The sequence below is a fragment of the Dermacoccus nishinomiyaensis genome (assembly GCF_900447535.1).
Lineage (GTDB): Bacteria > Actinomycetota > Actinomycetes > Actinomycetales > Dermatophilaceae > Dermacoccus > Dermacoccus nishinomiyaensis.
Map to the genome: position 1 here is coordinate 1,419,276 of NZ_UFXX01000001.1, position 57,671 is coordinate 1,476,946.

Annotated in this window: 47 protein-coding genes, 1 tRNA gene and 1 pseudogene (2 of these 49 cut by a window edge); 19 read left to right on the forward strand and 30 right to left on the reverse strand. The window is 70.0% G+C overall.

All coding sequences use genetic code 11. The features are described 5' to 3' along the window. From DYE07_RS06645 to DYE07_RS06660, 4 genes are all read left to right on the forward strand, one after another. Positions 1–724, forward strand: the end of a protein-coding gene (locus DYE07_RS06645; RefSeq protein WP_074040599.1) for an amino acid permease. The gene continues 752 nt to the left of window position 1, outside the view; the window shows 724 of its 1,476 coding nt (coding positions 753–1,476); its start codon lies off the left edge, out of view; it ends in the stop codon at positions 722–724. Positions 725–864: 140 nt separating this feature from the next. After that, positions 865–1,917 carry an SAM-dependent methyltransferase gene (locus tag DYE07_RS06650; protein WP_235006077.1) on the forward strand — a complete coding sequence of 351 codons (1,053 nt, stop codon included), beginning with the start codon at positions 865–867 and terminating at the stop codon, positions 1,915–1,917. 123 nt (positions 1,918–2,040) lie between these two features. After that, positions 2,041–3,564 (forward strand): aminoglycoside phosphotransferase family protein, encoded by a 1,524-nt coding sequence (locus DYE07_RS15115; protein ID WP_237723877.1) that lies wholly within the window; start codon positions 2,041–2,043, stop codon positions 3,562–3,564. Positions 3,565–4,010: 446 nt separating this feature from the next. Then, positions 4,011–5,849 carry a phosphoenolpyruvate carboxykinase (GTP) gene (locus DYE07_RS06660; protein WP_038566783.1) on the forward strand — a complete coding sequence of 613 codons (1,839 nt, stop codon included), beginning with the start codon at positions 4,011–4,013 and terminating at the stop codon, positions 5,847–5,849. A gap of 271 nt (positions 5,850–6,120) precedes the next feature. Here DYE07_RS06660 and DYE07_RS06665 read toward each other — a convergent pair. Further along, a pseudogene (locus DYE07_RS06665) lies at positions 6,121–7,427 on the reverse strand (ISL3 family transposase). Between the two features lie 358 nt (positions 7,428–7,785). On the opposite strand from DYE07_RS06665, the gene DYE07_RS06670 reads away from it, so the two are divergent. Together DYE07_RS06670 and DYE07_RS06675 are read left to right on the forward strand one after the other, a co-directional pair. Continuing rightward, positions 7,786–8,421 (forward strand): nucleoside/nucleotide kinase family protein, encoded by a 636-nt coding sequence (locus tag DYE07_RS06670; protein WP_115296597.1) that lies wholly within the window; start codon positions 7,786–7,788, stop codon positions 8,419–8,421. A gap of 271 nt (positions 8,422–8,692) precedes the next feature. Then, a complete protein-coding gene (locus DYE07_RS06675) occupies positions 8,693–9,193 on the forward strand; it encodes a hypothetical protein (protein ID WP_115296598.1) in 501 nt (166 codons plus the stop codon). A 486-nt stretch (positions 9,194–9,679) separates the two neighbouring features. On the opposite strand, the gene DYE07_RS06685 is transcribed toward DYE07_RS06675, so the two are convergent. The 5 genes from DYE07_RS06685 to DYE07_RS14695 all read right to left on the reverse strand — a co-directional run bounded on the left by DYE07_RS06685 (position 9,680) and on the right by DYE07_RS14695 (position 14,120). Further along, positions 9,680–10,315 carry an RNA polymerase sigma factor gene (locus tag DYE07_RS06685; protein ID WP_074039770.1) on the reverse strand — a complete coding sequence of 212 codons (636 nt, stop codon included), beginning with the start codon at positions 10,313–10,315 and terminating at the stop codon, positions 9,680–9,682. A 249-nt stretch (positions 10,316–10,564) separates the two neighbouring features. Further along, positions 10,565–11,368: a ParA family protein gene (locus DYE07_RS06690; RefSeq protein ID WP_115296599.1), complete on the reverse strand. Its 804-nt coding sequence runs from the start codon at positions 11,366–11,368 to the stop codon at positions 10,565–10,567. Between the two features lie 118 nt (positions 11,369–11,486). Next, positions 11,487–13,004: a glycerol kinase GlpK gene (gene glpK, locus DYE07_RS06695; RefSeq protein WP_006946725.1), complete on the reverse strand. Its 1,518-nt coding sequence runs from the start codon at positions 13,002–13,004 to the stop codon at positions 11,487–11,489. Positions 13,005–13,062: 58 nt separating this feature from the next. After that, positions 13,063–13,788: an MIP/aquaporin family protein gene (locus DYE07_RS06700; RefSeq protein WP_006946749.1), complete on the reverse strand. Its 726-nt coding sequence runs from the start codon at positions 13,786–13,788 to the stop codon at positions 13,063–13,065. Positions 13,789–13,982: 194 nt separating this feature from the next. Next, entirely contained in the window at positions 13,983–14,120 is a 138-nt protein-coding gene (locus DYE07_RS14695; RefSeq protein WP_006946717.1) for a hypothetical protein, read from the reverse strand. Between the two features lie 336 nt (positions 14,121–14,456). Here DYE07_RS14695 and DYE07_RS06705 point away from each other — a divergent pair, with 336 nt between their 5' ends. The 4 genes from DYE07_RS06705 to DYE07_RS06720 all read left to right on the forward strand — a co-directional run bounded on the left by DYE07_RS06705 (position 14,457) and on the right by DYE07_RS06720 (position 20,088). Then, positions 14,457–16,184, forward strand: coding sequence for a glycerol-3-phosphate dehydrogenase/oxidase (locus DYE07_RS06705; RefSeq protein WP_006946713.1), 1,728 nt, complete (start codon positions 14,457–14,459; stop codon positions 16,182–16,184). Positions 16,185–17,173: 989 nt separating this feature from the next. After that, positions 17,174–17,899 (forward strand): response regulator transcription factor, encoded by a 726-nt coding sequence (locus DYE07_RS06710; RefSeq protein WP_062257047.1) that lies wholly within the window; start codon positions 17,174–17,176, stop codon positions 17,897–17,899. Positions 17,900–18,052: 153 nt separating this feature from the next. After that, positions 18,053–19,561 carry a sensor histidine kinase gene (locus DYE07_RS06715; protein WP_115296600.1) on the forward strand — a complete coding sequence of 503 codons (1,509 nt, stop codon included), beginning with the start codon at positions 18,053–18,055 and terminating at the stop codon, positions 19,559–19,561. Continuing rightward, entirely contained in the window at positions 19,558–20,088 is a 531-nt protein-coding gene (locus DYE07_RS06720; RefSeq protein WP_062257044.1) for a GtrA family protein, read from the forward strand. The genes DYE07_RS06715 and DYE07_RS06720 overlap by 4 nt, the downstream gene beginning before the upstream one ends. Before the next feature lie 210 nt (positions 20,089–20,298). Here the strand turns inward: DYE07_RS06720 and DYE07_RS06725 are convergent, their stop codons facing one another. Continuing rightward, a complete protein-coding gene (locus DYE07_RS06725) occupies positions 20,299–21,789 on the reverse strand; it encodes a flavin-containing monooxygenase (protein WP_237723868.1) in 1,491 nt (496 codons plus the stop codon). A 340-nt stretch (positions 21,790–22,129) separates the two neighbouring features. After that, positions 22,130–22,224, reverse strand: a tRNA-Ser gene (locus DYE07_RS06730). Between the two features lie 322 nt (positions 22,225–22,546). On the opposite strand from DYE07_RS06730, the gene DYE07_RS06735 reads away from it, so the two are divergent. Next, positions 22,547–23,965, forward strand: a complete 1,419-nt coding sequence (locus DYE07_RS06735; RefSeq protein ID WP_160126172.1) for an LCP family protein — start codon at positions 22,547–22,549, stop codon at positions 23,963–23,965. Between the two features lie 170 nt (positions 23,966–24,135). On the opposite strand, the gene DYE07_RS06740 is transcribed toward DYE07_RS06735, so the two are convergent. From DYE07_RS06740 to DYE07_RS06755, 4 genes are all read right to left on the reverse strand, one after another. Further along, positions 24,136–24,339 (reverse strand): cold-shock protein, encoded by a 204-nt coding sequence (locus tag DYE07_RS06740; protein WP_006946709.1) that lies wholly within the window; start codon positions 24,337–24,339, stop codon positions 24,136–24,138. A 298-nt stretch (positions 24,340–24,637) separates the two neighbouring features. Further along, the gene (locus DYE07_RS06745; RefSeq protein ID WP_062257042.1) at positions 24,638–25,603 is read right to left on the reverse strand and encodes a DMT family transporter; all 966 of its coding nucleotides are present in this window, start codon (positions 25,601–25,603) and stop codon (positions 24,638–24,640) included. An 84-nt stretch (positions 25,604–25,687) separates the two neighbouring features. Then, complete coding sequence (locus DYE07_RS06750) at positions 25,688–27,289, reverse strand: glycerol-3-phosphate dehydrogenase/oxidase (protein ID WP_237723863.1); 1,602 nt, start codon at positions 27,287–27,289, stop codon at positions 25,688–25,690. Further along, the gene (locus DYE07_RS06755; protein WP_165583802.1) at positions 27,258–27,935 is read right to left on the reverse strand and encodes a TetR/AcrR family transcriptional regulator; all 678 of its coding nucleotides are present in this window, start codon (positions 27,933–27,935) and stop codon (positions 27,258–27,260) included. The genes DYE07_RS06750 and DYE07_RS06755 overlap by 32 nt, the downstream gene beginning before the upstream one ends. Positions 27,936–28,038: 103 nt before the next feature. On the opposite strand from DYE07_RS06755, the gene DYE07_RS06760 reads away from it, so the two are divergent. Both DYE07_RS06760 and DYE07_RS06765 read left to right on the forward strand, forming a co-directional pair. Next, the gene (locus tag DYE07_RS06760; protein ID WP_074046425.1) at positions 28,039–29,739 is read left to right on the forward strand and encodes an FAD-binding oxidoreductase; all 1,701 of its coding nucleotides are present in this window, start codon (positions 28,039–28,041) and stop codon (positions 29,737–29,739) included. After that, complete coding sequence (locus DYE07_RS06765; RefSeq protein WP_074046426.1) at positions 29,736–30,632, forward strand: diacylglycerol/lipid kinase family protein; 897 nt, start codon at positions 29,736–29,738, stop codon at positions 30,630–30,632. Before DYE07_RS06760 ends, DYE07_RS06765 begins: the two co-directional genes overlap by 4 nt. A 20-nt stretch (positions 30,633–30,652) precedes the next feature. Here DYE07_RS06765 and crtI read toward each other — a convergent pair whose 3' ends face one another. The 8 genes from crtI to DYE07_RS06805 form a co-directional block, all read right to left on the reverse strand. After that, on the reverse strand, positions 30,653–32,134 hold the full coding sequence (gene crtI, locus DYE07_RS06770) for a phytoene desaturase family protein (RefSeq protein WP_062256470.1): 1,482 nt from the start codon (positions 32,132–32,134) through the stop codon (positions 30,653–30,655). Next, positions 32,131–32,850: an isopentenyl-diphosphate Delta-isomerase gene (gene idi, locus DYE07_RS06775; protein WP_074046427.1), complete on the reverse strand. Its 720-nt coding sequence runs from the start codon at positions 32,848–32,850 to the stop codon at positions 32,131–32,133. Before idi ends, crtI begins: the two co-directional genes overlap by 4 nt. Positions 32,851–32,905: 55 nt before the next feature. Further along, a complete protein-coding gene (locus tag DYE07_RS06780; protein ID WP_115296604.1) occupies positions 32,906–34,114 on the reverse strand; it encodes a polyprenyl synthetase family protein in 1,209 nt (402 codons plus the stop codon). Next, on the reverse strand, positions 34,111–35,859 hold the full coding sequence (locus tag DYE07_RS06785) for an FAD-dependent oxidoreductase (RefSeq protein WP_115296605.1): 1,749 nt from the start codon (positions 35,857–35,859) through the stop codon (positions 34,111–34,113). The genes DYE07_RS06780 and DYE07_RS06785 overlap by 4 nt, the downstream gene beginning before the upstream one ends. Continuing rightward, positions 35,856–36,173, reverse strand: a complete 318-nt coding sequence (locus DYE07_RS06790) for a lycopene cyclase domain-containing protein (RefSeq protein WP_038566746.1) — start codon at positions 36,171–36,173, stop codon at positions 35,856–35,858. The genes DYE07_RS06785 and DYE07_RS06790 overlap by 4 nt, the downstream gene beginning before the upstream one ends. Before the next feature lies 1 nt (position 36,174). Further along, positions 36,175–36,645 carry a lycopene cyclase domain-containing protein gene (locus DYE07_RS06795; RefSeq protein WP_074039799.1) on the reverse strand — a complete coding sequence of 157 codons (471 nt, stop codon included), beginning with the start codon at positions 36,643–36,645 and terminating at the stop codon, positions 36,175–36,177. Positions 36,646–36,676: 31 nt separating this feature from the next. Next, a complete protein-coding gene (locus DYE07_RS06800; RefSeq protein ID WP_062256476.1) occupies positions 36,677–37,702 on the reverse strand; it encodes a Rieske (2Fe-2S) protein in 1,026 nt (341 codons plus the stop codon). Between the two features lie 79 nt (positions 37,703–37,781). Continuing rightward, complete coding sequence (locus DYE07_RS06805) at positions 37,782–38,741, reverse strand: phytoene/squalene synthase family protein (RefSeq protein WP_115297103.1); 960 nt, start codon at positions 38,739–38,741, stop codon at positions 37,782–37,784. Positions 38,742–39,068: 327 nt separating this feature from the next. On the opposite strand from DYE07_RS06805, the gene DYE07_RS06810 reads away from it, so the two are divergent. Together DYE07_RS06810 and DYE07_RS06815 are read left to right on the forward strand one after the other, a co-directional pair. Next, positions 39,069–40,283, forward strand: a complete 1,215-nt coding sequence (locus DYE07_RS06810; protein WP_062256479.1) for a glycosyltransferase — start codon at positions 39,069–39,071, stop codon at positions 40,281–40,283. Between the two features lie 37 nt (positions 40,284–40,320). Beyond that, positions 40,321–41,949: a glycosyltransferase family 39 protein gene (locus tag DYE07_RS06815; RefSeq protein ID WP_172462959.1), complete on the forward strand. Its 1,629-nt coding sequence runs from the start codon at positions 40,321–40,323 to the stop codon at positions 41,947–41,949. 115 nt (positions 41,950–42,064) lie between these two features. On the opposite strand, the gene DYE07_RS06820 is transcribed toward DYE07_RS06815, so the two are convergent. Beyond that, complete coding sequence (locus DYE07_RS06820) at positions 42,065–42,787, reverse strand: DUF998 domain-containing protein (RefSeq protein ID WP_040014964.1); 723 nt, start codon at positions 42,785–42,787, stop codon at positions 42,065–42,067. A gap of 236 nt (positions 42,788–43,023) precedes the next feature. Here DYE07_RS06820 and DYE07_RS06825 point away from each other — a divergent pair, with 236 nt between their 5' ends. Together DYE07_RS06825 and DYE07_RS06830 are read left to right on the forward strand one after the other, a co-directional pair. Beyond that, positions 43,024–44,439 carry a tryptophan-rich sensory protein gene (locus DYE07_RS06825; protein WP_040014985.1) on the forward strand — a complete coding sequence of 472 codons (1,416 nt, stop codon included), beginning with the start codon at positions 43,024–43,026 and terminating at the stop codon, positions 44,437–44,439. Next, the gene (locus DYE07_RS06830; RefSeq protein ID WP_062256485.1) at positions 44,439–45,161 is read left to right on the forward strand and encodes a CPBP family intramembrane glutamic endopeptidase; all 723 of its coding nucleotides are present in this window, start codon (positions 44,439–44,441) and stop codon (positions 45,159–45,161) included. The genes DYE07_RS06825 and DYE07_RS06830 overlap by 1 nt, the downstream gene beginning before the upstream one ends. 203 nt (positions 45,162–45,364) lie before the next feature. On the opposite strand, the gene DYE07_RS15120 is transcribed toward DYE07_RS06830, so the two are convergent. After that, a complete protein-coding gene (locus tag DYE07_RS15120) occupies positions 45,365–46,006 on the reverse strand; it encodes a DUF3253 domain-containing protein (protein ID WP_237723861.1) in 642 nt (213 codons plus the stop codon). Between the two features lie 322 nt (positions 46,007–46,328). Between DYE07_RS15120 and DYE07_RS06845 the strand changes: the two genes are divergently transcribed. After that, complete coding sequence (locus DYE07_RS06845) at positions 46,329–47,513, forward strand: glycosyltransferase (protein WP_172462960.1); 1,185 nt, start codon at positions 46,329–46,331, stop codon at positions 47,511–47,513. A 208-nt stretch (positions 47,514–47,721) separates the two neighbouring features. Here DYE07_RS06845 and DYE07_RS06850 read toward each other — a convergent pair whose 3' ends face one another. Further along, entirely contained in the window at positions 47,722–48,783 is a 1,062-nt protein-coding gene (locus DYE07_RS06850; RefSeq protein ID WP_115296608.1) for a lipid II:glycine glycyltransferase FemX, read from the reverse strand. A 169-nt stretch (positions 48,784–48,952) separates the two neighbouring features. Between DYE07_RS06850 and DYE07_RS06855 the strand changes: the two genes are divergently transcribed. Then, positions 48,953–49,765 (forward strand): GNAT family N-acetyltransferase, encoded by an 813-nt coding sequence (locus DYE07_RS06855; RefSeq protein WP_115296609.1) that lies wholly within the window; start codon positions 48,953–48,955, stop codon positions 49,763–49,765. Here the strand turns inward: DYE07_RS06855 and DYE07_RS06860 are convergent. The 7 genes from DYE07_RS06860 to DYE07_RS06890 form a co-directional block, all read right to left on the reverse strand. Further along, positions 49,734–50,606, reverse strand: coding sequence for a glycosyltransferase family 2 protein (locus DYE07_RS06860; RefSeq protein ID WP_115296610.1), 873 nt, complete (start codon positions 50,604–50,606; stop codon positions 49,734–49,736). The two genes, DYE07_RS06855 and DYE07_RS06860, sit on opposite strands and share 32 nt — an antisense overlap. After that, a complete protein-coding gene (locus tag DYE07_RS14965) occupies positions 50,606–52,129 on the reverse strand; it encodes a glycosyltransferase (protein WP_202775043.1) in 1,524 nt (507 codons plus the stop codon). The genes DYE07_RS06860 and DYE07_RS14965 overlap by 1 nt, the downstream gene beginning before the upstream one ends. Continuing rightward, the gene (locus DYE07_RS06870; protein WP_115296611.1) at positions 52,129–53,523 is read right to left on the reverse strand and encodes a glycosyltransferase; all 1,395 of its coding nucleotides are present in this window, start codon (positions 53,521–53,523) and stop codon (positions 52,129–52,131) included. The genes DYE07_RS14965 and DYE07_RS06870 overlap by 1 nt, the downstream gene beginning before the upstream one ends. Beyond that, complete coding sequence (locus tag DYE07_RS06875) at positions 53,520–54,323, reverse strand: glycosyltransferase family 2 protein (protein WP_082740547.1); 804 nt, start codon at positions 54,321–54,323, stop codon at positions 53,520–53,522. The genes DYE07_RS06870 and DYE07_RS06875 overlap by 4 nt, the downstream gene beginning before the upstream one ends. Continuing rightward, positions 54,320–55,639, reverse strand: a complete 1,320-nt coding sequence (locus tag DYE07_RS06880) for a glycosyltransferase family 2 protein (protein ID WP_115296612.1) — start codon at positions 55,637–55,639, stop codon at positions 54,320–54,322. Before DYE07_RS06880 ends, DYE07_RS06875 begins: the two co-directional genes overlap by 4 nt. Next, a complete protein-coding gene (locus DYE07_RS06885) occupies positions 55,636–56,817 on the reverse strand; it encodes a glycosyltransferase family protein (protein ID WP_147286893.1) in 1,182 nt (393 codons plus the stop codon). Before DYE07_RS06885 ends, DYE07_RS06880 begins: the two co-directional genes overlap by 4 nt. Before the next feature lie 83 nt (positions 56,818–56,900). Beyond that, on the reverse strand, positions 56,901–57,671 hold the 3' portion of the coding sequence (locus DYE07_RS06890; RefSeq protein ID WP_147286894.1) for a WcbI family polysaccharide biosynthesis putative acetyltransferase. It continues 201 nt past the right edge of the window; only the last 771 of its 972 coding nucleotides appear in the window; its start codon lies beyond the right edge, outside the window; the stop codon is at positions 56,901–56,903.

A 57,671-nucleotide genomic window follows, 5' to 3' on the forward strand; every position in this document is an offset into this window, starting at 1 on the left:
CGAGGTCATGCCGCGCGCCGTCAACTCGGTGCTGTGGCGCATCATCGTCTTCTACCTCGGTTCTCTCGTGCTGCTGACGCTGCTGCTGCCCACCGATGAGTATTCGTCGACGACGTCGCCGTTCGTCACCGCCCTGGCGCAAGCCGGCGTGCCACACGCGGGGGACGTCATGAACGTCATCGTCATCACGGCCGCGGCATCGTCGATGAACTCGGGCCTGTACTCGACGGGACGTGTCATGCGGTCGATGGCCGTCTCCGGTTCGGCGCCGCGCTTCCTCGGCGTCATGAGCGGACGCGCCGTGCCCGCCGCCGGCATCATCGCGACGGCTGCACTCGGCGCTGTCGGCGTGGTCATCAACTATCTGTGGCCGAGCGAGGCGTTCGAGATCGCGCTCAACTTCGTGTCGGTGTGCATCATCGCGGTGTGGTGCCTCATCATGCTGAGCCACCTCGCGTTCGTCGTGAAGTCGAAGCGTGGCGGCGCCCCGCGGCCCGCGTTCCGCCTGTGGGCCTCCCCCGCGAGCGACATCTTCGCGCTGCTGTTTCTCGTCGCCGTCGTCGTGCTCCTGGCGACCAGTGACAACAAGGGCTTCCTGACGGTCTGCGTCGCCTCCCCCATCGTTGCGATCGTCCTTGTCATCGGGTGGTTCTTCGTGCGGAACAGGATCGACCCCGACGCCTTCGACGCCGAGGAAGCACGCCTCGAGGGCCACGAACACTGACCCTCACCTCGGCACCCTGACGAACCCCCACCTGCCTGATGGGTGGGGGTTCGTGACGTCGCCGGTGCAGGAGGTTCGGTTGTGGCCGACGGCCGCCGACGCGCGATGGGGGTCATGTCGTTCGCCACTAGACTGACCGGGTGATCGAGCTTCCTGTGCTGTTCTCCACCACGCCCGACTACTACCGTTTCGCCGTCGTCGAGCTGCGCCGTGAGCTCGACATCGAGAAGGTGACGCGCGTCGGCGAGGACGCCGGGCTCGTGCAGTTGAAGGACGGCGGCCTCGAACGGATCCACGACCTCGCGACGAGCGGTTACCTCAGGTTCTGTAAGTACCTCGCGAACGTCGAGGCGCACACGCCGACGAAGGCGCATCGGCACGACGACGTCGAGGAGATCGCCGAGTGGGCCCTCGACGCGATGACGACGCGCCTCGAAGCGCTGACCGAGGCGGGCCGATATCGGGCCGGTGACGCCGTGTCGCTGCACACCTGGGATTCGGGGCAGGCGCCCTGGGCGCCGGGCAAGGTGCGTCGCCCCCTGCTCGAGATGCTCATGGACGAAGGTGTCCGCGTCGTCCCCGGCGGCGCCGAGCACACGCTGTCGCTCTGCCTCGGTGAGGATCGTCTGACGACGGGGGTGACGCCGACCCACCTCGGCCTGTCCGACTGGGCCGGCGGGCGCATCCGCCTCGCCGCGCGCAAGGAGCAGGTCAGCCGCGCCGAGTTCAAGCTCGAAGAACTCTTCGGTCTCATCGACGTGCCGCGCGGAGACGTCGCCGTCGACCTCGGCGCGAGCCCCGGGGGCTGGACGCGCATCCTGCGCTCGCACGGTTTCTCGCAGGTGCACGCCGTCGACCCGGCCGACATCGACGAGCGCGTCATGAACCTCGGCGGCGTCGAGCATCACAAGACGACGGCGGGCGAGTTCGTCGCGAAGCACGGCGAGCGCGTCGACCTCATCGTCAACGACATGCGCATGCCGCCGCAGCTTTCGGCGCACACGATGCTCGAGGCGTCCGACATGCTGCGTCCCGGCGGCAGCGCGATCGTGACGTTGAAGCTCGGCACGAACAACCCCGTCAAGCAGGCCGACGAGGCGATGACGATGCTGACGAAGGCGTACGACATCACCTTCGCGCGACAGTTGCAGCACAACCGCCACGAGATCACGCTGGTGCTCTCTCGCGTGTGATGCCGGCGCTCATCTCCCAGCATCGGGAGAAAATGCGTCGCCGCTCACCGAGTTGGCTTTGGAACTCCCAATGTTGGGAGGTAATGAGTCGCCGCTCGCCGAGTCGGCTGCAAAACTCCCGACATGATGAGTTCTGAGCCCGACGCTGCCGACGCTGCCCGACTCTTGCGTGAACAGGCACCTCACCTTTCGACGCTCGAGGTGCGCCCGAGCAAGACGTCCGGCAGCAGCAACTGGGTCTTCCGGATCGGGGAGCACCTCGCGCTTCGGCTGCCACGCTCCGATGCCTACGCCGACGACCTCGCCAAGGAGGTGACGTGGCTGCCGATGCTCGGAGCTGCCGTGAGAACACCGATCCCCCGAATCGAGTTCACCGGGCGCCCAAGTGCGGTGTTTCCGCGCCGATGGGCCGTCGTCACATGGCTCGAAGGCCGCACGCCCAGAGATCTTGAGGCGCCGATGCAGCAAGCGCTTGCCACCACGCTCGGCGAGTTCACCGCAGAGCTCCACGCGCTCGACACCTGCGGCGAAGTGGGCGGCGCCGAGCGCTGGGGCTACCGCTGTGGGGAGCCGGTGAACGACACCACTGACGGCTGGGTCGAGGAAGCAGCCGATGAGCTGAGCGATCTCTTCGACCCGGCTCAGGTGCGCCTGGCGTGGAAGCGGCTGCGCGAGGTCGGCCCCGCGCCGAAGGCCGGGGCCTGGGTGCACACCGACCTGTCGCCCGAGAACGTGCTCGTCGACGCTCGCGGCGCGCTGGCCGGGGTCATCGACTTCGGCGGGCTCGGTGTGGGTGACCCCGCGGTCGACCTGCTCTACGCCTGGGACCTCTTCGACGCACCGGGTCGCGCCGTGTTCGCGCGTGCCGCTGGTGCCGACGAGGCGATGTGGGCCCGTTCTCGCGCATGGGTCTTCGCCGGGCCGGGTCTTCTCACCTTGGCGGACTACCGCCACACCATGCCCGAGCGCACTGCGCGACTTCCCGTGCGACACGACGCGGACGACCTCCCACCCCTCGGCGCGCAACGCCGCTTCTCGCTCGATGTCCGCGTGCTTCTGCGCCTCGGTGGTGTAGTGATGATCGCCGTCGTACTCGATCGCGATCTTCAGCTCGGGGTACGCGAGATCGAGCCGACGACGACGCCCGCCGGCCATCACCTCGACCTGCGCCACCGGTCGCGGCAGCCCCGCAAGGATGAGCAACACGCGCAGCCGCGTCTCCATCGCCGACTCTGCTGCCCCATCGACGAGCCGCACGAGATCCCGCCCGCGCCCGGGCCGCGTCCCGAGCGACTCCGCCCATGCAGCACGAGCTCGCACTGCATCCACCGACCTCAGGCGCAGGACGGCATCGGCGAGAACGACGGCGTCGACGAGGGAGAGCCGCGGAAGAGGCGACGGACGTCATCGGAGGCGAGGTCGCTCCGACTCAAACCCGCCACGAGCGCCTCCCGCGAGGTGAAGGGCGACGGACCCAATCCGTTCAACGCGGCGCGTCGCCGCTCGGCTACCGCTCGGCGGGACGCGCGACGTTCGGACGACGTTTCAGCTGCGGGTCGAGATGTCGTCATGCCTCCAGGCTCGCTGGTTCGGTGCGACCATGCCGAAAGTTATCCACAGGGCCTGGAAGACCTCGGCGGGTTGTGACCGTCGAAACGCCCGAGCTGGGGGGTTTCGCAGCCGCCTCGCCACCCCCCGGGCCTCCGACGCCCAAGCTTGGGAGTTTCGCACTCAGCGTCCGCGCAGCGTTCCGAACGCCTCCGAACGAACCCGCCAACAACCCGTGCCACAGGTCACCGTCGTGGGTGGAAATGTTGAGTTAACGGCGAGTTCGTCGTCACTTTCGACATTCGACACTGAAACCCAACAGGTCACCATGCATTTGTGACTCAGCTCACAAGCTTGGTTCGATCGCCCATTTTATCTTGACGTCGAGATACCCGTACGTTCGAAGAGTCCCCATTCGTGCAGCGGAAAACAATCGTGGCCAGCCACGAAACGTCCGCGGCCGGGGTGACCGACGACAGCGATCAGGACGGCACGCGCGGAGATCCCGCTCGGGCCCGATCGCACACTAAGGATGGCCGATCCACATGACGACGATGGACATGCCGAAGGCCGGCGTTCCCACCGAAGGCGGCACGACGCACGAGGGCCTCGCGGCCTGGGTTGCGGAGGTCGCCGAGATGACCACCCCCGACCGCATCCAGTGGGTGACTGGATCGGATGAGGAGTGGAAGCAGATCACCGACAAGCTCGTCGAGCAGGGCACGTTCACGCGCCTCAACGAGGAGAAGAAGCCGAACTCGTTCTACGCCGCGAGCTCGCCGCAGGACGTCGCGCGCGTCGAGGACCGCACGTACATCTGCTCCGTCGACGAGAAGGACGCCGGGCCCACCAACAACTGGATGGACCCGAACGAGATGAAGGACCTCATGCGTGGCCTGTACAAGGGCTGCATGAAGGGCCGCACGATGTACGTCATCCCCTTCGTCATGGGTCACCTCGAGGCCGAGAACCCGATGTTCGGCGTCGAGATCACCGACTCGGAGTACGTCGTCGCGTCGATGCGCGTCATGGCGCGCTGCGGCACGAAGATCCTGAAGCGCATCGAGGAGCTCGGCGAGAACGCCAAGTACGTCCCCGCGCTGCACTCGCTCGGCGCGCCGCTCGCCGACGGCCAGAAGGACGTCGCGTGGCCGTGCAACGAGGAGAAGTACATCGTGCAGTTCCCCGAGGAGCGCACGATCTGGAGCTTCGGCTCGGGTTACGGCGGCAACGCGCTGCTGGGCAAGAAGTGCTACTCGTTGCGCATCGCGTCCGTCATGGCGCGTGACGAGGGCTGGCTCGCCGAGCACATGCTCATCCTCAAGCTGATCTCCCCGGAGAACAAGGTCTACTACGTCGCGGCGGCCTTCCCGAGCGCCTGCGGCAAGACGAACCTCGCGATGCTGAAGCCGACCATCCCGGGCTGGAAGGTCGAGACGCTCGGCGACGACATCGCCTGGATGCGTTTCGGTGAGGACGGCCGCCTCTACGCCGTCAACCCCGAGTTCGGATTCTTCGGCGTCGCGCCGGGCACGAACGAGCACACGAACCCGAACGCGATGGCCGCGATCAACAAGGGCAACAGCGTCTTCACGAACGTCGCCCTGACCGACGACGGCGACGTGTGGTGGGAGGAGCTGGAGAACACGCCGGCTCACGCGACGGACTGGAAGGGCAACGACTGGACGCCCGAGTCGGGCGAGCTGTCGAGCCACCCGAACAGCCGCTACTGCACGCCGATCGACCAGTGCGACATCCTGGCCGACGAGTACAACGACCCGCAGGGCGTGCCGATCTCGGCGATCCTGTTCGGTGGCCGCCGCAAGACGACGGTTCCGCTCGTCACCGAGGCCCGCGACTGGCTGCACGGCACCTTCATGGGCGCGACGCTGTCGTCCGAGACGACGGCCGCCGCGACCGGCGCGGTGGGCGTCGTGCGCCGCGACCCGATGGCGATGCTGCCGTTCATCGGCTACAACGCCGGCGACTACTTCCAGCACTGGGTCAACGTGGGCAAGGACGCCGACGCATCCAAGCTGCCGGCGATCTTCTACGTCAACTGGTTCCGTCGTGACGAGGACGGCGGCTTCCTGTGGCCGGGCTTCGGCGAGAACAGCCGCGTCCTCAAGTGGGTCATCGAGCGCATCGAGGGCAAGGCCGCCGCGGTCGAGACGCCCATCGGCCACGTCCCGACGCCCGAGTCGCTCGACGTCGACGGCCTCGGCCTGACGGACGCGCAGCTCGAGAAGGCGCTCGCCGTCGACGTCGAGGAGTGGAAGGCCGAGATCCCGCAGATCGAGGAATGGTTCGCGAAGTTCGGCGACCAGCTGCCCGTGCAGCTGCAGGTCGAGCTCGACGGTCTCAAGGAGCGCCTCGGCGCCTGAGCCCATCACGGAGACGCTCGCCGCCTCGGTGCCTGCATGAGTAGGTTCCGCTTCGGCGGGGCGTGCGCCAGCAGGTTCCGCTTGGGCGGGGCAGACTCGATGAAGCCCAGCAGGGTGCGTCTCCCCCACGACGTGGCGATCCCGGCCGATCGTCACTGGCCGTCGTCGGTCACGAAGCCTCCCGCGTGCTCACCCGAGCGCCCGGGAGGCTTCGCCGTCCCCCCGGCGATCCTCGTCCCCGTCGGCGAATCCTGTCCCCTTTCGCGGCTCTTCACGAATGAGGGTGTAGCGCGGGTCTGAACCCTCCGGCTTCGAGCAGCGACCGAGCGATGTAGTGGGTGAGGTTGCGGAAGCCGAGGGCGGAGCCGCGGAGGTGTTCGAGTCGCCCGTTGATGGCCTCGGTCGGGCCGTTGCTGGTGCCGGGGCGGTCGAAGAACGCGAGGATGTCGCCCGCCCGCTGCTTCATGGTCCGGCCGAGCTTGCGGACCTCGACGAGCACCGCGGGAACGCCGCTGCTGATCGCAGCGATCACCTCCTGCATCATCGCCTTCGCTTTCTTCTTGTCGGGCTCCCGGTAGGCCGCGACGATGCGCTGGTAGATGCCCCAGGTCGCCTCGACCTCGACGTGCTCCTCGCTCGCGAACACTGCGTCCAGGCGTGCCCGCTGCCGGTCGGTGAGCAGGCTAGCCCCGGTATGCAGGGTGCGGCGGGCTTTGTAGAGCGGGTCGCCCTTGAGCCCGCGGTGACCGGTGGTGTCTTGCTTGACCCGACGCCGGCAGACATCCAGCGCGTCGCCGGCGAGGCGGACCACGTGGAACGGGTCCATGACGGGGACGGCGTCGGGGAGTTCCTCGGCGGCAGCGGTCTTGAACCCGGCGAAGCCGTCCATCGCGACCACCTCGATCCGCTTCGCCCAGTCCGCAGGGCGGGCGGCGAGCCACTGCTTGAACACCGCCTTGGAGCGGCCCTCGACCATGCCCAGCAGCCTCGCCGGCCCGGTCTTGTTCCTCGCGGGCGTGAGATCGATGATCACGGTGACGTACTTGTCGCCCAGCCTCGTGTGTCGCCAGACGTGCTCGTCGACACCGATCGTGGTGACCCCGTCGAACCGGGCGGGGTCGTCGATCAGGCGCCGCTTGCCTTCCGCGAGGACGGCGGTGTTCGCGGCACTCCAGGACACCCCGAGACCTGCGGCGACGCGGGTGACGGTGAGGTGGTCGATGACGATGCCCGCAGCGCCCACTCCAGGCCGCCGCGGGAGATCTTCGCACGCGGCGCCGCTGCCCGCGTCATGTCCTGCCGCCACGTGCGCCGGCAGTGTCCGCACCGGTACCGGCGCACCCGCACCAGCAGGGTCGTCGGCCGGTGCCCGAACGGCTCGTGCGCCAGTCGACGCGTGACCGTGTCCCGCGGCACGCCCTCGACACCGCACTTCCGACACCACGGGTCGTCCCCGACGACGCGGCATTCGATCGTGGCCCGATCCGGCTCGATCAGCTGGCCGACGGCGACGAGGCCGAGCTCGTCGAGGCGGCAGAACGTGGTCAGGTCAGGGGTCGCGAAAGTAGGGTGGAGCACGTCGAGGTCTTTCGGGATGGCGAGCGTGAAGAACTTCCATCATCCGGGAGACCTCGACCCCTACCCGGCCACCGACGCGCTCAACCGACTACACCCTCGTTCGTGAAGAGCCCCTTTCGCGATTCTTGGTCACATTCGCATCGGCGCCCGGCGGGAGCACCTCGGCGTCCGTGGCGGCGTCGAAGGTGGACGAGAATCGCAGATGGGGACGCCGTTCGCAGAGGTGGACGAGAATCGCGAAGGTGGACGAAATTCGCAGATGGGGACAGGAATCGCCGTTGAGGACGGGCGCAGGCTCGGGCACGGGCTCTTCCTGAGGGCCGGCGGTAGGCTGCGCCGAGACGAGAGGAATGACCGCATGATCCCCTTGGACGAGGCCAGCGCCGCCGTCATGGAACACTGTCGGAGCGGCTCACGCGTCCTGCTCGGTCTTGCCGGCGAGCCGGGCGCAGGGAAGTCGACGGCGGCCGCCCGCTTGCTGCTCGACGCCGACCAGGCCGGCGTCACGGCCGCCGTCGTGCCGATGGACGGCTTTCACCTCGCGCACAGCGTCCTCGAAAGCCGGGCGATGACGGACGTCAAGGGCGCGCCCGAGACGTTCGACGCGCACGGCTTCGTCACGCTCGTCGAACGCATCCACGCCCAGCGACCCGGCGATCCGACGATCTGGGCCCCCGAGTTCCGCCGAGAGATCGAAGACGCGGTGGCCGGCGCGATCGAGGTGCCCGCCGACACACAACTCGTCATCGTCGAAGGCAATTACGTGCTGCTCGACGAGGAGCCGTGGGCCCGCCTGGCGCTGCTGTTCGACGTGGCGTGGATGCTCACTCCCTCAGCCGAGCGACGCCTGGCCCGTCTCATGGCCCGCCACGAGTCGTACGGCAACGACCCGGCCGACGCCCGACGACGCGCCCTCGGACCGGATCAGACCAACGCCGAACGCGTCCGCGCACACTCGCAGCGACCCGGCGTCACCATGGTCGACCCCGGCTGACGACAGCGCGGCCGGTTACCCTCCGCTGCCGAGGGTCATGGGCGCGCACCACGCCGTGGCACCCCACGGGAACTGGGCCCACGGGAAGATGACCTGGATCTCCTGGAGGTCGAGCACCTGCCATCCGGCAGGTGCGTTCGTACCTCCGACGCGGACCGGATCGAAGCACATCCATCGACCGATCTGGAGCCCCCGACCCCACGCCGGATCAAAGCCTGTCCCCGGCGCAGGGGGCGTCGTCGGGCCGGTCGACGTACTGGGCTCAGGCGACGTGGGCTGCGGCGACGTCGGTTCCGGGCTTGTCGGCTGTGGAGTCGTCGTTTCTGGCGAGGTCGGTTCCGTCGTCGTCGGCGGGTTGATGATGCTCGTCGTCGGCGACGTCGGTTCCGGGCTCGTCGGCTGCGGTGATGTCGGTTCCGCTGTCGTCGGCGGAACGACGATGCTCGTCGTCGGTGCCGTGAGACGTGACGAAGTTGGCTGGACCGGTGACGTCGGCGTCACGGGCGGCACGGTGCTCGTCGTCGGGGCAGCCGTCGACGATGCGGTGGGGACGTCACTCGTGGTCGACGACGTGGTCGAATGGCTCGTCGCCGGAGGGTCGGCCACGACGGTGCCCGGCCCGGTGGGCGTCGACGGCGCGCTCGTCGGCTGCACCGTCGGGACGGCGTCAGCGCTCGGCGCGGCCGCCACCGAGCGCGCGGGCACAGGCGGCAGCGACGTCGCGCCGTTAGCTCGTGAACGGCTGGCGCCGGCATCGCTCGCCGCCAGCTGAGCCGTCGACACATCGGACGTACCTGCCGTCGACGACGCCACCGACGCCGAAGACGAATTCGTCGCCTCGGACGACGCCGCGCCCGTCGGCTGCGTCGCGGACGGCGCGCCGGAGGTGGGCGGCGCGCCCTGCGAGCCGGCAGCGCTCGTCTGGGACGCAGCGGTGCGCGTCTCGTACCGCGCCGAATCCTTGCCCATGTAGACGAGGCCGAACGCTGCCGACGCTGCGGCGGTGAGGACGAGTCCACCTGCGGCCCAGGTGCTCACGCTGCCACCCGCGCCGATACCGCCGGACCCACCCGAGCCGCCGGACGAACCAGACGAGCCCGTAGAACCGGAGCCTCCCGCCCCATGCGGCATCGTCAGGGCTTCGCGCAGCGCTTCCATCTTCGCGACGTTGAGCGTCGCGGGGCTGACGGTGTGGGCCCGCGCCGACAGCGCCTCTCGAAGCGTCGCTTCGAAGGCGGTGAAGTCGTCAGGTCGCAACTCACCCATCGTTGCCTCGCATGGATACCGTCAGTTTCTTCATCGCGCGGGAAGCCTGCGATTTCACGGTTCCTGTGCTGATGCCGAGGGTCTTCGCGATCTCTGCCTCGCTGAGCCCCTCCCAGTAACGCAGGACGAGCACCTCTTTCATCCGCGCCGGCAACGCGTCGAGGTGACGCAGCACCTCGGCGTGCTCGTCGGCGAGGAGGACGGGTTCGTCGGAGCCGGGTGCCGTCTCGGGCTCGGCGACGGCCATGTGTTCGCGCGCGGTGCGTCGACGGCGTAGCGCCGAGCGCGCCTGATTCATCACGGCCGTGCGCAGGTAGGCGCGCGCGTTCGCCGGCGATTCGAGGTTGTGACGGTTGCGGTACAGGCCCAGGAACGCGTCGTGGACGACGTCCTGCGCCGACTCGACGTCGTCGACGAACTGCCGCGCCAGCCGAACCATGTCGTGGTAGGTGTTCGTGTAGAGCTCGTCGAGGTCGAGACCCTCGGGTTCGCCGTGGCCGTCATCCGGCATGCCGGCCGCGGAATCGCGGCGGGACGACGCAGCGTCGCGACGCGCGCGACGGGAGGTCGCGTCCCCGGCCGTCATCGCCCACGGGGGGAGGGGGATGGGCACGACGATCAACGTCATGGCGTCTCCTCCCGTCACGTGTTGGGCGCGTGGACTCGCCCTTCGGCGCGGGGCGCGGGCGCAACCCGCCGGGCTCAGCGATGCATAGGTTCCGACTCTACAGGGTGTCATGGCGGTGGATTGTGGCGCAGCTTCGCCGATCCTCTTGTCGTTCGGCACGCACCCCACGCGCCGTCCGTCCACCCCGTTCATGACCGTATAGACGCATGAGACCCATGTGGGTTGCGCGGGTCGGCGATGAGAAACGCGTCATGCTGACGCGGACGCCCGCCGATCACTGCGACGCGTCAGCCGCGACGCTCGCTCGATGCGTCCGAGGAGAAGCTCGAAGCCCTGGAGCGCCGCGGCGCCACCGGACATCGCGTCGAGGGGTGCGCGTGCTCCCTGAGCCTTCGGGACGACCGCGCGATCGGGCAGCGTCGGCGAGAGCACGAGCGGGCCGAACGCGCGCTCGAGCGCGGCCCGCTGCGCGCGCTGCTCCGCCATCGACGGCTTGTACCGATTGAGGACGATGCCGAGCGGTTGCAACCCGCCGGCCTCGGTGCGGCGGATCTCGTCGATCGCCGCGAACAGTCGCGTCACGGCGTTGACGGCGAACGCACCTGCCTCCGTCACGACGACGGCGCGGTCGCTCGCGACGAGCGCACTGCGCGTCAGGCCGCTCAGGGACGGCGGCGCGTCGATGAGAACGAGGTCGTAGTCGAGCTTGCCGAGCGCGGTGCGCAGCGTGTGCAACTGCTCGCCGTCGGCGTCGGGCCTGTCGAGGTTCGCCGTCGCGTCCGAACTCGGCAGCACGTGCAGATCGGCGTTGCCGCGCGGCCAGCCGGCCGGCACGATGGCGCGCCCGAGCACCTTGCGCTTCGGCCGCTCCAGCACGTCAGCACTGACGGCCCCGGGAGCGTCGACGCCCAACGCGTACGTCGCATCCCCCTGCGGATCGAGGTCGACGACGAGCGTCGTCAGCCCCCTCGCCCGCGCTGCGGCGGCGAGGCCGAGCACGACGGACGTCTTGCCCACCCCGCCCTTGAGGCTGCACACGCTGACGACGAACATGTCTCGAACCTTACCGAGCAACGCCGCCCGCCGGGGACGTTTCACCGCGCCGCGACGACCGACGACCGCCCCCCCTGCACCGAGGCAGGGGGTGCGGTCGTCGGTCAGGGGTGGGCGATCACTCAGCCCAGTCGAGCGTGCGCTCGACGGCCTGACCCCAGCGCTTGAGCAGACGCTGACGCTCTGCGTCGTCCATCGACGGCTCCCAACGCTTGCTCTCGGCCCACTGACGGCGCAAGTCGTCGAGGTCCTTCCAGAACCCGACGGCGAGCCCCGCGGCGTACGCGGCGCCGAGCGCGGTTGTCTCGTTGATCTTCGGGCGGATGACGTCGACGTCGAGCAGGTCGCTCTGGAACTGCATGAGTGTCTCGTTGACGACCATGCCGCCGTCGACCTTGAGCTCGGTGAGGTCGACGCCGGAGTCGGCGTTCATTGCCTTGACGACCTCTTGGCTCTGGAACGCGACGGCCTCGAGGGCGGCGCGGCAGATGTGGCCGCGGTTCGCGAAGCGGGTGAGGCCGACGATGGCGCCGCGCGCGTCGCTACGCCAGTGCGGCGCGAACAGGCCGGAGAAGGCGGGGACGACGTAGACGTCGCCGTTGTCGTCGACCTCCTTCGCGTACTTCTCGACTTCCTTGGCGTCCTTGATGAGCTTGAGGTTGTCACGCAGCCACTGCACGAGCGAGCCGGTGACGGCGATCGAACCCTCGAGTGCATAGACGGGCTTCTCGTCGCCGATCTTGTAGCAGACGGTCGTGAGCAGGCCGTTCTTGCTCATCACCTTCTCCTCACCCGTGTTGAGGATGAGGAAGTTGCCCGTGCCGTACGTGTTCTTCGCGGTGCCGGGCTCGAAGCAGACCTGGCCGAACGTCGCGGCCTGCTGGTCGCCGAGCGCGCCGGAGATCGGCACGTCCTTGAGGATGCCGCGGTGACGCACCTTGCCGTAGACCTCGCTGCTGCTGCGGATCTCAGGCAGCATCGACATGGGGATGCCCATGTCCTTCGCGATGTCCTCGTCCCACTCGAGGGTGTCGAGGTTCATCAGCATCGTGCGTGAGGCGTTGGTGACGTCGGTGACGTGGACGCCGCCCTTCGGCCCGCCCGTCATGTTCCAGATGACCCACGTGTCCATCGTTCCGAACAGCAGGTCGCCCTTCTCGGCCTTCTCGCGGGCGCCGTCGACGTTGTCGAGGATCCACTTGGCCTTCGGGCCGGCGAAGTACGTCGCGAGCGGCAGACCGCACACGTCCTTGTACTTCTCGCTGCCTGCGTCACCGGCGAGTTCCTTGCAGATCGCGTCGGTGCGCGTGTCCTGCCAGACGATCGCGTTGTAGACCGGCTTGCCGGTGTTCTTGTCCCACACGAGCGTCGTCTCACGCTGGTTGGTGATGCCGACGGCGGCGATGTCGTCGGAGTCGAGGTCACCCTTTGCGAGGGCCTCGGCACAGACCTTGCGCGTGTTCGTCCAGATCTCGAGGGCGTCGTGCTCGACCCAGCCCGCCTTCGGGAAGACCTGCTGGTGCTCCATCTGCGCGACGGCGACGACCTCGCCGTCATGGTCGAAGATCATGCAGCGCGTGCTCGTCGTGCCCTGGTCGATGGCGGCGACGTACTTCTTCTCTGCCTTGTCAGCCATGTTCACTCCTCGTGCGATCCGTGTTCGATGCTGCTGGTGTCCAGTGTGCGCTTCTGCGTCAGCCGATGTAGGCGTGGGCGGCGAGACCGGCGAGCACACCACCGATGACGGGGCCGACGACCGGCACCCAGGCGTAACCCCAGTTGGAGTCGTCCTTGCGCGGGATCGGCAGGACGAAGTGCGCGAGACGCGGAGCGAGGTCACGGGCGGGGTTGATGGCATAACCCGTCGGGCCACCCAGGCTGACGCCGATCGCGACGACGAGGAACGCGACGTTGAGCGGGCCGGCCTGGCTCGGGGTCTTCGTGAACGCGAGGATCGTGAAGACGAGGATGAACGTGCCGACGACCTCGGTGACGACGTTCCAGAACGGCGCGCGCACGGCGGGAGCCGTCGAGAAGACGTTCGTCGGGGCGTCCTCGTGATCGTCGAACTGCTTCTTGTAGGCGGCCCAGACGACGACGGCACCGATGAAGCCGCCGATGAACTGCGCCGCGAGATACACGAAGGTCGACGCGACGCTGATGTCGACGCCCTTCGCGTACTCATCGGCCCCCGAGGCGAGGATGCCCAGAGTGACGGCCGGGTTGAGGTGCGCGCCCGACTTGTACGAGGCGAAGACACCGGCGAAGACGGCGAAGCCCCACCCGATGTTGATCATCAGAGGCCCTCCCCCGAAGCCTCCGTTGCGGGGCAGCAGCACGTTGGCCACCACTCCGACACCCAGGACGATGAGAATCGCCGTCCCGAGAAGTTCGCTGACGAAGACCTGACCGAGGCTCATGGGTGCCTTTCTCGACGTTCGACGGTGGCATGTGACGACCACCACTCATGCTACCGATGAAGCATACGTCAGGCGCACCCCGGCAGGTCGGACGGGGACATGTTCCGCGTCACACCCGTCATCGTGGCCCTGGCACGCGCAAGGGATCAAGCAGCCGGGGCGGTTCCCACGCCTCGGGACAGCCGGGGACGACGTCAGCGCTCGGGCGAGGTCTCAGCGATCTCAGGCGTGCGACGCACCTCGGCCGGCGGCGACGTGAGGCACCAGGCCAGGCCCAGGAAGGGAACGACGGCGGTGACGGCCCACAGGACCCACGTGATGGCGTGCTCCATGAGACAGCTCCTCGAGATCGTGTCTACTTCTGCGCCCATGCTCGCACGGGGCCAGCGGCACCTCAACCGATCTCGTCGACCACCCACCAGGTCGATCGGACTCGCGCAGTTCGTCGCGGCCCACGCTGCCGGGAGAGGCCCACGCTGCCGGGAGAGGCCCACGTGGCAGGGCGTGGCCCACGCGGCCCGGCGAGCTGCGCCGCCGTCCGGTGAGGAATGACACCCCCGCAGGCGGTATCGGGGACGAACAGGCGGGTCTAAGCTGAAGGAAGACCAGAGAATCGGCGCGGCTCGGCGATCTCCGACGCGCCTTCGACCCGGCAGTGGAGGTTTTCGATGACCATGCACCCGTACAGCGCACAGTTGGGCCCCAGCTCGCGCGCCGAGTCCTGGCGCGAACTCACCGAGCGTGAGCTCGACGTCCTCGTCATCGGTGGTGGCGTCACCGGCGCCGGCACTGCGCTCGACGCCGTCACGCGCGGTCTGCGCACGGGTCTCGTCGAGGCCCGCGACTTCGCGAGCGGCACGTCGTCGCGCAGCTCTAAGCTATTCCACGGTGGCCTGCGCTACCTCGAGCAGCTCAACTTCGCGCTCGTCGCCGAGGCGCTCAAGGAGCGCGAGCTCATGATGACGCGCATCGCGCCGCACCTCGTCCACCCCGTCGCGTTTCTGTACCCGCTGTCGCACCGCGCGTGGGAGCGCCCGTACGTCGCGACCGGTATCGCGATGTACGACCAGATGGGCGGCGCCCGCTCCGTCCCGCGTCAGAAGCACCTGACGAAGAGCGGCACGATGAAGATGTTCCCCGGCCTCAAGAACGACGCGATGGTCGGCTCGATCCGCTACTACGACTGCCAGGCCGACGACGCACGTCACACGATGACGGTCGCCCGCACCGCCGCGCAGTACGGCGCGATCGTGCGCAACTCGACCGAGGTCGTCTCGCTCATCACCGAGGCCGACCGTGTCGTCGGCGCGAAGATCCGCGACGTCGAGACCGGCGAGACGGCTGACGTGCGCGCCAAGGTCGTCATCAACTGCACGGGCGTGTGGACCGACGACATCCAGAAGATGACGGGTGGCAAGGGCCGCTTCCGCGTGCGCGCGTCGAAGGGCGTGCACATCCTCGTCCCGCGCGACCGCATCGCCGGCGAGGTCGGCCTGATCCTGCGCACCGAGAAGTCGGTGCTGTTCGTCATCCCGTGGGGCCAGCAGTGGCTCATCGGCACGACCGACACCGACTGGGCGCTCGACGTCGCGCACCCCGCCGCGACGAGCAAGGACATCGACTACATCCTCGAGCACGTCAACACGGTGCTCGCCTCGCCGCTGACGCGTGACGACATCCTCGGCGTGTTCGCCGGTCTGCGTCCGCTGCTCGCCGGCGAGAGCGAGGACACCTCCGCACTGTCGCGCGAGCACGCCGTCGCGCGTCCGCAGCCGGGCCTCATCTCGATCGCCGGCGGCAAGTACACGACGTACCGCGTCATGGCCGCCGACGCCGTCGACGCCGCGGCCCAGGACCTCGGCCCGATCAAGGAGTCGGTGACGGAGGTGACGCCGCTCGTCGGCGCCGACGGTTACGCCGCGATGCTCAACCTCAAGCACGAGATCGCCGCCGAGTCGGGCCTGCCCGAGTGGCGCATCGAGCACCTGCTCAACCGTTACGGCTCGAAGCTGTACGACGTGCTCGCCCTGTCGAAGGACGACGAGTCGCTGCTCGAGCCCGTCACGAACGCCGACGAGTACCTGCGCTGCGAGATCGCGTACGCCGTCACGGACGAAGGTGCGATGCACCTCGAGGACGTCCTCGCGCGCCGCACGCGCATGTCGATCGAGACGAAGCACCGCGGCGTCGACGCGGCCGCCGAGGTCGCCGACATCATCGCGCCGATCCTGGGCTGGACGCAGGAGCAGCGCGACGCCGAGGTCGAGTCGTACACCGAGCGGGTCGCTGCCGAGGTGAAGTCGCAGGAGCTCGACACCGACGAGGCATCCGACGCGGCCCGCCTGTCCGCTCCGGACCCGCGCCCGCAGCTGCGCAAGGTCGTCGCCACCCGCTGACGGCCCGTCCGCAGGAGCGCCGACCACGCGTCCCACTTGTCGCAGATGCGCAGCAAGTGGGACGTCGCGTGTCGGGGTTCTCCCCACTCGGTGCAGTTCTACGCCGAGTGGGACGACGCGGCGTCACGTCTTCCCCACACGGTGCGCGTGCGAGGTGCCACTGCGGATATGCGAGGTCGAAGCGCCGGTTCACTCCCTCGATGCGTACCGGGTGCTGCAGCACCGGCGTCGGCAAGCCCGCCAGCACGAACAACGGACGCAGGCGCGCCTCCATCGGCGATTGGGCGCGCCCGTCGGCGAGACGGGCAACCTGGCGCAGGCGTGGGTTCGTCGACCACTCGCTCAGCATGTCCTTCGCCATCAGCTCACGATGCGCGGGCACCGCGTCGGCGAGGACCACGGCGTCGACGAGCGGCACCCGATCGACAACCTCGCCGAGGAGATCGGCCGGCGGAGTCATCGCGATCGGCCCGGCGGCCGTCTCGGCGACGAACAAGCGCGCAGCGCCGCGAGCAACACCACCGCATCCGAATGTCGCCACCGTGCACCGTGCGGAAGGAGATGTGCACCCGGTCGGTCGACGGCACCGGCAGGCCCTGCAGCGCTGCAGCCGGGACGGAGGCCGCGTGAGCCCGTCGAAGGTGTGGGTCCGCCGCAGGAGGTGTCGATGCTCATGTGCGCAGCTCGTTCCGGAGGAACCCCCGCGTGCTGCGCGTCATCCACACCCGTCGCTGTCCACAGGAGAGCGTCACGTTCTGAGCTCATCGTTTGCTGCTCCCACCTGATGCGGAACCGAAACACGTGGGAGGTCTCGGTGCCGGAATCGCCGCACTCGTTACCTCACAGCAACGAATGTGACGTCGACCTCCCGTCCCGCTCCCATTCGGTGCGCATCGGCGCCATGCGGGACGACACCGCTCGCCGTTCACACAGAAACGTCACAGAAACGGCATTGAAAGGACACAGTCAGGTGGCGCAGACTCGGAGTCATGAGCACCGCTGCCCCTGCCCTGAAGCGTCCTGACGGCTCGAACGTCCGCGTCCTCGTCGTCGACGACGAGTCGAACCTCACCGAACTGCTTTCGATGGCCCTGCGCTACGAGGGGTGGGACATCAAGACGGCGGCGACGGGCAACTCGGCCGTCAAGACGGCGAAGGAGTTCAAGCCGGACGCCGTCGTGCTCGACATGATGCTGCCCGACTTCGACGGCCTCGAGGTGCTACGGCGCATGCGCGACGAGGACCCGGCGCTGCCGGTCTTGTTCCTGACGGCACGCGACGCCGTCGAGGATCGTGTCGCCGGTCTGACGGCGGGCGGCGACGACTACGTCACGAAGCCCTTCAGCCTCGAAGAGGTGGTCGCGCGCGTGCGGGCGCTGCTGCGTCGCTCGGTGCAGCTCGCCGAGGAGGAGACGTCGCTGCTCACCGTCGGCGACCTGACGCTCGACGAGGACAGCCACGAGGTGATGCGCGCCGGCACCGAGATCAACCTGACGGCAACGGAGTTCGAGCTCCTGCGCTTCCTCATGCGCAACCCGAAGCGCGTGCTGAGCAAGGCGCAGATCCTCGATCGCGTGTGGCACTACGACTTCGGTGGGCAGGCGAACGTCGTCGAGTTGTACATCAGCTACCTGCGCAAGAAGATCGACGCGGGCCGCGAACCGATGATCCACACGATGCGCGGCGCCGGTTACGTGCTCAAGCCGGCCGGCTGATCGCGGCGGCGGGCATCCGTCGTCAGCGATCGTTGCCCGAGAACGCGTCGAGCACGACGCGATCACGGGCGAAGATGAAGGCCTGGAGCCCGTCCCCGTCCCCACGCGGAGACGACCACCCGCCCTCGAGCAGCTGGGAGACAGCGACCCGTCATGATCCTCAACCCGGCCCGGTGGACGCTGCGTTCGAAGCTGCTCGCGTCCATCGTCACCCTGTTCATCGTCGTGCTGACGCTCATCGGCGCCGCGACGGTGCTGTCGATGCGCACTTCGCTGATGAAGCAGGTCGATCAGCAACTCATCGACGTCGAGCGCGCCGTCGGCGGCGGGCCGGCGGGAACCACGGAGCTGGGCGGGCCGGCGGACCAGGACTCGCACCCTCGCGCACCAGGCCTCGGGGGCAGTGTGCTGCGGCTGACGCTCGACGCGTCGTCGACGCCTGATTCGCTCGTGGTCGACCAGAACTACGTCTCGTCCGCGACGGGCACACAGTTGACGTTGTCGCAAGCGCAGATTCGCAGTCTCGCGACGGCAGACCTGGGCACGACGCCGAAGACGATGGATTTCGACGGCTCCCTCGGCCGCTACCGCGTCGTGCGTGTCCCGAAGCCCGACGGGGACATCGCGTTCATCGGGCTACCGCTCGCGCCGATCGACGACAACATCCGCGCGCTCGCCGGCAACATCGCACTCATGGGGCTGCTCGGTCTCGTCACGATCGGGGGCGCCTCGTTCCTGCTCGTGCGTCGTAACCTGCGGCCGCTGCAGCAGGTGGCAGCGACGGCGGAACGTGTCTCTGAACTGCCGCTCGGGCGTGGTGACGTGCGCACCGACGAGCGCGTGCCGGTGGCGCTGACCGACGATCACACCGAGGTCGGCACCGTCGGGTTGGCGCTCAACAACCTGCTCGACCATGTCGACTCGGCGCTCGACGCGCGTCACGAGAGCGAGATGCAGGTGCGCCAGTTCGTCGCCGATGCCAGCCATGAGCTACGCACGCCACTCGCATCGATCCGCGGCTACGCGGAGTTGTCGCGGCGCGAGAAGGAGCCGGTTCCCGTCGGTGTCACGCATGCGCTGGGCCGCATCGAGTCGGAAGCGGGACGCATGACGACACTCGTCGAAGACCTGCTGTTGCTCGCCCGACTCGACGCAGGGCGCGAGCTCGAACGCGAACCGGTCGACCTGACGCGCGTCGTCGTCGAGACCGTCAGCGATCTGCACGCGGCTGGGCCCGAGCACGTGTGGCATCTCGACCTGCCGGAGGATCTGGAGGACTTCCCGGAGGTCATCGGCGATGAGGCGCGCCTGCGTCAGGTCGTCATCAACCTCTTGGCCAACGCGCGGCGTCACACCCCGGCGGGCACGACGGTGACGGCCGGCCTCGCGCGGCGCGATGACGACGTGCTGCTCACCGTCACCGATGACGGCCCCGGCATCCCGCCCGAGTTCATGCCGCACCTGTTCGAGCGGTTCACGCGCGGGGACGCAGCGCGAACGCGTACGGAGGGCTCGACGGGGTTGGGGTTGTCGATCGTCGATGCGGTCGTCGCGGCGCATCACGGTACCGTGCGGGTGGAGAGCCGGCCGGGACGCACGTGCTTCACGGTGTCCCTGCCCCTCGAAGATCCGCGGCCATCGTCTCAGGAGGACCGATCGTGAACCCGACGCCCGGCGCGGACACCGCGCACCGCTCGACGACCGCGCCCGTCTCTACTGCTTCGACCTCATCGGGTTCGAGCGACGAGTCGATGACGGCGAACGCTCCAGGCAGCAGCCGCCTCGACGCGCTGCGCTCCCCCGGAGCGGCGCAGGCGATGCGCTTCGCGATGGTCGGCATCGCCTCGACGGTGCTCTACACGGTGTTGTTCGCCGTTCTCGACACGCGAATGAACCACCAGATCGCGAACATCTTGGCGCTGCTCATCTGCACGGTGCTCAACACGTGGGTCAATCAGCGGTTCACGTTCGACGCGGCCGGCCACGAACGCGGCCGTGACGCTCACCTGCAGAGCCTCGCCATCCTCGTCGTCACGCTCGCCGTGACGAGCGGAGCCCTCGCCCTCGAACATCACCAGTGGCCGCACGCCTCGACGCTGTGGGATACCGTGACGGTGACCGTCGGCAACGCCATCGCAACCGTCATCCGCTTCGTGGTGTTCCGCCGTATCTTCGCCGCCCGGGACTGAACGGGCGCGGCGCACGGTGCGCCCGAGCCATCGAGGCCCGTCTAGTCCGCCCCCCCGATCTACAGGTCCTCGCTTCACCGGGTGCTACCGGTCATTGCGTCGATGCTCCAACTTCGTGATGCATTCAGCACCGCACTCGGCCGTCCGGCCAACCTCTGCGTCCAACAACAGGTTCCACCGCCCGTGGGGATCCGTCTTCGCAGTTCCGCTTCAGGCGAAGACGACGTCCGTCGTCACGTCCGGGCGGCGCATCTCGCGCGCCTCGGCGAGATAGTTCTGCCGCATCGTCCACGGCGCGGCGTCGCTGCGACGCGGCATGATGTCGGCCGCGCGGCGCAGATAGCCCGAATCCATCTCGAGCAGCGGGCGCCGGCCGAGCTCTGACGGCGGGACGGGCGTCGCGCTGCGGTAGCGGCCGTCACGCAGATGCTTGATCATCCGCGCGACGAACCGGTGCGACAGGTCACCGCGCAAGCTCCACGACGCGTTGATGTAGCCGACGCAGAGCGCCGCGTTCGGCACGCCCTCGAGCATGCAGCCGCGGTAGACGAGACGCTGCGAGACGTCGACCGGCTCGCCGTCGATGCGCAGGCTCGCGCCGCCGAGCAACTCGACGGCCAGACCCGTCGCCGTCACGATGACGTCGGTCTCGAGCAGCTCACCCGAACTCGTACGCACCCCGCCCGGCTCGACGCTCGCGATCGTGTCGGTGACGACCCTGGCACGCCCGTGCTTGACCGCCTTGAACAGGTCGCCGTCAGGCACGATGCACAACCGCTGATCCCACGGCGCATACGGCGCGGTGAAGCTGTCGACGTGCTCCTCACCCGCGCCCTGACGAACGTTCGCACGCAGCACCGCACGCGCCGCCCGCGGCAGGCGCCGCGCCGTCTGGTACGAAGCCCACTGCGCCGCAACGTTCTTCGCCCGCATGACGGCGTGCTTGCGCTGCGGGCTGAGCCGCTCGTCCGGGATCTTCGCCAACGCCGCCGCTAGCGGATCACGCGACGGCTGCGCGAGCACATACGTCGGCGTTCGCTGCAGCATCGTCACCTCCGCGCCGAGATCGGCGAGCGCCGGCACGAGCGTCATCGCCGTCGCACCCGAGCCGATGACGACGACGCGCCGGCCCGCCACGTCGAGATCCTGCGGCCAGAACTGCGGATGCACGACCTGGCCCGCGAACTCCGCGAGAGCGGGGATGTCCGCCGCATACGGCTCGGCGTAGCTGTAGTAACCGCTGCACGCGTAGATGAAGCCGGCCGTCATCTCGACCTCGCCGTCAGGTGTGTCGACGCGCAGCCGCCACACCGCGTCAGCACTGCTCCAATCCGCGCTGACGACCTTGTGCCGCAGACGAATCCGCTCACTCACACCGAACGCGTCGGCCGTCGAACGGATGTAGTCGAGGATGTCCTCACCCGCCGCGATCGCCTTCTCCTGACGCCACGGCGCGAACGGATACGACAACGTGTACATGTCCGAATCCGAACGCACCCCCGGATACCGGAACTGATCCCACGTGCCACCGAGCGCATCCCGCGCCTCGCGAACGACGTAATCGACGCCCGGATTCGCCTCCTGGATGCGACACGCCGCCCCGACGCCCGACAACCCAGCACCGACCATGACGACATCGACGTGCTCCACCTGCTGCTGCACACCCACCGACACGACGAACTCCTCACTCCACGAACACACCACCTGCGAGGCTAACGACCCCGACGTGGGCGCGTGGCCCGTCGAGACAGGTGCGATACCGAGGGGTGGGGTGCCGTGGCGCCCGGGCGGGCGGCCGAGCTGCCAGAGCTGGCGGAGGGCCTCCGTCGGCGCGACGTGCGCTCGCTTCGCTCTTGTGGCGGCCCGGGCGAGTTGTTGAGCTGTCGGAACGGGCGGAGGGACTCCGTCGGCGCGACGCGCGCTCGCTTCGCTCGCGGGCGTCGTGCCTCCTCCTCAAATCCCCCGTACCCATTCAGCGAGAGTGACGAGGGCCCCGCCGGGGCGACTTCGTCGCGCCCGGCGGGGCCCTCGTCACTCTCGCTGGCGGAGGCGGAGGGATTTGAACCCTCGATGGGGCTATAAACCCCAAACCCGCTTAGCAGGCGGGCGCCATAGACCGGACTAGGCGACGCCTCCTCCGCGCAGCTTTCGCTGCAGCCCTGAAAGGTTATCCGACCCGCCCCGCCACACCAAACCGCCTCCCCCCGACACGTCAACACAGGAGACTCACACCTGGGCTTCGGCCGGCGTCGAGCTTCGTCACCAGATTGAGACATTTCCTCCTTCATCCCTCATGATGGAGTGTCAGGGGCAGCTTTCGGTGCCCTCACACGCAACAGAGAGGGCCACGATGGCGAGGCAGGCGGAGCACGAACCATCCGGTGCGCACGCACCGTCCGACGTGACCCGCTCGAGCGAGCGTCAACGCCGCCGTGCGACGCTACGCCGCTCTCTGTCGTTGACATTTCTGAGCACCCTCGTCCCCGGCCTCGGGTTGATGTGGACGAAACGTCGCACCGTCGGCGTCATCCTCCTGCTCATCGCCGTCATCGCCGGCATCGCTCTCAGCATCTTCCTCCTGAGCGGTAACGTCCTCACCGGCGCCGCCAACGTCCTCACCTCGACCGGCCTCAAGCTCGCCCTCGTCGCGCTGGCCGCTGCCCTCGTGCTGTGGTTGACGTCGATCGTTCTCACCGCGCGCACGACGCACACCGACGGCTGGTCGCACCGCGGCGACATCCTGTTCAAGGCCTTCACCGCCCTCATGTGCCTCGCCGTGACGATGCCGCTCGCGCGCGCCGTCAGCACCGTCACCGTCACGCAGGACGCGTTCGGCACCATGTTCATCAAGAACGGCAAGGGCGCCGCCTCCACCAAGGAGAACGCGTTCAAGAAGAAGGCCCGCGTCAACCTCATGCTCGTCGGTTCCGACGCGGGTAGCGACCGCACGGGCATCCGCACGGACTCGCTCATGGTCGCCTCGATCGACACCCACACGGGTGACACGACCCTCATCAGCATCCCGCGCAACTGGAACTACGTCCCGTTCCCCGAGTCGAACCCGCTGCACAAGCTCTACCCGAACGGCTTCCACTGCCCCGAACGTGGTGCGGGCGACCCCTGTTGGATGGATGCGGTGTGGAGCGAAGCCGACACGCAGCACCCGGAGTTGTTCCCCGGTGAGCAGTACGCCGGCCTCAACGCGACGCGCGACGTCGTGCAGGAGATCATCGGCATGCCGATCGACTACTCCACCGTCATCAACCTCAAGGGCTTCCAGGACCTCGTCGACGCCATGGGCGGCGTCGACATGACGATCCCTCCCGGGGGCATCGCCATCGGTGGCAAGATCGAGGGCGGCGCGATCGTGCCCGGCTCGATCACCGGCCGCATCCCCGAAGGACGCCAACACCTGAACGGTCAGCAAGCCCTATGGTACTCACGCAGCCGCGTCGAGACCGGCGACGGCGACCGCATGCGCCGTCAGCGCTGCATGGTCAACGCACTCATCGACCAGACCAACCCCATCTCACTGGTCAACCAGTTCCCCTCGATCATGAAGGTCGCCAAGGAGAACATCCTGCTCGACCTGCCGCAGAGCGAACTGCCCGACCTCGCCGACCTCGCGAACACGATGAAGAAGGGCCAGACGAAGAGCGTCAACCTCGCCTACCCCGTCATCAGCGACAGCCACCCCGACTACGACAAGGTGCGCGCCCTCATCAAGAAGGGCATGGATCGCTCGACGCCGGCCCCGAAGCCGAAGTCCAGCTCGAGCGCTTCGTCGTCGACCGCCCCGAACTCGTCGTCGAGCAGCGCGAGCACCAGCTCGTCGAGCAGCGACCAGGCCATCGACGACACCACGGCCACCTGTTGATCGTGCGCACGACTGAACGCAGACTCGGCTGCGCCGCCCACCCCACGAGGGACGGGCGGCGCACTCGTCTGCGTGACGGGCCCCGCCCGAGCATGACGGAGTCGGCGCACGACGAAGCCCCCAGCCGAACGGCTGGGGGCTTCGTACGAAAACGCTACGAGATCAGATGATCAGGCAGCCGTGACGTTCGAGGCCTGCGGGCCCTTGTCGCCCTGCGTGATCTCGAACTCGACGCGCTGACCCTCGTCGAGCGAGCGGTAGCCGTTGGTCTGGATGGCGGAGAAGTGAACGAAGACGTCGGCGCCGCCGCCGTCCTGCTCGATGAAGCCGAAGCCCTTCTCAGCGTTGAACCACTTCACAGTGCCCTGTGCCATGGGAAATCCCTCAATCTGTTTCTCTGCGTTGAGCCTGCACTTTTTGCAGGCTCAGGCTGATGTGCATGCCGTGAACGCCTGAGGTGATGTACAACAGGGGTAAAACCGGGTTCTGCAAAGCAACCACCCTCACGCTAACACGAGCGGCCCCGCGGGCTTCATTCCACGCGTCCCGCGAAGGTGAACAGTTGGTGACCCGCAGCAGCTGGAGCAGTGGGCGGAGAGCGTCACTTCCAGCCCGAGCAGGACCTCGAGCGCGCATCGGAGCATCGAGCCGGGTAGGTGTGCGCCGCCGGTGTCACTCGTTGCGCATCGACAGCGGTGTGGCGCCGCCGTCCATCGCTGCCGCGAGTTCGGCCTCGGCGGCCGCGCCCTGGGCGGCACGCACCGAGCTCAGCTTGACGACCGAGTACAGCAGCAGCGCGAGCCCGGCCACCTCACCGGCGACGGCGAGGGGCGTGTCGCGCAGTTGGTCGCCGTAGACGCTGACACCGATGAGGACGCTGAACAGCGGATCGAGCGAGGCGACGACGGGCAGCACGACGTTGAGAGGCGCCGCCGCGAACGCCACCTGGTTGAGCGCCAGACCACAGGCAGCGAGCGCGATGAGCACCCACAGCTGCCACGACGTCAGCACCGCGTCGAGACCGAAGAGGTGTGAGATCTGCGTCGTCGACTTCATCAACCCGGCCGTCGTCGCGTAGACGATGGCGACGGACGCTGCGAGCGCCCGGGCACGCATCCGCGGGCGCATCGAGCGCGTGCCGAACACCGCGCCGAGGACGAACAGGCCGCCCACGACGGCGAGGATGATGGCGGGCACGCGACGACCGATGGCCGTCTCTCCGTGTGCGGAGATCGCGTCGGAGACGAGCAGGAACATCACGAGGCCGGCGACGAGCGTCAGCGAATGGAGGATCTCCGAACGTGTCGGGCGTGTGCGCAGCATGACGTGGTTGAGCCCGAGGCTGATGACGAGCGACATGCACAGCACCGGCTGCACGACCGAGAGGCTGCCGTACTTGAGGGCGAGGATCTGGAAGACGACGCACAGCCCGTCGAACACCATGGCGATGGCGAACGTCGGGTTCGCGACCCAGGCCACTGCCGCGGCGCGCAACCCGCGCCGGGGGTGCTTCTCACCGTCTGCTCGCTCGTCGGCCGCCGGCTGCTCCACGGCATGCTGTGCGGCGCGGTGCTTGAACACCGTCGACAGCGCCGCACACGCACTGGAGGCGACAGCCAGCAGCAGGACGAGCAGCATGCGACCTCCGAGCGACGACGTTGTCGGACGCCACGGCATCGGCCTCCCGGCCTCAGGGTACTGGCCGAGGGCGGTCAGGGACGTTCAGGCACGGCGGTGCACGACTGGGAGTTCTGCGAAGGTGTCCAGACCCATCTCGCGCCGCAGAACCTCCGCCGCAACGGCCCGAGCCGGCTCGAGGTCTGCGTCGACGAAGGCCAGGCGCGTGCGGCGCTCGACGAGATCGTCGAGCGTCATGGCACCCTCGTGCCGCACCGCGTGGACGAACTCGGCGACCAGCGTCGACGATCCGGGCACGACGCGCTCGGCGTAGAACGACGATTCGTCGGCGATCGCGGCCACCGACGGGGCCAACGTGCCGTAGCGGCGCACGAGCCGCTCGGGCGCCGCGACGCGAGCGAGGACGTCAGTCGGGGCTGCGCCGAGAAGCGGAAGCTCACGCGTTCGGCACGATGCGATCACGCCTCCGACGCGCCGGGCGACGGCGTCGACGGCGTCCTGCGCCATGCGACGATACGTCGTGAACTTTCCTCCCGTGATGGTGATCGGGGCGCCCGGCTCGTCGAGGAGCAGGTGCTTGCGCGAGGCGTCGGCGGTCGCGCCTTGCCCGCTCGAGGCGTCGGCGCGCGTCACGAGCGGTCGCAGACCAGCGAAGCGCCCGACGACGTCGTCGCGCGTCAGCGGACGGGCCAGGACGGCGTTCATCGTGGCGAGCAGGAACTGCTCGTCTTCGTCCGGGACGGAAGGCGCGAGCGGGTCGGCGTCCGGGTCGGCCTCGTCCGTCAGCCCGATGAGGACGAGCCCGTCGGCGATCGGAATCGCGAACACGTAGCGGCCAAAGTGCCCGGGCACCGGTGCGACGAGCTGCGCCGAAGGGTCACCCACCGCGCTCGCCCGGACGACCAGGTGCGAGCCACGCGAGGGCGTGACGGTGAGACGCTCGTCGTGCTCGCCGCTCCACACCCCCGTCGCGAGCACGATGTGGCCGTGGGCGACGAACGACTCCCCCGTCAGCTCGTCGGTGAGCTCGACGGACTCAGAGTCGAGCGGACGCGCCGCACACCGCGTCACGACGTCGGCGCCGTGCGCCGCGGCGGTGCGCGCGAGGGTCGTCACGAAGCGCGCGTCGTCCTCGAGCTGGCCGTCGGTGTAGCGCAGCGCCGCGCGGCCGCGCACTGCGCCAGGGACGAGCGACTCGACGTCACGCACCCGAATGCGGCGCGGCGCGGCGAGGACATTCGACGGCGTGCGGCTGACGCGGCGCAGCCCGTCCGAGAGGGTGATGCCGAGGTTCGAGACGGCCGCCTCACCGATGCCGGTGTCGAGCACCACCGTGTGCAGCGGCCGCACGAGATGCGGCGCGATGCTCGTCATCAGATGATGACGCTCGCGCGCCGACTCGTAGGCGACGGCGAGGTCACCCTTTGCGAGATAGCGCAGGCCGCCATGGATGAGCTTGCTGCTCCACCGACTCGTCCCTGCCGCCAGATCGACGCGCTCGACGAGTGCCGTGCGCAGCCCGCGCGACGCCGCGTCGAGCGCCACGCCGACACCCGTCACCCCGGCGCCGACGACGATGACGTCGTAGCGCTCGTGGGCGAGGCGGTGCAGTGCCGCAGCGCGTTGGGTGGGGTTGAGGCTGCCCACGCTGGGGTCACTGGCGGGGTGGCCGGGGGTGGTCGACATCAGGAGCGGCCTTCCGTGGGGTGGTCCGGTGGTCAGAGGCTGCCGGGCTGGGCGCGAGGTACCCGTCGAGCAGATGGGCCGCCTCGGCGAGCCACACCTGACGAGGGGCGATCTGCTCGAGCGGTCGACGGCTGACGAGGTAGGGCATGAGCGCCTGCATCGCGCCCATCGCGAGGACGTCGGCCGGCGCGTCGCGCACCGAGCCATCGAGCTGCGCGAGGGCGATCGCGGCGCTCAACGCGTCGAGAATGCTGCGCTGGCTGCGCCCGACACGTTCGACGAGATAGGGCAGGAGCAGTTCGGGGTCGTGCTCGATCAGCGCCTGCGTGAACTCCGTCGAGAGCGCCTCGAGCGTGGTGATCGCGGCGCGGACGATGACGTCGCGGGTGACGGCGCCCGCCTCGCCGTCGGCTGGTTCGCTTGCGGTTTCGTTCGAGGGAACCTGGGGCAGCGCGTCGCTTGCGGCGGCGGCGAAGTCGGCGACGAGGGCCTCGCGCACGAGGTCGTCGAGCGTCGCGCCACGTCGGTAGAGGGTGGCCCGACTCATGCCTGCGCGGCGGGCCACCGACGTCATCGTCGCGCGGCGAAAACCGTAGGCGATGACCTCCGCCCGCACTGCGGCCAGCATTGCATCGTCTTGCGTCATGCGTCCTCCTCGCTGTGTGGTCGCCGCCACGACGGGCCCGTCGGAGCAATGAAACATTGAGACAAATCGTGACTCAGTGTCTCACGCACGGCATGATGGGGTCATGAAGGATGACGCGAACCTCGTCGAGACCGCCCCGCGCTCGGTGTGGCACGGCTGGGGAGACCCGCAGCTCAAGAAAGAACTCTCCCCGCTCGTCTGGCGCGGGTTGAAGCTCGCCAAGGGCATCGAACCGGCTGAGCAGGACACTCCGCCCGTCGCGCTCGACGACGTCGAGCTGCCCGCCTCCACCCTCGACGACGACGGCCTCGCCGCCCTGCGCACACTCGTCGGCGACGCGCACGTCAGCGTCGAACGACGCGAGCGCATCGAGCACGCCGGGGGCAAGAGCTACCCCGACCTGTATCGGCTGCGCACCGGCGACGGCAGTCACGCGCCGGACGCCGTCGCGTTTCCCGCCGACGGCAGCGAGGTCGTCGAGGTGCTGCGCCTCGCCGCGCAGCGTGAGATCGCCGTCGTCCCGTTCGGCGGTGGCACGAGCGTCGTCGGCGGTGTCGACCCCGTGCGCGGTCGGTTCGCGAGCGTCATCAGTCTCGACCTACGGCGCCTCGACGCCGTCGTCAGCATCGACGAGACGTCGCGCACCGCAACGCTCCAGCCCGGGCTGCGCGGCGCCCAGCTCGAAGCCGTGCTGCGTCCGCGCGGACTCACGCTCGGACACTTCCCGCAGAGCTACGAACAGGCAACGCTCGGCGGATATCTCGTGACGCGCAGCTCCGGGCAGGCGTCCTCCGGGTACGGACGGTTCGAGCAGAACGTCGTCGCCGTCACCCTCGCCACGCCCGAGGGCGAGCTGACGCTCGGCGGGCGGACTCCCAGCTCGGCGACGGCCGCCGGGCCGAAGCTCATCGACGTGCTCATCGGCAGCGAGGGCACGCTCGGCGTCATCACCGAGATGACGCTGCAGCTGCACGAGGGACCGACCGAGTTCGCTTACGAGACCTGGGCGTTCGACTCGTTCACCGACGGGTTCGACGCGTTCCGGGCGCTCGCGCAGGATCTCGGCCACGGCGTCATGCCGGACGTCAGCCGCCTCTCCGACGGTGAGGAATCACGCACGATCCTGGCCCAGTCGGCGCGAGGGCTCGCGGCGATGGCGACCTTCGCCGCGCGCGGCGCCCGCGAGCCGTCGCTCGGGGTGCTGCGTTGGGAGGACACCGACCGCACCACCCTGCGTCGGCGCCGGCGACAGGCGCACCGCGTGCTGCGCGCGGCGGGTGCGCGACGTGCGCCCGCGTCGATCGCCGAGCACTGGATCAGCCACCGCTTCCGCGGGCCCTACCAGCGCGACCACCTCATGGATCGCGGCATCTTCGTCGAGACGCTCGAGACGGCGACGACGTGGGCGAACCTGCCGACGCTCTACAGCGCGGTGCGCGATGCGATCAGCGCCGAGGTCGGCCCGCACGCCGTCGTCCAGTGCCACGTCTCGCACCTCTACGACGGCGGCGCCTCGCTCTACTACACGTTCTTCTGCCGCGAGGAGAGCGACCCGCTCGCCCAGTGGCGCCGCGTCAAGACGGCCGCGAGCGACGTCATCGCGGCACACGGTGGCACGATCACGCACCACCACGCCGTCGGCACCGACCACCGCGCCTGGGCCGCTGACGAGATGGGCGGGCTCGGCGCGCGCATCCTGCGCGCGGTGAAGAACGAGCTCGACCCGGCCGGAATCCTCAACCCCGGCAAGCTCGTTCCGCCGGTCGACGACGCCCCCGACGCGTGCGAGGCCGGGGCGTCATGACGCGGCCCGTCACCCTGGTCGTCAACCCGGCTGCGCGCAAGGGTGCGACGCTGCGCATGATCGATCCGGTGACGGACATCCTGCGCGCGCACGGTTGGCGCGTCGACGTCGTGGTCACGCGGTCGGCGGACCACGCGTCGCAGGTCGCCGCCGACGCGAACGTCGACGACCTGCTCGTCACGCTCGGCGGCGACGGGCTCTACGGGCGGGTGGCCGCGGGCGCCGTCGTCAGCGGCTGCCTCATGGCGCCGTTGCCCGCGGGGCGTGGGCACGACCTCGTCCGCGCACTCGGGGGCCCGGGCGACATGCGACGCGCCGCGCAGCTGCTCGCCGTCGCGCGCGAACGCCGCCTCGACGTCGGACTGGCCGGCGACGGCGACCCGTCGACCGCCACGGTCTTCCTCGGTGTGGCGACGCTCGGCTACGACTCGATGGCGAACACGTACGCCAACGACGCTCCGCGCGCGGTGCCGAGTTCGCTCGTCTACGCCTACGGCGGCGCTCGAACGCTCGTGCCCGCGCGGCCGCGACCGTTGACGCTCGTCGTCGACGGGGTGACGCACGAGTTCACCGGGTGGAACGTCGCGATCGGCAACTCGGGGCGATTCGGCGCCGGGATGCGCGTCAACCCCGACGCGTCGATGAGCGACGGGTTGCTCGACGTCACCGTCGTCACCGACATCCCACGCTGGCACTACCCGGCGATGCTGCCGCGCCTGTTTCGCGGCACCCATGTCGACGGGGTACGTGTTCGAGCGCTGCGCGGACGCGAGATCCGCGTCATCACGCCCCACGTCGGGGATGTCTATGCCGACGGCGACCTGCTCGAGGCGTCGCCGACGACGTTCCGTGCGCTGCCCGACGCCCTGCGCGTCCTCGTGCCGGCGCCCTGAGACGCCTGAGCGTCGAGCCGTCAGCGCCCGACGTAGGCCTCGACGCGCGCCGCGGCGAGCTTGCCGCTGACGAGCACCATCGGCACGCCGACACCCGGCACGGTGCCGGAACCGGCGAAGAATACGCCGGGGCGGCGGCGTTCGACGTTCGGCGGGCGGAACGGGCCGGTCTGCAGGAACGTGTGGCTGAGCGCGAACGGCGTTCCCGCGGCCATACCCTGCGCCTGCCAGTCGGTGGGATCGACGAACTCGTCGGTGACGATCGTCGTCGGGTAGCCGGCGTCATCGAGGAAAGCGAGCAGTTCCTCCTTCATGCGCGGCCGCTCGGCCGCCCAGTCGACACGCCCGACGTCGAGGTTGGGTGCGGGCTCGAGGACGTACAACGTCGAACAACCCTCCGGCGCGGCGGTGGCGTCGTCACGAGACGGAATGGTGACGAGCCGCGACGGGTCCTGCATCCGCGTGCCGCGCACGAGCAGATCGTCGAACGACTCCTCCCACGCCGTGCCGAAGTGGATGTTGTGGTGCGCGGCGTCGCTCGGCACACCCTCGACCCCGAGGTGCCAGACGACCGCGGACGGCGAGTACGTCGCACGCTTCAGGACGGCCGGCGGTTCGAGGTCGTCGAGCAGCGTGCGGTAGGCGATGGGCAGGTCGGTCGTGCAGACGATCGCGTCACACGGCAGCCGCTCGTCACCACTCGGGCCGGACATCTCGACCCCGGCGACGGCGCCGTCAGCGCGGGTGAGGATGCGCGTCACCGTCGTGTCGTAGCGCTGTTCGACGCCTGCGCGCCCGAGCGCACGCGCCATCGCCTCGGGCACCTCGCGCATGCCGCCGGCCGGGAACCAGACACCCTCGATCGAGTCCATGTACGTGATGACGGCGTACAGCGCGAGCGCCTTCTCCGGCGCGAGACCTGCATACATCGCCTGGAACGAGAAGATGCGGTGCAGGCGTTCGTCGTCGAAGCGCTCGCGGATGACGGGCCCGAGGTGACGGAACCCGCCGAGCCTCACGAGCCGCGCGGCTGCAGCCGGGTTGCGTAGCAGGTCGAGGGGTGAGTCGAAGTTCGCGTCGATGAAGTGCGGCATCTCGACCTCGTAGAGCCGCCGCAGCCACGCGACGAAGTCGTCGAACGCCGCTGCGTCCTTCGCGCCGCACTCGCGCGCGATCTCCTCGCGCATCGCCTCGTGGCCGTGGCGGACGAAGATCGTCGAACCGTCCGCGTAGCAGGCGCGGTAGGCGGGGTCGAGCAGCGTCAGGTCGAGCACATCGTGTACGCCCACGCCGATCTGCGCGAGGGCTTCGTCGACGAGGTCGATCATCGTCAGGACGGTCGGGCCGGTGTCGAACGTGAACCCGTCCCGCTCGAGGCGGATGCCACGCCCACCCGCCTGCGCCTGCTTCTCGACGATGACGACGTCGTGCCCGGCGCCGCGCAGATGACAGGCTGCGGCCAGGCCGGCGAGGCCGGCTCCGATGACGACGACGCGACTCATGCGAGATCCTTCTCATCGAGGGGTTCGTGTTCTTCGTGCTGCGTGTGCTCGTGCGCGGTCTCATCGTGCGGGAGCGCGAGCGGCGAGAGGCCGTTCTCCCCCAGCTGCTCGGCGAGCAGCACGATCTGCTCGGCTGCCCACGGGCTGAGCAGCGCCGGAGTGCGACGCGCGAGGTGGACCGCGTCGGGCCAGGCGACCCAGGCCCACTCGCATACCTCGTCGGGGTGCGGTTCGAGCTGCGCCGGGTCGATGCGCCCCACCAGCACCGGGCAGATCTCGTGCTCGACGATGCCGGACGCGTCGACCGCACGGTAACGGTAGCTCGGCAGGACGACGCGCAACTGCGTCACATCCAGCCCGAGCTCTTCACGCACGCGCCGGCTCACCGCGTCCTGCGTGGGTTCGTCGGGGCGCGGATGCCCGCAACAGGTGTTCGTCCACACACCCGGCCACGCGACCTTCGTCAGCGCGCGACGGGTGAGCAGCAGGCGACCCGCGTCGTCGAGCAGGTAGCTCGAGAAGGCGCGATGCAGCGGCGTGTCACGGGTGTGCACCTCGGCGCGCGGGCACGTGCCGATCGCGGCGCCGTCATCGTCGAGCAGGACGACGACGTCGTCGGTCGCGGCCGGCACACCCCTAGTAGGAGCGGCGGGCGCGGCACCGAACGTCGCTTCCGCTGGCTTGCCGGGCGCGTCGATCATCGGCGTCTCGCGCATCGGGGGTGCTTCTTTCGAGTCGTCGGCGTGAGGTGCTGGATGATCCTGACGACGTTCACGCATCGCGCACCGCCAGTTCGTCGGCGAAACGCGTGAGTTCGTCACGCACCGCGCCCTGCGGCAGCGCCGCGAGAGCATCGAGGGCATCAGCGTGGCGATCGGCGATGCGGGCGACGGCCTGCGCGCGCACGCCCGCCGCGTCGAGGCGCTGCAACCAGGCGTGTGTCTCGGCCTCGTCGAGTGGTTCGCGACCCGGCGCCAGGCGTCGCGTCAGCTCGCCGTCGAGGGCCGAGTCGGCGAGGCCGAGGACGGTCGTCGGCTTGCGTTCGCGCAGATCCTCGCCCGCCGGTTTGCCCGTGACGGCGGGTTCGCCCCACAGGCCGATGATGTCGTCGGCGAGCGCGAACGCCTCACCGAGCGCGGCGCCGAATTGGCTCAGCCACGCCGGTGGCGCGCTCTCGCCGGCGAGCAACGCGCCGATCTCGAGGGGGCGCTGCACCGTGTACGCGCCCGACTTTGCGTGCGCGACGCGGCGTGTGCTCACCTCGTCGAGGCGTGCCTCGGCGGCGAAGACGAGGTCGAGCCGCTGGCCGGTGACGAGCTCGACGACCGCTGCGTCCCACGCGTCGGCCACGTGCTCCGGCAGAGCGCGGACGAGGCGGTTCGCGAGCGCGAACGCGAGATCACCGGCGAGAACGGCGACGCTGTCGCCGAGGCGCGCAGCGTCGGGGCCGTCGGGCTGAGCTGCGGCGGCTCTCACCTGGTGGTGCGCGGTCGGAGTGCCGCGTCGCGTGTCAGAGGCATCCATGACGTCGTCCTGCAGCAACCCGAACAGGTGCAACAACTCGAACGCCGCAGCGACACGAACGACAGCGTCGGTGGTCGCGGGGTCGTCGTCGGGGTTGGTGCACTCGCGCGCCGCCAGGTACCCGAGGCGGACGAGCCGGGGCCGCACGAGTTTGCCGCCGGCTGCGAGAAGATCACGCACGAGCGTCTCGAGCGACGATGCCTCGACCAGCGCTGACGAGGGCAGTCCGGCCGTCACCACACCGCCGGCGTCGGCCGCGAAGGCAAGGCTCTCGGCCAAGCGCGCCTGCACGGCGTCGAGAAAGCTGGCGGCATCGGTGAGACGGCACGCGTCGCTGCGGCGTCCTCCATCTCGACTCTCGGTGTCGCAGCGTCCCGCGGCGCGCCGCTCGAGCCCGAGTCCTTCGCGCCCGAAACGTCCGGCGTCGAGGGCGATGTCGTCCTGCCGTCCGCTCATCGGCCACGCCCTGACGAATCGCGACCTACCGTCGCGAGGCCACGCTCGCGCAGGCGCAGCGCCGCACGGGCGGCGCGCAGCGACCGCGGGAACCGCGCCCGCGTCGGCACGCTCCACAGCTCGTGCCCGGGCAACCCCCAGTGGCGCAGCAACGCGTTCGCGGCCTGGAAACCGGTCGTCGCCGCCCGCTCCATGAGCGCGACGGGCAGCTCGCAGCGCACGCCGTCACCGGCGAGGACGAGCTTCGGCTGCGGCGTGACGACGCCCGGGCGCGCGGCCCACTCGTCCGTACCGGCGAGGGGGCAGTCGGCCTCGACGAGCACCTCCTCGTGCACCGGCTCGCACCCGGTGAGCTCAGGGTGCAGGCGCTCGAGCTGATGTCGTAGGTCGGCGAGCACTTCGTCATCGGTGACGTCGTCGGGCACCGCGTAAGCATGCAGTTCGACGACGCTGCCGCCGCACCGCTCGGCCCACTGCGCGGCGCCGTCCTCGAGGTCGTGGACGAGCGAGACGTTGTCGAGATGGCCGTACGCGGCCGTGCCGACGAACGGCGCGCTGCCCGCCGCGACGGGGCGGTCGAACCACAGTCGCTGCACGATGAAACGAGGCGCCATCTCCCCGGTCAGCACGGACGCACGCCAGGCCTCGTCGCCGAGGTCGGTGCCGTCGACGAGACGCTGCAGCACGTCACGGCTCGTGGCGATGACGACGGCGTCGGCGCGGAGCGAGCCATGGGCATCGTCACGGTCGATGGCGAAGTCAAGGCGGCCGCGACTCGCCTCGTCGATACCCGCCGCACCCGCAGCAGCCGCGCCGGCGCTGACACGGAAACCCTCGCCGTCGCGCTCGATCGACTCGACGCGACAACCCGTCACGACGTGCGCGCCGAGGTCTTCGAGGTAGGAGCGCAGCGGTCGCCACATCGTCGTGTCGAAGTCGTCGCGGCTGACGTCGAACAGCAGCCCCTCGCCGGAACCGAGGAAGTACATGTGAAACATGGCGACGAGTTCGCCGGAGGAGAAGTCGCGCGGGTCGGCGAAGAAGCTGCGTGCGAACACCTCGAGCGCGAGCGAGCGCATGCGCTCGGGGAATCGCAGCGCGTCGAGGGCGTCGGCGGCGCTCACCCCGTCGTAGCGCGAATACGTGGCGGGGAAGTCGACGTCGAGCAGGTCGAGGGCGCGGTCGGCGTCGACGCGCGACAGGTCGCGCAGACCGAACGAGGGGCTGCGGGCGACGAACGACAGGAAGTTGAGCGGCGGCCTCGTCGCGATCTGCGTGAACGAATCCTGCGTACCGTCCGCGTGACGCAGCGGGTAGTCCGCGACGGGCCGCAGACATTCGAGGCCCGGGTCGACGCGGCGCAGCAGCGCGCGCAGGTTGTAGTACTGGCGGAAGAACGCGTGAAACCCGCGGCTCATCGTCGCTCGATCGTCCGGGGCGCCCGACGCGTCAGCGCCCGGGGTCGGCACGTCGACGGGCCAGCTGCGCACTCGGCCACCGAGGCTGCTTTCTGCCTCGATGAGCGTGACGCGCACGCCGCGCTCGGCCAGCCCGACGGCGGCGCTGATGCCGGCAATCCCACCACCCACGACGACGACGTGGGGGGCCGCGGCGTCCGCCACCCTCGACGCAGCAGGGCCACCCCGACCGTCAGGCTCATGCCGTTCGGCCGCCGCATCACGTCCGGGGCGCCACGGCGGCACCCGTCGCAGCCCCGCCGTGAAGGCCTCGATCGTCGCGCTCATCGTGCGTTCTCCTTTCGGCGGCGGCCGTGGTGTTCCCACAGCAGGATCGTCAGCGTCACCATCGAGAAGCCGAACCCGAAGTCCTCGATCGGGATGTCCCACGGAAAGCGGATGCCGAGGAACTGATCGCGCCCGTAGAGGACGATCGGGTCGCTCAGCTTCGTCAGCCAGCCGTCGACGAGGATCTGGAACGCGAACACGATGACCATCGAGCACCAGTAGCGCGCCGAGGTGAAGATGCCGGTGCGCCAACGCCCTTCGAGAGCGACGACGCCGATCATCGACGCGACGGTCAGCACGGTGTACTCGGGCACGTCACACCTCCCTCGACGGGCGATGATCGCCTCGCGCGGACGAGCCATCAGCCGCCACATGGCGTCCCTCGCCCGCCCGACCGTGCGGATCGACCCGGGCGAGAGCACTTCTCGCGCTCCCGCTCGAGCGCCACGCGGCGAGCAGGCGCAGGCAGAACCCGACGGCTCCGTACGTCAGCAGCCCGCAGATCGGGATGACGACGAAGAACACGAGCTCCTCGATCGGCATCGGGGTGAGCGGCACATCCCAACCCGACGTGAAGCGCGGCGAGTACGACCAGTGATCGCGCACGATCCCGACGATGTCCCACACACTGAACAGCACGACGACGGGCAGCAGCGCCGCGAGCAACCGTCGCGGGCGTGAGTACACGCGGGCGCGCAGGACGAGTTCGAGCGGCAGCGTGATGAGCAGGCATCCACCCATGAGCAGCAGGTACTGATAGGGATCCCAGGACGCGGGCAGGCTCATGTCGCCCACCCCACCACGACGTCGGCCGCCGTCACGACTGCCCGTCCCTCGCGAAACCCGAACGCAGTTCGTAGCGACGCTCCGCGTACTCGAGGTCGTCGACCCACAACTGGCCCTGCGTGCGCAGCACGAGCGGGCGGATGAGCGGCGCGAATGCCCGCGCCGCACGGAAACCGGGGCGCTCGGAGTGCGCGATCGTCGCCTCGTGAATGACGCTGCGAGCCGGCTGCTCGGCGCTCGCCGGCTGCACGCACGTCGCGTGGGTCTCGACGGTGCTGCCGACGCCCTCGCCGTCGATGATCGTCATCGTGATCGTGCGGCTGTCGGCGCACGTGAACGCCGCGCGCACCGGAACGCCGTAGGTGTGGTTGAGGCGGAACGTCACGTCGGTGACGAGGCAGTCGTCATCGCTCGCGTCCTCGTCGACGACGAGGTGGCTGAACGCGTATGGGTGGAACCAGGCCCCGTGCCACGGGTCGAGGCGATTCGCGATGACGTCGGACGTCTCGCAGCGCGCTTCACGCGTGTAGACCGCGACGAGCGCCTCGTCGAGTGGAGCGCGCGGGGGCAGCACCGGCGCATCGCTCGGCGTCTCGCCGTCGCTGGGCAACCGCACCCAGAACAGGACGCCGTCGTCGTGCGCGGGGTAGGTGAGCCATTCGCCCGGCCACTCGCTCGGCAGCCGCAGCCCGTGCCAGCGGCACAGCACGTCGCCGTCATCGGTGTGGCAGTTCTCCAGCAGCGCACCCATGTGCGGGCACGCGCCCGGCCCCGCGAGCGCCGAGCCGTCGGTGCCGCGCCACAACGCGATCTCGCGTCCGAGGATCGTGCGCACCGTCGAACGCCCCGCGACGACGTCCGTGCTCGCCGCCGCGACGTGCCAGCCACCCGCGTCCTGGGCGAGGGCGCGCGCCAGCATCCGCTCGATGCGGGGCACCGCGGCCTGACGCCACGTCGAGCGAATCTGCTCCTCCGGCGGCTGCGGGACGCGTCGGATCGGGTTGCGCCGCGCGATCTCGGCACGCAGTTCGGCGCGGTTGCGGGGCGGGCGTCTCATCTGCGGCTCCTTCGGCGAGTTTCGGTGGGCGAGGGGGTGCGGTGGGTCGAGCCGGTCTCCATCGTCGGGTGCACCTCGCTCATGACGCGGATGACGTCACGGCCGGCTCGTTCGCCACGGCCGATGACGAGGGCGCGACCGGCGCCGCAGTTCGGGCGCGTCCGGTGACGACGACGGCTCCCGCGATGGCGCTCTTGCGTGCTGCGGAGACGCGGTGGCGCGTGCTGAACACGTCGTAGTCGGCCGCCTCGATGAGGCACAGGATGCGTGAGTACATCGCGAGCGCCGCGCCGACGCACCGTCGCGACGAGGCAGGCAGGTGCGGCAGACCGGCTTCGGCGTCGTGGAACAGCGCGCGGTTTCGGGCGATCTGCTCGGCCATGAACGCGCGCCACTGCGGGGTGACGCGGCGCAGCCACGGGTCGGCGCCGTGCGCGGCGAGTTCGTCGGCGGGCAGGTAGACGCGACCGCGTTCGAGGTCTTCGCCGACATCGCGCAGGAAGTTCGTCAGCTGGAACGCGAGCCCCAGCGCGCGGGCCGGAGCGAACGCGGCCTCCCGCGAGCGCGGGCGCAGCACAGGCAGCATCATCTCGCCGATGACGGCAGCCGAGCCCTCCATGTACTCGTCGCGCAGCTGAGGCCACGACGCCCACGACGTGCGGACGAGATCGAGCTGCATGGCGCCGAAGAAGCGCTCGTAGCAACCGGAATCGAGGTCGAGACGCCGGGCGGTGTCGACGATGGCGGCGAACAACGGGTCGTCGCTGCGCCCCGCGGCGAGGTCGGCCTGGAAGCGCTGTTCGAACTGCGCGAGACGCTCCCCCGGCGGCAACGATGCGTCGAGGCCGTGCCCGGTGGCCTCCTCGGGCTCGTCGACGATGTCGTCGGCCAGGCGGCACAGGGCGTACAGGCCGTAGACGTCGCGGCGCTGCTGCGGCGGCAGGAACAGCGTCCCCCAGTAGTACGTCGTGCCGTGCATGCGGGTGATGTCGCGCGCCTGGCGGTAGCCATGCGTGAGGAGGGCCTCGGGGTCTGTCACGAGTGCCTCCACGGGTGGCGGGGTGTGAACGTCCATCGGCCGGTCGCAGGTGAGGGGGACCTGCTCGCGGGTCCGAACCATGAGCATAGCCGCCGACGCGCCGATGCGAGCGCCCCGGAGGCGTTGGAAAATCACGGAATTCGACCATGGGGGTTGGCGTTCGCGACCGTGCCGCGGCGACTCTGCGGGCCCGTTCGTGCCGTCGTGGCGGCACTACGATGAGGGCACCCGTCCGGCTATTCGAAGGTGTGCCATGCGATTCCGACGCCCGCGCGAACGCGACGCGAGCACCGAAACCCCGTGCGTTCACCCGTCGGAGCAAGCTGCATGAGGGTCGTCATCGCCGCCGCCGGCAGCCGCGGCGACGCCGTCCCGTTCGGGGTGCTCGCCGCGCGTCTCGTCGCCCGTGGGCACGACGTCACCGTCGTCACCCACGCGTCACTCGCGCACGTCATGCCTGACGGCCCGCGCGTCGTGACGGTGGCGAGCGATCCGGGCGCCCTCCTCGCCGGCCCGGCGGGCACCGCACTGCGGCGTGGTGATCTGCGCGCGCTCAACCGCACGCGCAACGTGTTCGCCGAGTTCCTGCAGTCGTTCGGGCCGACCACGCGTGAGGCGCTCGCGGGCGCCGACGTCCTCGTCGCCTCCAGCTTCGCCATCGCCGCCGTCGACGAGGCGATGCGCGCCGACGTCCCCGTCGTCCGCGCGCACCTGTGGCCCGAGTTCGACACGCTCGACGGGCCGATGCCGCTGCTGCCGTACGCGTGGACGCTGCCCACCGGTGTGCGGCGTCGCGCGCGTGGAGCGCTGCGGCGCGTCGAACCGTACTTCGCGGGCGTCGACGGCGGATGGGCCGACGGCCGACTCGACCTGCGCGCCGCCCACCCCACGGGCCTGACGACGGCGACTCTTGGCTCGCTGCACGCGTACAGCCCGCTGCTCGCCGAGCCGGTGGACGACTCCCGCACTGTCGTCACGGGGTGGTGGCGCGAGGCGCCGCACGAGGGCTTGTCGGAGCGCACCCGGGCGCTGCTCGCTTCCGGCGACGAGTGGATCGCCGTCGGGTTCGGCTCGATGCACCAGAACTCACCGGGCCGCGTCGTCGACGTCGTCACCGAGGCGTGCCGGAGACTCGGCGTGCGCGCGCTCGTCCAGCTCGACGGTGCGCCGCGCGAGGCGGATGGCGTCGTCGTCGGCATCGATGACGAGCCGCACCACGCGCTGTTCGCGCAGGTGCGCGCCGTCGTCCACCACGGCGGGTCGGGGACGACGGGTACCGCGCTCGCCGCGGGCGCGCCCAGCGTCGTCGTCCCGCACTTCGCCGACCAGTACCACTGGGCGCACCGCCTCCACACGCTCGACCTCGCACCCGCGCCGCTGCCGCGTCGATTGCTCACCGCGGGGTTGCTGACGCGTCGGCTGCGCGCGGCGATGAGTGCTGGAATGCGCGAGCGTGCAGTGGATCTCGGACGTCAGGTGGCGACCGAGGACGGCGCGGGCGTGGCCGTCGCCGCCATCGAACAGTTCGTCGGCGGGGCATGACATGACGCCGTCCGCGTCGAGTTCATCGAGGTGGCGTGTGTCGGCGCGGTTCGTCGAGGCGCAGCCGTGGTGGCGCCCCGGTGCTCCGGCAGCGCTGGCCGTCATGATCGTGCTGCTCGCGACGTCGTCGCGCCACGGTTTTCACGGCGACGAGCTGTACTTTCGCATGTTGCCGCCCGCGTGGTGGTACGACGATCAGCCGCCGCTCACCGTCTGGCTCGCGCACGCAGCGGCGTCGGTGAGTGACGCGGTGTGGGTGCAACGGCTGCCGGCCGCGCTCGCGGCGGGGGCGGGCGCGCTCGTCGCGGGGCTGTTTCCGCGGCTTCTCGGCGCTGATGTGAGGGTGCAGCGCATCGCCGCGTGGGCGCATGCGTTCACCGTCTATCCGCTGCTCATGGGGCACGTCATGCTGACGGCGAGCCTCGATCTGCTCGCGTGGCAGCTCGTCGTGCTCGGTGTCGTCGCTGCGCTGACGGGGCGTCGCCATGCGCTGACGTGGGCCGGCGCGGCGGCTGGGGTGGCGTGCTGGAACAAGCTGCTCGTCCTCGTGCTCGTCGCGGCGGCCTTCGTCGCGCTCGCCGCGTGCGCCCGGTGGGTGCTGCGCACCCGTGACGCCTGGTGCGGCGCCGCGTTGCTCGTCGCGGTCGGCGGGTTCCAAGTGGGGGCGCAGATCGTTCACGGCGTGCCGATGCTCGACGTCTCGGCCGACGTCGTCTCCCGCGATGGCGCGCTCAACCGATGGCTCGTCGTGCCGCTGCTCGTCGTGTTCGTCGGACCGCCGTTCGTGCAGGTCGCGTGGCGGGGGTTGTGGTGGCACCCGGGAAGTCGTCGTGCCGCCCACCCCGGAGCTGACGGCGGCGACGACGGCGGTGGGCACGCCGAGGCGAACGGCTGGCGCAGCGGTCCCGCTGACGACGCCCGCGTCAAGGCGTTCGGCGGCGTCACGAACGATCCTTTCTCCACCGACGACGGTCACGCCGGCCGCATCGCCCCGGACCCACCACAACAGCGCACCGGGCCCGTGCTCGCCGTCATGGCCGCGATCGTCCTCGTGTTCGCGCTCGTCTCCCCTGCGCAGCCCTACTACGCGGTCGCGGTGTTCTTGCCGCTTGTCGCGGTCGGCTGGGCGCGGGCGGCTGCGGACGAGGAGCACGTGTGGCGGCGCGCGCCCATCGTCGTGACGGCGAACGCCGTCGTCGCAGCCCTCATCTGCCTACCGATCGTGCCCGCTTCGTCACCGGCGTTCTCCATCGTCTCCGCCCTCGACCCCATGCAGCGCGACCAGACCGACTGGCCGTCACTCGCCGCCCAGATGGCGACAGCCCGTCCGACGGGTGCGGCCATCGTCACCGATTCGTATGCCCTCGCCGGAGCTGCACATCAGTACGGCCCTGCGCTCGGGGTGCCGCGTGCCGACGTCGCCTCGTGGCACAACGCGCTCTGGAGCCTCGGGCCGCCACGCAGCGACGGGGACACGCACGACGTCCTCGCCGTCGGTGGGGACGAGCACCGCATCCGTGCGGCGTTCACACGCTGCGACCCCGCTGGACGGCTCATCGCGCCGCACGACCCGTTCGGCCTCGACGGCACGACGATGCTGCGATGTTCCGACCCGCGAGGAGGATGGGGCGCCGTCTGGCCGACGTTGCGCCGCCTCGGCGGTTGAGGCGCACTCCCCCACTCCTCGTGTGGCGCGGCGCGCGTCCAAGGCCGCGATGTTGCCCACTTCTTGGGGCGCGGGCGCCGTGACACCCGGGCAACATCGAGGGAGGCGGGGTGTGTCAGGGTGCGGTGATGTCGCGCGGGCGTCGCAGCAGGTCGAACGCCACGACGACGAGAGCAACTGCGAGCGCCAGCAGCGAGACGCCCTCCGCCACCCCGCGCGGGATGGGCGCCGGCGCCGGCATGACGTGGTCGAGACTCATGAGCGACGACACGGCACCCAGCGCCCCGAGCGCGCGCGTCAGCGTGTGACGGGGCTCGCGCTCGCTCGCGAACCGATCGTGATCCCCTCGTGAGTCGGCCGACCGCACCCCCACCAGCCCATGTGCGAGCAACAGGACGGACGGCGCCGGCAGCGCGAGCACGCCGCCCACCATGTGCACCCCGATGGCTCCGTCAGCGGGAAAGACCGCGACCCACACGAGTCCGACGCCGAGGCAGACGAGCGCCGCCGTCAGCAATCGTCCGAGTCGATCGTGCGTCAGAACCCCCGCCGTCAGGATGCAGGCTCCTGCGACGCCCACGGCGACGTTGAAGAGGTCGGCGCGCGGCGAGCAGACCCAGAATCCGTGCCAGTCGCGGCAGATCGTGCGTCCGAGGTCGCTGATCATCGCGCGCCGCCAGGAGAACGACGCACCCCGAGCATGCACCGCCGCGACGTACGCGCCCACGCACAGCACGAGCCCGAGGACGAGCAATGCCGCCGCCGAACGCTCGCGCCGAGCCGAGCGGCGCTCGGCTCGGAGCGGCGGGTGCGAGGGCTCGCCCTGAGGTTCGGACACGTCGAGGAGTGTAGGCCGCAGCCGCCCAGCCCCCTCGTGGGCGCCGGCAGGCTGGAATGACGGCGAACCGTTCCCCACGCACCGCGGCGCTCAGGTGCGCCCGCATGAGCGGCGCAGCTGACGCCCGCGCTGAGCAACCCCGCTGTGACCGGCGCCGCTGACGCCGACGTCAGGTAGGACTATCCTGAAATTCCAACGTGATCCACGCGCACTCCTCGATGAAACGGATGGACTTCATGACCTCTCGCCTCGCCCTCGTCACCGGGGCCACCGGATACGTCGGCGGCCAGGTGGCCGCTGAACTCGTCGAGCGGGGATGGCGCGTGCGCGTGCTCAGCCGCAGCGAGAAGAAGGTGCGTGCGCTGCCGTGGGGCGAGCACGTCGAGGTCGTCGAGGGTGACGCGTCCGAGGCCTCCGACGTCGCGCGCGCCATGGAGGACGTCGACGTCGCCTGGTACCTGCTGCACTCGATGAGCACGTCCGACGACTTCGTCTCCGAGGAGAAGGAGATGGCCTCGACGTTCGCCGACGCCGCCCGCGACGCCGGCGTCTCGCGCATCGTCTACCTCGGTGGCCTGCACCCGGACGACGAGGACGTCGAGCAGTTGTCCGACCACCTGCGCTCGCGCGTCGAGGTGGGCCACGTGCTCATCGACTCCGGCGTTCCGACGGCGGCGCTGCAGGCGGGCGTCGTCATCGGTGACGAGTCGTCGTCATTCATCATGCTGCGCAACCTCAGCGAGCGCCTGCCCGGCGCGATCGCGCCGAAGTGGATCAAGAACCGCATCCAGCCGATCGCCGTCGCCGACGCCGTGCACTATCTCGTCGGTGCCGCCGACCTGCCCGCCGACGTCAGCCGCACCTTCGACATCGGCGGCCCCGAACCGATGCCGTACGGCGACATGATGAAGCGCTACGCGAAGGCGACGAAGCGCTGGCTGCCGCGCATCGTGGGCACCGCGCCGGTGACGACGGCCGGACTCGCCGGGCACTGGATCGGCCTCGTGACGCCCGTCTCCAGCAGCCTGGCGGCGCCGCTCATCGGCAGCCTGCAGCACGACACCGTCGTCCACGAACGCGACCTCGACGACCTCGTCGGCGCACCTCCGGGCGGTCACACGACGTTCGAGGATGCCGTGCGCGCGGCCGTGAAGGACCTCGACACCTCGCGCTGGGTACGCACGCTCGGGCTGACGTCCGCCGCCGTCGCCGCGACCGCCGTCGCCGGCTCGCTGCTGACCGACCCGAAGTCGGCGTGGTACCGCACGCTGCGCAAGCCGGCGATCCAGCCGCCGCCCGCCGCGTTCCCGATCGTGTGGAGCGCGCTCTACACCGACCTCGCGCTCATCTCGAGCCTGACGATCGCCGACCTCGCCGAGACGGGCCGCACCAAGGAACAGCGGGCGTACATCGCGGCGCTCGCCGCGAACCTGGCCCTCAACGTCGGCTGGAACGGCACGTTCTTCGCCGCGAAGAAGCTGCGTCCGGCGGTGCTGGAGGCTGCGGTGCTCGCCGCCAGCTCGGCCGACCTCGTGCGCCGCGCGCACAAGGCCTCGCCGGAGAAGGGCGTCGTGCTCGCGCCGTACGCGGCGTGGACGGGGTTCGCCACCGTCCTCAGCGCCGTCATCGCCCGTCGCAACCCGGGACGCTGATGGCGACATCGCACCGCTCACCTCGCCACGTCTTCGGCGCCGCGCTCGCAGGGGCACGCGACGTCGAACTACGTGACGCCGCAACCGATCCCGTGCCCGAGCATCGTCTCGGGGCGACGCGGGTGATCATCGGCGCGACGGGCGTCGCGGCCGCCGTCGCACTGTCGTGGTCGCTCAATCTCGAGCCGGGGCAGGCCCTGTTCTACCCGGCGACGTTCCTCGTCGCCGTCATCTACGGAGCGGGGATCTTCGCGGCCGGCCGGGTCGGGGCGACCAGGCTGCGCTGGCGCGCTGACGGACGCGAACTGCTCGAGGCGTTCGGCATCGGCATCGCGTTGGCGCTGTTGTTCGTCGTCGGCGCGTTTCTCGTGCGCTTCATCCCGGCGCTGCGCGACCCCGTCTCGCACCTGCTCGACCATGCCCGCAAGGGCAGCCTGCCGATCGTCGCACTGACGACGGCCGTCAACGGCATCGCCGAGGAGGTGTTCTACCGAGGCGGGCTCTGGCGCGTGCTGTCGCCGAGGAAGCGCGTGCTGTGGACGACGGTCGCCTACACCGCCGTCACGGCCCTGACCGGCATTCCGCTGCTCGCACTCGCCGCGGCGATGCTCGGCTTCGTCGTCGCCGTCCTGCGTCAGCAGTCGGGCTCGCTCGCGGGGCCGATCGTCACGCACCTGACGTGGTCGATGCTCATGCTGTTCGTCCTGCCGCACGTCGTGTAGTGAGATCGGCCGCCCGACGCCCTTGACGTGGGTGTCCCCCCTCTGCGGTCTACGGTGGATGTCAACCTGTGGTGCCAGGCTGACACTCAGGGCGGCGTCGGGGGACGGTCGCGGCGGATCTCGAGTGATACGCCCGTCGTCAGACTGAGCGTCAGCGATTTTCGCCCGACATCGCGTCGGCAGCGACGCGATGTCGGGGAACATCACGACGTGGGGCGCTCCCCAGCGTCACCACGAATGTCATCGTCAGCGCCACCGTCGGCAAAGATGATCCTGACGGGCCCGCGAGCTGTCTCGTCGACGGCCTTGCCCTTCTGGGTGACGAGCACCTCGCCGGCCGCTCGCATTCGATGCGCCACGGCGCGGACGGCGGGCATGAGGTCGCGCCACCCGTCATCGCCGTTCGTCGCATCGCTGCCCCCGGTAGTGGTCGACTCGCCTCCGACTTGGGTCGCCGTCTCGTGGCCACTCGCCTGCGAAATACAGCCGCCATGGATGTCAGTGTGCGCGCCGCTGCCGACCACGCGCGCGACGTCGCTGGGGCAGATGCTCTTGCCGGCGCGATGACGCAGCAGCGCGCGGATCGTCGCTTCGATGCGGACGTCGCGTTCGTCGTCGGACGGAGTAGTCCACCATTCGTAGCCCCGTTCGCCGAGAGCGATCTTGGCCGCCTGCACGCGCGGTCGGGCGTGCTCGGCGTCCGTGCGCACGAGGCGACGGGCGGCCATCAGTTCGTCGACGAGTTCTTGCCGCAGCTTCGGCGGGATGCCGGGGTCGGACGCGCGCCAGCGTCGACCGTTCACGACGATGTAGCGACCGTCCGGGGTGCGCTCGGGTTCACTCACCCGCCCACTGTGACGGCCCACGCCGCCGCGTGTCCACCGGAGCACGTCTGACATGCCCGCGCCGATGAAGACGGGGCTGCCTCGCGCCGCCTCCCCGGGGCCTGGCTCATGTCGGCGGCACCGTCTGACTGCAGATGCGCGATGCACTTGTCAGGCCGAGGGACGATCGTTGCCCGGATTGGCGTCGAACATGACGCGAATCCGGGCAACGATGATCCGTCAACGGGCGAGCCTGCGGGTAGGGTGACGGCGCCCGCCCTCGGTCGCGTTCACTGTGTCGTGCTCAGTGTCGTAGCCGATGAGATCGCGTCCAGGAGAAGCCATGATTCGTGTCGCGTCGGTTCCGGCCGATCACCCCTACGTCGCGCACCTCTCCCCGACCGGCGAGACACCAGGCGACGGGTGCGACGAGGTGATCCGCCTGCCCGACCCGCCCGTCATCGCGGACGACGGCTCGACGCGCTGGTGGCCGCCGCGCATCCTCGATCCGGCCTGGCTACGCGAGCATGCCGGCGAGTTCGACGTGCTGCACGTCCACTTCGGGTTCGAGTCGTTCAGCCCTGAGCACCTGCGCGAGGTCGTCGACGTGGCGCACGAGCTGGGCAAGGGCGTCGTCGTCACGGTGCACGACCTGCGCAACCCGCACATCAAGGACCCGGCGGCGCAGCTCAGCCGACTCGACGCGCTCGTGCCGGCGGCTGACGCCGTCATCACGCTGACGCAGGGCGCGGCTGATGCGATCCAGGCTCGCTGGGGTCGCGACGCCGTCGTCGTGCGCCACCCGCACATCGTGCCGCTGGACGTCATGGCCGCGCTCCTGCTCGATGACACTTCCTCTCGGACGAACCGCGCCGACGCGCGGTCGAGCGACGACAGCACAGCGGCGCCCGCGCGAAATGATCGTCGGCGAATCGGCTTGCACCTCAAGAGTCTTCGCACGAACGTAGACGCAGCGGGAGCGCTCGACGCGCTCGCCCTCGTCGCCGATGAGCGGCCTGACGTCGAGATCGTCGTGACGATGCACCGCGCCGTGGCGGACCCAACCGATCGCGGTCACGACGCCTGCGTCGTCGAGCGCGCCGAGGCGCTGGCGGCGCGCGGCGCCATCACGCTCGTCCTGCACGAGCCGATGGATGACGCGACGCTGTTCGCGTTCGTCGGCGGCCTCGACGTCAGCGTCATGGCGAACGTCTGGGGCACCCACTCGGGGTGGATCGAGATGTGTCACGACCTCGGCGTGCGCGTCGTGGCACCGAACGTCGGGTTCTACGGCGAACAGCACGCGCTCGTCCTCTACGATCTCGCGGGCCGGGGCGATGAGGCCGAGGACGGTGCGGCCGCGAGTGAGGACGCCACCGTCGACGCTCGCAGGCTTGCCGACACGATCCTGGTCGCCGTCGACCAAGGGCGGGCTGCCCCGGCCGACGTCGCCGCACGCCGCGACGAACGCGATGCCGGAGCACGCGTTCACTCCGAGATCTACCGCGCCAGCATTCCCACTCGTTGAAGCGACGTCGCCCCTGGCGCGTCTGTGAGCGACATACGTCGTGTGCCTGAATGTGCACGAAATTCGCGATCTTCGTCCACCTCTGCGAGCCGCGTCCCGGTCTGCGAATCCTCGTCACATCGGCGATGTCGTGGTCACCACCGCTGCCCCGTCGCCCCCCGCGGACCCTACGACGCCCCAGTCGCGCCGTTGACCCGTCGGCCAATCGTCAGTGCGGCACCGAGCTGTTCTCCGCTGACGCCGTCGTCGCCACGGTGCTCGCCACGGGCGCCGACGAGTCCGCGGTGGCCTCCGGGCCTCGAGCCCGCTGCGTCTGACGACGTTCCGCGAGATGCTCGCGGGCTTCGAGGGCACGTCGCGCTCCGGGCACGATGTCGCGTTCCCAGGTGCCGAGGTGGGTGACGTCCTCGCCACCGAAGGAACGCTTGAAGGCGCTGAATCCCGCCCAGGCATGGTTCGGCTCGTCCGGTGGTGCGAGGCCGAACAGGTCAGCGGTCCGAATGCCTGCGTCGTGGGCGTCGAGCAGCGCGCGCGTGATGAGGGGCTGGTTCGGACGCAGTTTTCGATGCTCCACGGGCATCGCGGCGTGGGCGAAGAGCCGCTGGGTGGGGCTGTCGTAGACGAGGGTGGCGCACAGCGGGGCGCCGTCCTTCCACGTCGAGTAGAGGGTCGCCGCGTCCACCGGCATCATCGCGGAAGCCACCGCATGCAGGTAGCTGGCCGAGCGGGCGACGATGTGCTTGTGCCCCGCAGCCTGCGACAGGAACGCGGCGAGGATGGTGACGTCGTCCGGGTTGCGGCTCGTCCGCACCTCCAGGCCCTTCTTCGCGTGGTTGCGGTGAATCGTGCGGATGCTGCCCGTCGCCGCAGCGAGGATGGCGTCCGGGCCCGCAGTCAGGTCGATGAGGCGAGTGTGCTTCGGTTGGTGATCGTGCAGCGCCGGGTGGAATCTGTCGGCCTCGAGCACGTCCCGCCACAGCGGCAGGTCCGACCAGAGGGCCTCGCGTTCGCTGCTGCGCGGCTCGACGCGAACCCACCAGGCTCGCCGTCGACGAGCATGGGCGTGGATGGCGCGCAAGGCGTCGTCGAGTGCGCCCGCGTCACGGCAGATCGGCCCGTACGGCACGTACAGGTAGGAGCCGACCGCGCGCTTCTCCTCGACGCACAGTGCCGACCACCCGTCACCCTGCAGTGTCGACGTCGGCTTGCCGAGCTTACGTTGGACCTTGGCCCACGCGTCGGTCTGCAGTGGCGATTCGAGCGAGAACATTCGAGGTTCCGATCATCGGGGCGATAACGCTCAGGCGAGGTGCAGCACGGACGAAGACCGCGAGGCAACTTCTCGACCGTATCGCGAGACTCACCCCCTGACCGCGCATCCTGAGCCTTCGGCATGTCACCCGGTTGCCGCTGATCGCCGATGGAGGGAGAGTGAGACCATGCTCCCCGCCGAACTGCCGAACCTGGGGGACGGACGTGTCACGCTTCGCGCTTTCGTGAACGATGACGAGGATCTGGTTCGCAGCGTTGCCCGCGACCCGCTGATTCCCCTCCTCACGACCGTCCCCGCGAGCGGTTCCCATGACGACGCGCTGAGTTACATAGCGCGTCAGCACGAGCGACTACGGACCGGCGCCGGGTACTCCTTCGCCATCACCGACCAGCACGATCAGTGCATCGGCAACATCGGCCTGTGGCTCAGCTCCATCCACCAGGGGCGTGCCTCGACGGGGTACTGGCTGGCGCCGGCGTTCCGGGGACGCGGCTATGCGAAGCGCGCACTCAGCATCCTGAGCGGTTGGGCCGAGACGCTCGAAGATGTGGCCCGCCTCGAGCTCTACGTCGAGCCGTGGAATGAGGCGTCATGGCGTTGCGCCGAGGCCTGTGGTTTCGAACGCGAAGGACTGCTGCGTTCCTGGCAGCAGGTGGGCGATTCGCGCAAGGACATGTTCATGTACAGCCGCATCCGCGTCGATGAAAGCGCCCAGGCTGAGGCCTCCCGCGGAGCGGCGGCGGCGACGTCGCGTAGTCGGCCCGTCCGCGCTCTTCGTCTCGGTGGCGATGCGTCACCCCGCGGTACGAATGTGGACGGGATTCGCAGATGGGGACGTAGATCGCAGGATGGCCCCGGCGCGCCGTGTACAACTGCGATTTTCGTCCACATTCGCGATTCTCGGACAGGCCTGCGAATCCTGTCCACATTCGGGCACACCGCAAGGCTCAATGCGGCGACGCCAGGGACAACGACGTAGGGGTCCACTCGACGAGGCCTTCGTCGGCGAACGCCTGCAACCAGCCCTCCATCGGCCAGGTGCCCCACCGCTCGCGGTAGAGGTTCGCGTTGCGCACGATGTCGACGACGTGATGGCGCGGCGGGTTCGCGCTCGGATGCCACTGATGCAACGCGTGCGCGCCGCCGACCCACGCCATCCGCAGGCCCGCGTCACGGGCCCGCATGCCGAAGTCGGTGTCCTCCGCGCCGTACCCGACGTACCGCTCGTCGAAACCGCCGCACGCGCGCCAGGCGTCGGCATCGAGAGCAAACGCGAGCGACCACAGGAGACGATGGTCGTCGTCGACCTCGACCGCACCCGACGACGGCGCGGGGCGCGCAGCATGCGGAGCGACGAAACGTCTTGCAGCCGCCGGGAATTCACCGTCGAGACGATCGTCCTCCCCCAGATACGTGACGATGCCGTTGAGCACCGCACGCTCGCCGCGAGCATCGAGCTGACGCTGCGCGTCACGCGACGCATCGACGAAACCGGGCAGGGGGACGCAGTCGACATCGAGGAAGACGATGAGTTCCGCGCCATCACCGAGTGCCGCCGTCGCGCCGACGTTGCGGGCCCGCGCGGTCGGCATGCCCAGCGGGTGATCGTCGAGGGGCACGATGCTGACGCTCTCACCCATGACGCCCGCCGCGCGCAGGTCGTCACCCAGATCAGGCATGTCGACGGCGACGATGACGTGTCGCACGTCGGGCGCCACCTCGTCGAGGAACCGTCGCTGATTGACGAGGTGCTCCAGACGCCCCCGCACCGGAGTGACGGCGGCGACGGGCAGCGTCCGGCCCGACCCCATGTCGGTCATCACGGCAGCGTCCCATCTCCGAGTGCGAGCGCCTCGGCGCCGGTAGCGGCTGGCCAGCCGGAGCCGCCCTCGACGACTCCACGCGCCGCGCCGCCGGCTTCGCGGACGCCTCGCTCTGCGACACCTGCGCGCGCAACATCGTCGATGCCGTGCCTGCTCCCACGCACAGCACCTTCCAGATCGTCGGGGTCAGTTCCAGCAGCTAGGTCAGCGACGCCCCCGCGCGCAGTGGCCTCGATGACGCCAGCCGCGCGGTCAACAGCGCCGTGGACGCACCAGCGCGCCCACGCACGTCCTGTCGATCGCTCGTCGTCCCCGGCGAGGAGTTCACGGATGCCGGCAGCGACCTCGTCAGCGGTCGCACCCAGAGTCAGCCTGCGCGCGATGCCGGCGTCGTCAAGAGCACGAGCCATGTCGGCCTGCTCGTCGAACGGACGCTCCTGCGGCACGACGACGGCAGGAACACCGAAGGCAGCGACGTCCGCAAGAGCATTCTGCCCCGCGTGGGTGACGACGACGTCAGCCGTCGCGAGCAGAACCTCGACGGGGTGGTCGGCGTCGGGCGTCCGCCAATGGACCTGCGGCACAGCGCGTTCGACGGCGCCCGGAAGCTCAGCGTCGTCCCAGCCCTCGCCGCCGACGAGGAGCACACCACGCAACCTTGGTATCTCTTGGGCGCCCCGCGATGTCGCGTCCGAGAAGGCCCCTCTCGGCGTGCCCACCGAAAGGCCCTCCGGAACGTTCACCGCGGCACCGTCAGAATCGCTGCCCGCCAAGGCATCTGACGAGGCCCCTCGCCGTGCGCCCAGCGAAGGGCCTCCCACAGCGTCTATTGCTGCACCGCCGGATCCGGCGCCCGGTGCAGTGCTCTGCGAGACGTCCGCCGCGACGCCGCAGCCGCCGGCATCGCGGGAACCGGCCGCCCGCGGGCCTGACGCAACACTTTCCGAGGAGTTCGGGGAGGGACATGCCGACGAACCACCGCCCGCAGTGTTCGGCCCCGCAGCATGACCCGCGAAGCGCGACAGGCCACCGACTTCGACCGTCTTGTCGCGATGGCGTTCGAGGTGCGGCGCGACGTCGAGCCGCGCCGGCCAGGGCGCCAGCACAGCCGCCGCCAGGTCGAACGCCAGCGCATGCGGTGCGTCGTCGCGTCGCCCGGGCTGAGCCACGACGACGACGGGGACGCCGAGCAGCCGCACGAGAGCGGTCACCTCGACGGAGACGTCGACGACGACGACGTCCGGGCGCGCCTGCGTCACCCACGCCGCGATCTGCGCCGAACGCTCGGCGTAGCCACCGCCGAGCGGAGCCCAGTGCAGACGCCCACCCGCATCGGGGTCGACGAACGGTGCATCCGCTTCATCGGCATCCGACGCGAGCGCGACCTGATCCCCGTCGGGCAGTGCGCCGCTGCCGAGATAGGTGATGACGTGCCCGCGCCGCGTCAGTTCGGCACCGATGACGCCCGCCCGCGTCGCGTGCCCCCGCCCGTGATGGTGCACGTAATAACCGATGCGCATCACGACATCGCCCCTGTCGCGTCCGGTTGGGCGCCGCCTGAGACGCTGTCGCCCGAAAGGCTCCCCGGGAGCAACGGACGGTCCGCAACGTCACTGCCCATGCCGTTCTGCGCGCTCACGCCCGGACGAACCCCGGCTGGAGGCTTCATGTCCTCACGGATGACGAGCCGACGCGCGTCGGCGTCGCTCGGGAGCGGGTCCAGCGGTGTGTGACCTTCGACGGATCGCGCGCCCGACGCAGGCTGCGAACGGCGCGCCGCGTCAGCCGCCTCCGTCAGCACCGCGAGATGCCCGTCGATGCAGGCATCGAGAGAGAAATGGCGGACGGCGCACTCGCGCACCGCCGCGCGCTCGAGAGCGTCGACTTCGGTGACGGCAGAGGCCAGTCGGGCGACCAGCACGTCGTCGGGCGCCGCCATCACGGCTCCTGCCGGGAGCTCAGACGAATCCACGACCGGATTCGTCGACACGTCGACGAGGACACCCATGTCCGGTCGCACCACCTCGACGAGACCACCTCGTGCGAGGGCGATGACAGGCGTCCCGCACATCGCGCCCTCGACGGCGACGAGGCCGAACGGCTCATCCCATGCCGGTGTGACGAACAACGCGTCGCTCCGCCCGACGACCTTCGCCACCTCCTGCGGCCGCAATGCGCCGAGATGCTCGACGTCACCCCCGAGCCGCGGCGCGATCTCCGCCTCGAAGTACGCGGCATCGCTGACCGGCCCGACAAGAGCCAGCCGTCGCCCGGCCATCCGCGCCGCATCGATCGCGAGATGCGGCGCCTTCTCCGGCGTGATCCGACCGACCCAGGCGAGACGGCCGTCGGCAGCACCCGGCCCGAGGACGAAACGCGACTCGTCGACACCGTTCGCCACGACCTGCCGCGTCACCGTCGACCACTGCGCCGCGAGGGCTTTCGACACCGCGACGAACCGCGACGCCGGCGAGGCGAGGGCAGCGCCGAGCTCCATCCACGGAAACGGCGGCGTGTGCAACGTCGTGACGACCGGCGCGTCGTAGGCGCGCGACAGCGACATCGGCAGGTGGTGCAGGCTGTGGTTGGCGACGACGTCGAGCTCACCGGCACGATCCCGGCGCGCCAGTTCGGCGGCCGCGAACGTGAACGCGTGATGGTCGTCGAGAAACGGCTTCTCCGGCAGCTGCGGGTCGAGCGCGGCAACCGCCGAGAACCGCGGCAGCGCCGGGTACGTCACGACCTCGTCGGCCACGTCGGCCGGCGTCCCCTCGGCCGCGAACAGCACGACGTGGTGGCCGCGCCGACGGAACCCGGCGACGAGCGCCGCCGTCAGCGATTCCTGGCCGCCGGCGAACGGCTCGCTCAACGGGTTGCGGTTCGTGGCGAGCACGGCGATGCGCAGCGACGTCATGCGACTCCTCCTCGCAGGTTGGCCAGATACGTCGCGAACCCGCCGACAGCTCGCCCGTCGAGACGGCTCGACGTGACGACGCGCGCGTCATCGGCCGCCCGCACGAGGCGCTCGTCCTCGGCGCGCAGCCGCTCGACGAGGTCTACGTCCTCGTGCAGCGACAGCGGCGCGAACCCGCCGACCCGCAGGTACGCAGAGGCGCGCACACCGAGATTCGCGCCGTGCACGTGAGGATGCCCCTCCCGCAGATGGTGTCGTTCCATCCACTCTGCGCGCCGCGCGCCGGTGAGAGCCGCGTCCGGTTCGACGGTGCCGACGTACGCGTCGGCGCCGGCGTTGGCCGTCGCGATGTGGGCGCTCAGCCAGTGCGGCGGGACGTGCGTGTCGGCGTCGGTCGACGCGAGCCACAGCGCGTCGGCATCAATGCCGTCACGTTCCGCCCATTCGAGCGCGCAGCGCACTCCCGCGGCACGCGCTCGCCCGACGCTCCCCGCCGTGACGACGAGCGGCTCCACGCTGAACTGCCCGCGGTGCGCCGCGGCGCCCGCGAAGGCACGCACGATGGCCTCGCTGTCGTCGGTGCACGTGTCGAGGACGATGCACGCACGTAACGTCATCGCCGGCGCGAGATGAGCAACCTCGACGAGCGCTCGTTCGAGCGCCGTGAGGCAGTGCGCAAGCGCCTGCTCTTCGTCACGCGCAGGCACGATGACGGTGGCGCCGGCGAGAGCAGGGCGAGGCGAACCGTCACGGCTGCGAGTGAGCGCACGTGTCACGCACGGATAGGTGCGCTCGCTCATGACCACCTCCGTCGGCCCCAGGCCTCGAGGTCGAGGGGCCCGTCTGCGGGCACGGTGTCGACGATCGGTGACGCATCCGCGGACGATTCGACCGGCCCAGCGACCCTGTCATTTCTGCGATTTTCGTCCACATTCGTCCGATGACGGGTGCGCGCCGCCGTCACGACGCCGCCCACCCATGGCGCGCCGTCGCACGCTGCGAGCAGACCCTCGGCATCGCGCAGAACGCACGGCTGCATGACGTCGACGATGAACTCAGCGCGCTGCAGAACGTCGTCGGACGGTTCGCCGGCGCACACGCGAGAGTCATCGGCGAGCACGTCGGGACGGTGTTCACCGCACCAGATCCCGACGTCCGCGAGCGCGAGCCACGACTCGAGGGCGGCGTACTCGCCGCTCGGTGCCACCGTTCGCGCCGGCCGCCAGAACACGACGACGCGCGGGGCGCGCCAGATACCGTGGCGCCCCCGCACGTCTGGCTGTGGAATGCGGGCAGCGAGCGCGAGCTGCTCGCCCTCCTTGAGCTGCGCGAGATCGGCTCGCTCCCCCGCGTCGGGGCCGTCGTGCCAGGCCACCGCGGCCGGCGCATGACGCAGGGCGACGCCGGTGTTCCAGGCGCGATAGGCGAGATCCCAGTCTTCGCCGCCGTACCCGACGAGGCTCTCGTCGAACCCGTCGAGTCGTTCGAACGCGTCGCGCGTCATGCCCATGACGGCGCTGATGACGAGTCGCCAGTCGCCGTCGCCGGCGTCACGCAGGTCGTTCGTGCGCGCGTAGCCGTCGCGCAGCCACTGGGGTGCGGCGAGGACGTCACCGTCGGCCGGCGCCTCGGGATCGGTTGCCGCACACCAGGACACGACGTCGTCACCCCGCGCGGCGACGGCACTGAGATCGGCATGCCGACGGGCTCCGACGACGAGGGCGCCGGCGCCCGGCGCCTCGCGCGACGCCTCTCGCAAGGCGTCGACCATCGCGGCACAGTAGCCGGGCGTCGGCACGGTGTCGCCGTCGAGGAAGAGGACGACCGGTGACGACCCGGCGCGCGCGCCGAGATTGCGCACCGCCGCGGCGCGGAAGCCCTCGTTCGCCTGTCGCAGGAGCGTGACGCCGTCGGGGACGCTCGGCGGGGTGGCCGAACCGTCATCCGCGACGACGACGTGGAGGCGCAGCGACGAATCATCCTGCGCCGCAAGGGAATCCAGCACCCATCGCAAACGCTGCGGGTCTTCGAAATGCGTGACGACGACGTCGACGTCGCGTCCGTCACCCACGCTCAGGTCAGCCCCTTGCTCGCCCGCGCGAGCGTTCGCGCTCACCCGACACCACCCAGGGGCGTCAGGTGCGCGGCGAGCAGTTCGCTTTGGCGACGCGCGGCGTCCGGCGTCGTGAGCAAGCCGGGATGCGACGGGTTCGTCACGGTCACCATCGGGTCGCTCAGCGCCGCCCGGGCGGCATCGACGAAAGCGTCGACCACCCCATCCCGATCACCCGACTCGCTTGCATCTGTACGAGGTTCGACGACCGTCACCGACCCGGGTGCCGTCGTCGACAGTTCGGTGACCCACGGCGTGGCCAGCGTGATCGGCCGGCGACCGGCGGCGATCCATCGGCCGATCGAACCCGACGCGGAGATGTGACGGTAGGCCGCGAGCGGCACGGCGATCGTCGCGATCGCGGCGTCCATCTCGTCCTCGCTCAGGTGCCCGAGAACGCGCAGTTCGATTCCGCGCGCGTTCGCGGCGCGGCGCAAGTCATCGACGAAGTCCTCGTGCCCCTCGACCACCGCGCCGAGCATGACGAGGTCGCGACCCAGCGCCGCGGCAACATCGAGCGCCAACTGCGGATCCTTGCCCGGATGGACGAACCCGAGGACGCCGACGGGCGCGTCATCGCCAAGGGCGAGCACCGCGTCACCCGCCTCGGTTGCACTCGGTCGCGCATCGACCGGCAACGTGACGACACCGACGCCAGTGACATCGGCGTCGCCGAAACCCCGAGTGGCGCTGTCAGCGTCACCGGCAGGCGCCGCGACGACGTCACCCAGCATCGCGCGCTCGGCCTCGCTGCACACCTGAACAGACGCGGCGGCCGCGACGATGCGCGCATACAGCGCAGCGCGACGTTCGTAGCGCGCCTGCCCCTCGGCGGGCTGCGGAATGTCGTGAAGCGTGACGTGCACGGGCCGCGCGGCGCCCTCGATCGCGCGCACCCCGGCTCCGATCGCCCGGTGGTCGGCGCCGAGCAGCGCGTCGGTGAGGTGAACATGCACGGGCCCCGCATCGTCCGCGAGGTACGCCGCGAGGTCACGCGCGCCGGTCCCCACGTCGAGCATCGACGTGCGGCGCGCACCGGCGAGAGCCGCCCCGTGGCGCGTCACCCCGTGCTCGGGCGGGCCGAGCAGGAGGTGGTCGACGGTTGCAGCCGCATCACCCGATGCAACGTGCGCGCTGCGGGGTTCCTCAGCGGCAGTGCTCGCCGGGCGCGTCGTCGTCATCCTCGTATTGTCATGTGCGACGGGGCTTCTCGTCATCTTGACGTCCGTCGGATGTTCGAACGCATCGCCGCTCGGTGCGGCGCTCACACGTCACCGTCCACGATCTCGAGCAACGTCGCATGTCGACGCACCGCGTCCGCGAGTGCCTGCGGGTGCTCGGCGTACCACGCGGCGTGGGCGGCGACGATCTCGTCCTCGCCCACCGCCTGACCGCGCACCTGCCACACGCGGGCGACGTCGTCATCGCTCATCGGCACCTGCGCGAGCGCGGCGGCGCGCTCGTCCATCGGCGCGACGAGGGCGCCGAGCAGCGACCGGCCAGGGTCGTACTCGCGGGGTGCGCCGAGGTCGAGGGCGGCCGCGATGCGGTCGGCGACCTCGACGAGGACGTCGTTCGTCGGGTGGTTGATGACGTGGACGCTGCGCCGTCCAGGGCGCGCGAGGGCATCACGAATGTCGACGGCGCCGTGCGCCTCGATGCGCCGCGTCAGCTCGGCGAGGGATGCGTCGCGCAGGGCAGCGACGGCGCGCTCGTCGAGCTGCGGCAGGTCGTCGCTCGTCATGCGAGTCGCGTGGTCACCCGCTCGGCGGCACGCCGCGATGACGCGCAGATCGTGATACGGCACGATCGGCGGCTCGCCCGCGGGCGTGCGGACGATGACCTGCGCCGGGTGCAGCCCCGCCCACCGCATGACGGGCACGATCGTCGACCTGACGTGCGGCGCCGCCGTGAGCAGTTCGTCCGTGCCGACGGGCAGGCCGCGATACCCGGGGGCGACGGGTTGCGTCACGAGGTAGTGGGCCTGCGCGAGGATGCGATGCAGGTGCGGCACATCATCGGCAAGCAGTTCGTG

Excerpts from the sequence above, each read along its gene's own strand:
- DYE07_RS06780 (WP_115296604.1), bottom strand. The coding sequence starts at position 34,114 with ATGAGCGGACGGCAGGACGACATCGCCCTCGACGCCGGACGTTTCGGG.
- DYE07_RS06670 (WP_115296597.1), top strand. The coding sequence starts at position 7,786 with ATGATCCCCTTGGACGAGGCCAGCGCCGCCGTCATGGAACACTGTCGG.
- DYE07_RS06885 (WP_147286893.1), bottom strand. The coding sequence starts at position 56,817 with ATGACGACGACGCGCCCGGCGAGCACTGCCGCTGAGGAACCCCGCAGC.
- DYE07_RS06710 (WP_062257047.1), top strand. The coding sequence starts at position 17,174 with ATGAGCACCGCTGCCCCTGCCCTGAAGCGTCCTGACGGCTCGAACGTC.
- DYE07_RS06875 (WP_082740547.1), bottom strand. The coding sequence starts at position 54,323 with ATGAGCGAGCGCACCTATCCGTGCGTGACACGTGCGCTCACTCGCAGC.
- DYE07_RS06685 (WP_074039770.1), bottom strand. The coding sequence starts at position 10,315 with ATGACGTTGATCGTCGTGCCCATCCCCCTCCCCCCGTGGGCGATGACG.
- crtI (WP_062256470.1), bottom strand. The coding sequence starts at position 32,134 with ATGAGTCGCGTCGTCGTCATCGGAGCCGGCCTCGCCGGCCTGGCCGCA.
- DYE07_RS06785 (WP_115296605.1), bottom strand. The coding sequence starts at position 35,859 with ATGAGCGCGACGATCGAGGCCTTCACGGCGGGGCTGCGACGGGTGCCG.
- DYE07_RS06810 (WP_062256479.1), top strand. The coding sequence starts at position 39,069 with ATGAGGGTCGTCATCGCCGCCGCCGGCAGCCGCGGCGACGCCGTCCCG.
- DYE07_RS06850 (WP_115296608.1), bottom strand. The coding sequence starts at position 48,783 with ATGTTCTCGCTCGAATCGCCACTGCAGACCGACGCGTGGGCCAAGGTC.
- DYE07_RS06825 (WP_040014985.1), top strand. The coding sequence starts at position 43,024 with ATGACCTCTCGCCTCGCCCTCGTCACCGGGGCCACCGGATACGTCGGC.
- DYE07_RS06705 (WP_006946713.1), top strand. The coding sequence starts at position 14,457 with ATGACCATGCACCCGTACAGCGCACAGTTGGGCCCCAGCTCGCGCGCC.
- DYE07_RS06715 (WP_115296600.1), top strand. The coding sequence starts at position 18,053 with ATGATCCTCAACCCGGCCCGGTGGACGCTGCGTTCGAAGCTGCTCGCG.
- DYE07_RS06760 (WP_074046425.1), top strand. The coding sequence starts at position 28,039 with ATGAAGGATGACGCGAACCTCGTCGAGACCGCCCCGCGCTCGGTGTGG.
- DYE07_RS06745 (WP_062257042.1), bottom strand. The coding sequence starts at position 25,603 with ATGCTGCTCGTCCTGCTGCTGGCTGTCGCCTCCAGTGCGTGTGCGGCG.
- DYE07_RS06755 (WP_165583802.1), bottom strand. The coding sequence starts at position 27,935 with ATGACGCAAGACGATGCAATGCTGGCCGCAGTGCGGGCGGAGGTCATC.
- DYE07_RS06855 (WP_115296609.1), top strand. The coding sequence starts at position 48,953 with ATGCTCCCCGCCGAACTGCCGAACCTGGGGGACGGACGTGTCACGCTT.
- DYE07_RS15115 (WP_237723877.1), top strand. The coding sequence starts at position 2,041 with ATGATGAGTTCTGAGCCCGACGCTGCCGACGCTGCCCGACTCTTGCGT.
- DYE07_RS06750 (WP_237723863.1), bottom strand. The coding sequence starts at position 27,289 with ATGTCGACCACCCCCGGCCACCCCGCCAGTGACCCCAGCGTGGGCAGC.
- DYE07_RS06860 (WP_115296610.1), bottom strand. The coding sequence starts at position 50,606 with ATGACCGACATGGGGTCGGGCCGGACGCTGCCCGTCGCCGCCGTCACT.
- DYE07_RS06845 (WP_172462960.1), top strand. The coding sequence starts at position 46,329 with ATGATTCGTGTCGCGTCGGTTCCGGCCGATCACCCCTACGTCGCGCAC.
- glpK (WP_006946725.1), bottom strand. The coding sequence starts at position 13,004 with ATGGCTGACAAGGCAGAGAAGAAGTACGTCGCCGCCATCGACCAGGGC.
- DYE07_RS06700 (WP_006946749.1), bottom strand. The coding sequence starts at position 13,788 with ATGAGCCTCGGTCAGGTCTTCGTCAGCGAACTTCTCGGGACGGCGATT.
- DYE07_RS14695 (WP_006946717.1), bottom strand. The coding sequence starts at position 14,120 with ATGGAGCACGCCATCACGTGGGTCCTGTGGGCCGTCACCGCCGTCGTT.
- DYE07_RS06795 (WP_074039799.1), bottom strand. The coding sequence starts at position 36,645 with ATGAGCCTGCCCGCGTCCTGGGATCCCTATCAGTACCTGCTGCTCATG.
- DYE07_RS06870 (WP_115296611.1), bottom strand. The coding sequence starts at position 53,523 with ATGACGTCGCTGCGCATCGCCGTGCTCGCCACGAACCGCAACCCGTTG.
- idi (WP_074046427.1), bottom strand. The coding sequence starts at position 32,850 with ATGCGCGAGACGCCGATGATCGACGCGCCCGGCAAGCCAGCGGAAGCG.
- DYE07_RS06690 (WP_115296599.1), bottom strand. The coding sequence starts at position 11,368 with ATGTTCGTCGTCAGCGTGTGCAGCCTCAAGGGCGGGGTGGGCAAGACG.
- DYE07_RS14965 (WP_202775043.1), bottom strand. The coding sequence starts at position 52,129 with ATGCGCATCGGTTATTACGTGCACCATCACGGGCGGGGGCACGCGACG.
- DYE07_RS06765 (WP_074046426.1), top strand. The coding sequence starts at position 29,736 with ATGACGCGGCCCGTCACCCTGGTCGTCAACCCGGCTGCGCGCAAGGGT.
- DYE07_RS06660 (WP_038566783.1), top strand. The coding sequence starts at position 4,011 with ATGACGACGATGGACATGCCGAAGGCCGGCGTTCCCACCGAAGGCGGC.
- DYE07_RS06740 (WP_006946709.1), bottom strand. The coding sequence starts at position 24,339 with ATGGCACAGGGCACTGTGAAGTGGTTCAACGCTGAGAAGGGCTTCGGC.
- DYE07_RS06800 (WP_062256476.1), bottom strand. The coding sequence starts at position 37,702 with ATGAGACGCCCGCCCCGCAACCGCGCCGAACTGCGTGCCGAGATCGCG.
- DYE07_RS06830 (WP_062256485.1), top strand. The coding sequence starts at position 44,439 with ATGGCGACATCGCACCGCTCACCTCGCCACGTCTTCGGCGCCGCGCTC.